Source organism: Nonomuraea maheshkhaliensis, assembly GCF_039529435.1.
In the GTDB taxonomy this organism is placed as follows: domain Bacteria; phylum Actinomycetota; class Actinomycetes; order Streptosporangiales; family Streptosporangiaceae; genus Nonomuraea; species Nonomuraea maheshkhaliensis.
In genome coordinates, this window is the sequence record NZ_BAAAMU010000058.1 from 1 (window position 1) to 56,730 (window position 56,730).

Genomic DNA, 56,730 nt, shown 5'->3' on the forward strand with positions numbered 1-56,730 from the left:
CTGCCCGCCGCGCTGCCGGCGAACCCGAGCGCCGCCACCGCCGCGCCGGCCAGGCTGCCGGGCTCGGCCCTGCCCGCCAGCTCGGCCAGCCGGCCGGGCGCGAGCAGCTCGATGCCGGTCAGGACGACGCCGGAGACGACGGCGGCGAGCATGAGCCGGCGCAGCACCGCGCCCCGCAGCGCGAGCCTGACGCCACCCGCCACCGTGGCGGGGACCTCGCGCAGGACGCTGCCGAACGAGCGGCGCTCGTGGGCCGGCTCGGGCATCGCGATGAGCACCACCACCAGCAGCACCAGCGCCGCCACCGCGCCCACCATGGAGGGCGCGGCCAGCGGGAAGATCAGCGAGGGCGGCACCAGGAGCGGCAGGGCGCCACCTGCCAGCACGCCCACGCACAGGGCCACCGACTCCATCGCGCTGCCCCCGGCCAGGCCCGGTTTGAGGTCGGCGTCCCTGCCCTCGATGCCGTGCAGCGTGTCGACGTACCAGGAGGTCGCCGGGCCGCTGGACAGCGCCCTGGCCACGCCCTTCAGCACGCCGCTCGCCACGAACATCCAGAACGTCGTGGACACGCTGATCAGCGCGAGCGCCGCCACCGTGACCGCGGCCGAGGCGGCCAGCACCACGCGCCGCCCCACGACGTCGGCGAAGCCGCCCGTGGGCAGCTCCAGGCCGACGGCCACGAGCGAGAAGACGGTGACCACCAGGCCGATCTGGGCCAGGCCGAGCCCTCGCTCGCTCATCAGCAGCACCATGCCGGCCGCCATGAGTCCCACGGGCAGCCAGGTCAGGAAGCTGACGAGCAGGTAACGCCGGTACGCCGATCGCGCGGTCATGATGATCTCTCCTCCCGGGCTCTGGGGAAGCCCCCCACCCAGATCCGTACCTGCTCGATGTCGGCAGCCCCCGCGTGGCGGGCGGTCAGCTCACGCAGGATCTCCTCCGTACGCGCCATGAACTCCGCCAGCCCGGCCGGCGGCAGCTCGGCGATGTGGTCGCTCATGCCGGCCGTCTCCACCCACTCGGGAGACCACTCGGACTCGTCGAACTCCTGCACGACCTGCCCGAGCGCCTCGGCCTGCCACAGCCGCATGACCTTGATCACCTCGCGCCCCTCAGGGGTGTCGGACATCTCCCTGCTGTTCCACGAGGTGTAGCGGTGGCGGGCCCGCCAGCGGCGCTCGCGGCCGTCGCGCCGGTCGTCGTCCTCCTCGATGAAGCCGAACTTGAACAGCTCGCGGAGGTGGTAGCTGGTCGAGCCGGAGCTCTCGCCCATCTTGCGGCCGAGCTCGCTCGCGGTGGCCGGGCCGTCGGCGCGCAGCAGACCGAGCAGGCGGGCCCGCAGCGGATGGGTGACCGCCCTGAGCACCTGCGGATCGGTGATCTTGTACGACTCCTGCATACGACCGACGATAAACCGCAAAGCTAATTTTGCAAAGTGAATTTTGCGGTTTCCGCTCCCGGGTTCCCCGGCTCCTAAACTGTGGGGATGCTCGACGACATCTGGGTGGACGACTCCGTCCTCGCGCTGCGACCCGACTTCGCGGTGCTGGTCATGACCGCGCACGGCCTGAACAACGGGCCCACCGACGACCGCACGCGGGCCTGGCTGGCCGAGGCGTCCGAGGTGGAGGTGCAGACGGACAAGATCGACGCCTGGAAGGACGCCTACCGCGCCTTCGGCGCCAAGCCGCAGCGCACCCGGCCCTCGGTCGACGCGCTCACCCGCCGCATGCCGCTGCCGGAGATCAACCGCGCGGTCGACGCGTACAACTCGATCAGCGTCAAGCACGCGCTGCCCATCGGCGGCGAGGACCTCGACCGCTACGTCGGCCCGGCCCGGCTGGTCAGGGCCGGCGGCGACGAGCCGTCGGAGGAGGCGCTCGGGCAGCCCGATCCCGGCGAGGTGATCTGGCGCGACGACGCCGGCGTCACCTGCCGCCGGTGGAACTGGCGCCAGGTCGTGCGCACGCGCCTCACCGAGGAGACCACCAACGCGATCTTCCTGCTCGAACGCCTGGAGCCCATGTCGCTGGAGGAGCTCAAGCAGGCGGGCGAGGAGCTGGCGGACCTCCTGTCCGAGTTGTCCCCAGAGGTACGGATCATCACCAGGTTGCTTTCTGGCGGGAAATAAACCTCAGGCATCGACGTTGATACCAAAGAGTAATAAATGGCGCACTACCCGGATTGACTAGGCGAGCGTGACCTCTCCGCGCTGTCCTGAGAGGATCGTTCGAGGCGGCGCGGGCTCTTCGGCGCGCGTTGCCAGTCCGGGCGAGTAGCCTTGGACAGGTTCTCTAACATCAACGCCGATCTGCGGAAGAGGGCGATTTCCGCCGTGTCGTCTGAGTCGTCGCGGACAAACCCGCTGGCAAGCTTTGGTCAGAACGAGTGGCTTGTCGACGAGCTGTACCAGAAGTACCTCCAAGATCCCGAGTCTGTCGACAAGGCCTGGTGGAACTTCTTCGCTGACTACAACCCTGATTACGGACCGGGCCGAACCCCGGTCAGGGAGGCGGCGAACGGCACTGTCACCGCGCCGCCTCCAACGGCACCGGCCAAGGCCGCGCCCAAGGCGCAGCCCGTGGCCGAGAAGCCGAAGCAGCCGGCCGCCGCGGTGCCCAAGGGCGCCGAAGAGGTCAAGCTGCGCGGCGCCGCCGCGCGCACGGCCGCCAACATGGACCTGTCGCTGACGGTTCCGACGGCGACCAGTGTGCGGGCCATTCCGGCCAAGCTGCTCATCGACAACCGCATCGTGATCAACAATCACCTCAAGCGGGGCCGTGGCGGCAAGATCTCCTTCACCCATCTGATCGGCTTCGCGATCGTCAAGGCGCTGCGCGCCATGCCGGAGATGAACTACTCCTACGCGGAGATCGACGGCAAGCCGACCCTGGTCAAGCCCGAGCACGTCGGCTTCGGCCTGGCCATCGACGTGCAGAAGAGCAACGGCGACCGCCAGCTCCTCGTGCCCTCCATCAAGGGCGCCGAGGAGATGGACTTCCGGCAGTTCTGGGTCGCCTACGAAGACGTCGTCCGCAAGGCTCGCTCCGGCAAGCTGGGCGTCGACGACTTCGCCGGCACCACGATCTCGCTGACCAACCCCGGCACCATCGGCACGGTCCACTCCGTCCCGCGCCTCATGCCCGGCCAGGGCACGATCATCGGCGTCGGCGCGATGGAATACCCGGCCGAATACCAGGGGGCCTCCCCCGACACGCTCTCGCGCCTGGCCGTCTCCAAGGTCATGACGCTGACCAGCACCTACGACCACCGGATCATCCAGGGCGCCCAGTCGGGCGACTTCCTGCGCCAGATCCACCGGCTGCTGCTCGGCGAGGACGGCTTCTACGACGAGATCTTCGAGGCGCTGCGGATCCCGTACGAGCCGGTCCGCTGGGTCCAGGACATCTCGGCCTCCCACGACGACGACGTGGCCAAGTCCGCGCGCGTCATCGAGCTCATCCACGCCTACCGCGTGCGCGGGCACCTCATGGCCGAGACCGACCCGCTCGAATACAAGCAGCGCAAGCACCCCGACCTCGACATCCAGTCACACGGCCTGACGCTGTGGGACCTGGAGCGCGAGTTCGCCACCGGCGGCTTCGGCGGCCGGCCGCTGATGAAGCTGCGCGAGATCCTGGGCGTGCTGCGTGACTCCTACTGCCGCACCGTCGGCATCGAGTACATGCACATCCAGAACCCCGAGGAGCGGGCCTGGATCCAGGCGCGGGTGGAGAAGCCGCACAAGTCGCCCGAGCGCGACGAGCAGCTCAACATCCTGTCCCGGCTCAACACCGCCGAGGCGTTCGAGACGTTCCTGCAGACGAAGTTCGTCGGCCAGAAGCGCTTCTCGCTGGAGGGCGGCGAGTCCCTGATCCCGCTGCTCGACTCGGTGATCAGCGACGCCGCCGACGAGGACCTCGACGAGGTCGTCATCGGCATGGCCCACCGCGGCCGGCTCAACGTGCTGGCCAACATCGTGGGCAAGTCCTACGCCCAGATCTTCGGCGAGTTCGAGGGCAACATCGACCCGCGCACCGCGCACGGCTCGGGCGACGTGAAGTACCACCTGGGCGCGAGCGGCGAGTTCACCGCGCCGAGCGGCAAGACCATCACCGCGTCCGTGGTCGCCAACCCCTCCCATCTGGAGGCCGTCGACCCGGTGCTCGAAGGCGTGGTCCGCGCCAAGCAGGACCTGCTGGAGCGGGGCGAGGAGGGCTTCACGGTCCTGCCGGTCCTCATCCACGGCGACGCGGCCTTCGCCGGCCAGGGCGTCGTGGCCGAGACGCTCAACCTGTCGCAGCTGCGCGGCTACCGCACCGGCGGCACCGTGCACGTGGTGGTCAACAACCAGGTCGGCTTCACGACCTCGCCCGCCTCCTCCCGCTCCTCGGTCTACGCGACCGACGTGGCGCGGATGATCCAGGCGCCGATCTTCCATGTCAACGGCGACGACCCCGAGGCCGTGGTACGCGTGGGCGAGCTGGCCTACGAATACCGCCAGGCGTTCCGCAAGGACGTCGTCATCGACCTCATCTGCTACCGCCGCCGCGGCCACAACGAGGGCGACAACCCCGCCTTCACCCAGCCGCTGATGTACGACCTCATCGACGCCAAGCGCTCGACCCGCAAGCTCTACACCGAGGCCCTGATCGGCCGCGGCGACATCACGGTCGAAGAGGCCGAGCAGGCGCTGCGCGACTACCAGGCCAAGCTGGAGCAGGCGTTCACCGAGACCCGCGAGGCGGCGAAGAAGCCGCTGGAGGCGGGCGCGATGCGGGTGCCGCCGACCGAGGTCGTCAAGTGGTCCCACGAGGACACGCCGACCGCGATCAGCGACGAGACGCTCAAGCGCATCGTCGACACCCAGCTCAACCTGCCCGAGGGCTTCACGCCGCACCCGCGCCTCGCGCCGGTGCTGCAGCGCCGCGGCCAGAGCGTCGAGCAGGACGCGATCGACTGGGCGATGGGCGAGACGCTGGCGTTCGGCTCGCTGCTGATCGACGGCCACCCGGTGCGCCTGGTCGGCCAGGACTCCCGGCGCGGCACGTTCACCCAGCGCCACGCCGTCCTGGTGGACCGGATGACCGGCGCCGACCACACGCCGCTCAAGACGTTCAACCACGGCACCACGAAGTTCTACGTCTACGACTCGCTGCTCAGCGAGTTCGCGGCGCTGGGCTTCGAATACGGCTACAGCGTGGTCCGTCCCGACGCGCTGGTCCTCTGGGAGGCGCAGTTCGGCGACTTCGTCAACGGCGCCCAGACGATCATCGACGAGTTCATCTCGTCGGGCGAGCAGAAGTGGGGTCAGAAGTCCTCGGTCGTGCTGCTGCTGCCGCACGGCTTCGAGGGCCAGGGCCCCGACCACTCCTCGGCCCGCATCGAGCGCTTCCTCCAGGTCTGCGCGCTCGACAACATGACGGTCGCGCAGCCCACCACTCCGGCCAACTACTTCCACCTGCTGCGCTGGCAGGTGGAGTCGGAGCGGCACAAGCCGATGGTGGTCTTCACGCCCAAGTGGCTGCTGCGCCACAAGGCGGCCACCTCCAGGGCGTCCGACTTCACCTCGGGCACCTTCCAGCCGGTCCTCGGCGACACCACCGTCGACCCCGGCAAGGTGACCAAGGTCGTGCTCACCTCGGGCAAGCTCTACTACGAGCTGGCCGCGGCGCGCGACAAGTCGGGCCGTGACGACGTCGCCCTCGTGCGGCTGGAGCGGCTCTACCCGTTCCCGTCGGACGAGCTGGCGGCCGAGCTGGGGCGCTACGGCGACCAGGTCGAGCTGGTGTGGGCCCAGGACGAGCCGGCCAACATGGGGCCGTGGCCGTACCTGACCCTCAAGCTGGCCGAGGACCCGGGGACGCTGGGCGGACGGGCGGTGCGGCGCGTGTCGCGCAGGCCCAACAGCTCGCCGGCGACGGGTTCGCACAACTCGCACGACACCGAGCTCGAAGAGATCCAGCACCAGATCTTCGGCTGAGTCGTCTTACCAGCGAGCCCCCGGTACTCGCCGGGGGCTCGCTGCTTTGTCCGGTCACGTCACATCCGGGCCCCTTGCCGGGCCCGGCGGTTGGAAAAGGGGAGAACGATGTACTTCACCGATCGGGGGATCGAGGAGCTGGTCGAGCGGCGGGGTGAGGAAGAGGTCAGCCTGCTGTGGCTCGGGGAGCGGCTGCGGGAGTTCGTCGACCTCAACCCGGAGTTCGAGACTCCGATCGAGCGCTTGGCCACGTGGCTGGCCCGACTGGACGACGAGGACGACTGACCCCGCTCCTTTCCGTGACCACCATCCGACAGCCGATCCGCACGAGACACGTGCGCGCCCGCTATGTCGGCACCGGGTGCGTCGGCGGCCAGGGTGTCGGCGCGGTGCCGTACACGACGGGATCGCACCGGTTGGTCCCGCAAGTAGTCCGGCAAAGCCGGCCGCCCCCACCCGCACCTCATAACGCGATACATCTTGAGTTTGCCGCCAACGCGACATATCGTGATTCATGTAGGAGCGTACCCACAAGAGAGGGCCGGCGGAGCATGCAGCAGTGGACGATCGAAGAGCCGGGGCAACTGACCTTCGGCGACGTGGACTCACTCGACGTGCGCATCGTCGCCGGCCGCCTCGACGTGCTGGCCAGCGACGGCCCACCCACCCTGGAGGTGGCCGAGTTCGATTCCGCCTCGCCGCTCCTGGTCACCTACGACGAGGCGAACAAAGAGCTCACCATCGCCTATCGCGACCTCACCTGGGACGGCCTGCTCGGCTGGCTGCGCCGGGACAAGCGCAGAACGGTCCTGTCCATCACCGTGCCCAAGCACTGCCGGGTCAAGGCGGGCGTGGTGACCGCACCCGCGCTGGTGGCCGGGTTCGAGAAGGTCACGAACGTCAAGAGCGTCTCCGGCGACATCGTGCTCGACGGCGTCAGCGGCGACGTGGCCGCCAACACCGTCTCGGGCGCCGTGGAGAGCCGGGCGCTGGGCGGCGACCTGTCGTTCGTCAGCGTCTCGGGCGACCTGACCGTGGCCCACGGCACGCCGCGCCGGCTGAAGGCCAACAGCGTCTCCGGCCGCATCACCGCCGATCTCTTCCTGCGTCCCACGGGTCACGTGACGCTCAACAGTGTTTCTGGTGACATCCTGGTCAGGCTGCCCAAGAACGTGGAGGCGGATGTCAGCTTCAGATCCACCTCCGGCCGGCTGGTCAGCACCTTCGACGGACTGTCCAACACGAACAGCCCCGGCTCCAAGACGATGTCGGGACGGCTGGGTGGCGGCATGGCCTCGCTGTCGGCGATCACGGTCTCCGGCGAGGTCACGCTGCTCAAGGGAGAGAAGGAATGAGCCCTGTCTTCGGTCACGGCCGGCTCCGGCTGTACCTGCTCAAGCTGCTGGAAGAGAGCCCGCGCCACGGCTACGAGGTCATCCGGCTGCTCCAGGACCGCTTTCTCGGCGTCTACTCGCCCTCTCCTGGCACGATCTATCCGCGTCTGGCCCGCCTGGAGGAGGAGGGCCTGGTGACGCACGAGGTGGTCGAGGGCAAGAAGGTGTTCTCGATCACCGACAAGGGCCGCGAGGAGCTGAACGCCCGGCTCGACGAGCTCGACGACCTGGAGCAGGAGATCTCCGCCTCGGTGCGCGACATCGCCCGCGAGGTCAAGGAGGACGTCCGCGACACGGTCAAGTCGCTGCGCGACGAGCTGACCCGGATGGCCAAGGACGTACGCACGGGCGCGGCCGAGGACACCAGGCGGCTGCGCCAGAAGCAGAAAGAGGACATCAGGCGCCTCAGGGAGCAGCAGAAGCGCCAGTGGATGGAACACGCCACCCACTGGCAGGACGAGGGCGAGCGGCTCAGCGGGGAGTGGCGCCGGATCTGGTCGGAGGTCTGGGCCACACTCGGCGGCCAGCCGTCCGGCGCGTCCGCCAACAGGGCCGCGTTGGACGCCGAGCTGGGCGAACTGCTGGCAGACTTCGTCGCCCAGGTCCGCGAGGAGGCGTCACAGGCCCGGCTCACCCCGGAGCAACTGGACGAACTGCGGACGTCACTGCACGAGACCAGCCGCACCATCCACGACATCCTCGACCGCTGACCTCACCCCACACCCAGGCGGACCGGGAGCGGATCCGGCTGCTCCCGGCGTCCGACGAAACGAGATGGAGTCGGCGTTCCCCCAGGTTCATCCAGCAAGCCGCACCCCGCGGAGAACCCCGTCACAACACCTCCTACGCGGAGCGGAGGTGGTTTCGGTCGGGGCGGCGGGAGGCGCGGGCCGCCTTACGGGCGTGGTAGGCGATGGGCATGTAGCGCAGGCGCTCAGGCAGGCGCGGGGTCAGCATGGCCACCGCGTGCCCGAGATGCCGCAGCCGCCGCTCCTCGCGGCCCGTCCAGCGCAGGCCGAGCTTCCTTCGCACGGCGGACGGCAAGGTGCCGACCGTGAGGAAGTAGTTGAATTCACCCGCCCCGGCACCCACTGGCGTCCACAACCGGCGCAGCGGAGCGGGCAGCCCGGGCGGCGCCGGGGTGCCGCGCATGACCGAGAGCACGTCGAGCGCGGTCGGATGCGCCTCCAGCCGCTCGGCCACCATCCGGTCGAAGTAGCGCCAGAACGCGTCCAGGTCCTCGGGCAACTCCCGCTCGGGCACCCGCAGGATCGCGCCGAGTTGCCGCGACTCGGCGTAGAAGCGCCGCTCCCGGTCGCGCGTGAACGGGGTGCCGAAATAGCGGTTGAGCACGATGAACCGCTCGAACAGCGACAGATGCACCCAAGCCCACGCCTCGCCGTTCAGCGCGTGGTAGTGCCGGCCGCTCTCGTCCACTCCGCTGATCGGCTTGTGCAGCTCCCTGAGCCGCCGCCCCTCGGCCGGGCCGTCGGCGCCGCCGTACACCCACTTCTGCACGGACACGAGCGTGCGCTCCAGTCGCCCCCACGGGTCGTCCTTGTACGTGGAGTGCTCGGCCACCGCCGCGCCGACCGCCGGATGCATGGTCTGGAGCACCAGCGCGCTGCCGGCCACGAGCAGGTTGCGGTATTCGCCGGTCGTGTCCCAGTGCATCGAACCTGGGCCGAAGGGCTCGATGTGCATCATGACAACCTCCCGGGTGACACAACCACTACCTCTTGTATCACCCGGAAGCGTCAGAAGTAACCCATCACTTATTCAGACGGCAAAGACGATCTTTCCGAAGATCTCCCCTGACGCCATGGCGGCGAACCCGTCTCGGGCCTCGGTCAGCGGCAGCACCCGGTCGATCTCCGGCCGCAGCCCCGTCTGCTCCAGGAACACCGCCAGTCGCCCGAGCTGCTCCCGCGTCCCCATCGTGGAACCGATCACGGACAACTGCAGGAAGAAGACCCGGTTCAGGTCGGCGGGCGGAACCGCGCCGCTGGTGGCGCCGGAGACGACGATGCGCCCGCCGGGCTTGAGCGATTTGAGCGAATGATCCCAGGTGGCCTGGCCGACGGTCTCCATGACCGCGTCCACCCGTTCCGGCAGCCGCGCACCCGGCTCGAAGACCTGGTCGGCGCCCAGTTGCAGGGCCCGTTCCCGCTTGCTCTCCGAACGGCTGGTGGCCCAGATCCGGTACCCGGCGGCCCGTCCGAGCGCGATCACCGCAGTGGCGACACCACCGCCAGCGCCCTGCACCAGCACGGTCGAGCCGGGCTCCAGCCCGGCCTTGTCGAACAACATCCGGTACGCGGTCAGCCACGCCGTCGGCAGGCAGGCCGCGTGCTCGAAGCTGAGCGAGGCCGGCTTGGGCACCAGATTGCGGCGCGGCACCGCCACCCGCTCGGCGAACGTACCGTCGTGCTGCTCGGACAGCAGCGTGCGCTTGGGATCGAGCGTCTCGTCGGCACCGGTGCCGATCACGGAGTGCACGATCACCTCGTTGCCGTCCTCGTCCACGCCGGCGGCGTCGCAGCCGAGCACGATCGGCAGCCGGTCCTGCCGGATGCCGACGCCCTTGAGCGTCCACACGTCGTGGTGGTTGAGCGCGGCGGCCCGCACCGAGACGGTCGTCCACCCGTCCGGCGCCTTCGGCTCGGGTCGCTCGCCCAGCGTCAGGCCGGCGAGCGGGTTGTCGGGATCGGTCTGTGTGGCGGTTACGGCGAACATGGCCGCACCCTACTTCAACCCGATCACCCCACCCCGCCACCCTCCCAGAGCGCTTGCTGGGTGGCGGCAGGCTTTCTCTGACCAGTGCCGGGCGTGTCGGGCGGTGTCGCTGACTGGTGGGCATTCGTCGGGCCGTGCTACGCCGGGCTCCTGTCGAACGAAGTTGTGAGTCTGTTGGGTGTCCGCCAGATGGTCCCGCGGATTTGGTTGCCCGCTGGGCGAGGCCGCGCAGCGTGGGGCTTGGCGACAAATCCCAGCGCTGCACGACACCGCCCCGGGCAGCAGCGCAACAGCAAGCGACAGCGGCAACAGCGCAGGCAGCACGCACACCACCACACGCGATACCAAATCCGCTGCGCTGCCCGGCAGACACCCCGCAGCACCACCCGACAAGGGCCCGGCACTGCCCCGACACCCCCACTTCCGAGCCCGGCACCGCGCGACACCACCCGACGAACCCCCGGCACTCCCCAGCAACCGCCCGATGCTCCCCCAGCGCTACCCGGTAAGCATCCGGCAGGTCCCCGACGCCCCCGACCAGCGCCTGGGGTCACTTCACCGTGACCCGGATCCCTTCGATCGCCTGCTTCCTGAACTCCGTCGAGCCGGTGACGGCGATCAGCATGTCGCCGCGGCACACCGTCTCGCTCGGGCGGCCCCGGCCCTCGATGACGTCCGGCAGGGCGCGGTCGTCGGCGCAGTCGGGTGTCGGTACGAGGGCTACCATCTGCCCCGCACCACCCCCGAACCACAGCTGAGGCCCGACCGGATGGCCCTGGACCTGCTCCCCCGGCCTGGTCAGCCGGATGTCGCGGCGGGCCGACAGGACGAGGAAGCCGTCCTTGGTCACCCGCCCGCGCAGGTTGCGGGCCAGCGACAGCCGCTGGTCGAACGTCAGCCCCTGCCCCCGGTCGTACATCGCCAGCCGCCACGGCCCGAACTCGAACAGCAGCACCTGCCCGTAGAAGCCGCTGCCGGCCTGGCGCGGCCAGAGGGTCACGTTGGGGGCGTAGTTTCTGATCGGCTGCCCGCCGCGGGTGACCTCCAGCTCGCCACCGTACGGGGCGACGAACTGGCGGAAGCGGCCCTCCACCCAGGCTCCATGGAACGGCCGTGACCCCATGTCGTCGAGATCCAGCTCGGCCGGATAACGCACCTCGGCCCGCACGCCGTGGGGGAACACCACCTGGATGACCTCGTCTCCCTGCTTGCGCACGGCGGGCGGGTTGACGATGTTGGGTGCGTTGTCCAGCCGGGTCAGGGACCTGATGGGCTCAGGGGTCGCGGTCGCGGCAGAGGGCTCGGACTCGGCTTCGGGCTCGGGGTCCCGGCTCACGAGCAGGCCGATAACGGGGATGAGCAGGAGCGCCAGCACCACCAGCAGCCCTGTCCACCGGCGGCGGCCGCGCTCGCCTGCCTCGATGACGTCGAACTGTTCCGCCACGACGTTCCTAGCCGAGTCGGTGCCGGCTTGCGCCCTTGAACTCCAGTTCAGTTCAGGGGCGACCTCCAGCGCAAGCCCTCGAACTTGGCGAAATCCTGATCGCAGGTCACGAATTCACAACCGTGCTCGATGGCGAGTGCGGCGAGATAGGCGTCAGGGACGAGGTTGCCGGTGGCGCCGACCTGACGGCTGAGCCGGGTGAAGATCTCCCAGTGCCGGTCCTCGGCCGTGACCACCGACGCGTGCGGCTGGTTGCGGTAGGACGCGGCGAAGGCCCGGGCGTCTTCGAGCCGGTCGGGCTTGAGGTAGATGCGCCGGTTGGTGACCATCCGGAGGAACCCGTTGACGACGAAGTCGCTCACGGCGTAGCTGGAGTCGCCATTGACCATCTCATCGACGACGGCCAGGCAGCGATCGTGGTCGGCGGATTCGCGCCGGAACGCGTTGACGAGGACGTTGGTGTCAGCGAGGAGCATCGAACGCCTCCGGGAGTCGCTCCGCGTCGCCCAGGTCGTAGGCGATGTGCTCCAGCTTGTCGCCCGCGTCGAGCCTCTGCTGCACCCATGCGTGGTAGCCGGGCTCGCACGGTGAGGTGATCAGCTCCACGCGGGGCCGCTGGGCCACCTCCGCGGAGCGGTTGAGCAGTTGTCGCAAGGCATCCTCCATGACTGAGGTGAGACTTCGTCCGTTTTTCGCCGCGTACGCCTTCGCCTCGTTGAGGAGCGTTTCGTCGATGCGCACCGTTGTCCTCCGCATGACTCCAGCGTCCGGCGCTGACATAAAAATGTCAACATCAGATAGTAGTCACCCGGTCACAGATTTGCCGCTAAGTTGGAGTCACCAGGAGGCCGCATTGACCTTCCCATCGGTCGTCACCCGCACCTCCCGCCCCACCAGCTCCCGCTCCTCCGCCTCCGCGAGCAGGTTCGCCTCCTCCACCACCGCGTAAGCCCGCCCTCCTGGCACCTCCACCACCAGGAACCCCTTCTCGGCGGCTCCCCCAGGCCCGTGCGCCACCGAGTAGCCGGCCACCTTCCCCGCCCCTTCGTACGACGCCACGATGGGCACCTCCTCGGACGTGTGCACCGGCGAGGCACCGCCCAGCCGCCCGCCCGGCGAGCTCGACCACACCGCGTACGTGTGCTTGGTCAGGTGCATCCCCACTCCGGTGACCAGCCCGTGCCCCGACTGGGCCCGCAGCAGCCCCGCCATCGTCGAGGTGGAGTGCAGCACGTAGTCGCTGGCCGGCCCGCCCGCGTACGGCAGCCCGCCCGTGACCGTGAGCCCGCGCGGGTCCAGCGGGTCGAGCCCGATCGCGTCGCACGCCAGCCGCAGCGCGATCGCGAAACAGCTGTAGAGGTCGAGCGCGTGCATGTCGTCCAGCCCGAGCCCGGCGCGCTCGAACGCGGCCCGCGCGGCGGCGGCGATGGCCGGCGAGGAGCCGAGCCCGGGCCGCGCCGCCACCTCCCAGGTGTCCTCCGCGTACGCCCATCCGCGCAGGTAGACCCGCCGATCCTGGGGCACCCCGAGCCGGTCGGCCAGTCGCGAGCTGGCAAGCACGACGGCCGCCGCCTGGTCCACCTCCAGCACGGCCACGGTGCTTCTGGTGTACGGCCAGCCGACGAAGCGGTCGAGCAGTTCGTCGGGGGTGCGCGCGACCCGGCGCCAGGCGTGCGGGTTCGCCGCCGCCACCTCGGTCATCGGAGCCATGATCCGGGCCCGTTCGCGCATCTCCTCCTCGATGGAGAGCCCGATCGCCGCCCGCCGCGCCGTCTCCATGATCGGATAGGTGTGCACCGGCAGGAACAACCCGTGCGCCAGCGCCGAGGGATGCGGCGGCCGCTCCCACCCGTATGGAGGCCGTGGATCCGCGGGGTGGCTCCATGGCGCGTGCTCGCCCGCCTTCCGGTACGCCCGCCGCGTGGCCAGCGCCTCGGCCCCCGTGACCAGCGCGGACTCCAGCTCGCCCGCCGCGATCCCGGCCGCGGCGGCGCCGATGAGCAACTGCGGAGCCGTACCGCTGACCTTGGAGTAGACCTGGTGGCGCGGCGTGGCACCGAGGCGTTCGGCGAGGCGGCCGACCGGCGAGTCGTACTGCCACGAGTCGGTGTGGACGATCTGGATCGAGTCGAGCCGCCCGACGGGCAGCCGCGCGTCGTCCGCGGCGGCGCGAGCGACCGACTCCCACAGATCCAGCGGTTCAGGGCCCGGCTGTTCGCGAATGGTGAGTTGGGCGATGCCAATGAGACAGGGCGTGCGAGGATCCATGCCGCCATCTAACCAGAACAAGGTTCGGTTGATAAGGAGTGGCGCTTGATAATTGGCGTTACCGCTGTGGTCAGAGAAAATAAATCAGGCAGATGACCTGCGGAAATGCTAATTCAGAATACATGCGAACTCGCTATTTCTATAACGGAATGGAACCGGCCCATGCTTTTTCACGTCGTTTCCTGGCGGCCGGCTCGGGCCGTTCATTAACGTTCCCAACGTTTTCCTGGCCCACCGGGGCGCAGTACCCCGCTCTGGGCCGCCGAAAGCTGAGAGGAGCTCCATGAATTCCCGAGCAAGGCGCATCGCGATCCCCCTCGCCGGCCTCGTGGCCATCGGGCTGGCGGCGGGAATGGTCAGCGGCGGCGCGGCGAGCGCGACCGCACCCTCGGACGTCGTGTCCAGGAACTCGGCCACCCCTGCTGAGCAGGCGGTCCAGTTCTGGACGCCGGACCGCATCAAGCTGGCCACCGACTACGACGACGGCGTCGACCTGTCCACCAAGGGCGTCAAGGGCAGGAACGACTCCCCCGACGGTCCCGCCGGCTCCGTTCCGCCGATCGGCGCGGAGAAGACGAAGTCCAAGAAGAGCAAGCACGTCAACCTGCCCAACACGGTCGGCCGCGTCTTCTTCACGCTGCCCAAGGCCGACCCGCGCAACCCGAAGAACTGGCGCTACTGCTCGGCCAGCTCGGTGCAGAGCAAGTACCGCAACCTCGTGGCGACCTCCGCCCACTGCGTGTACGACACCAAGAAGAACACCTTCTACGACAACTGGATCTTCATCCCGTCCTACTGGGACGGCGACAAGGTCTGGGAGGGCAAGGCGCCCTACGGCATCTACGCCGCCAAGACGTTCAACGCGCACGACGACTTCGTGGTGAAGGAGGACTACGACTACGACTACGCGTTCGTCAACGTCTTCAACGGCATCAAGGTCAAGTGGGAGAAGGTCGGCGGCAAGTGGAAGTGGACGGTCAAGAACGTCGGCCGGCTCGGTGACAACGTCGGTGGCCAGGGCTTCACCTGGAACCGGAGCACCAAGCTGAACGTGTTCTCCTTCGGCTACCCGGCGGGCGAGCACCCCGACGGCGACAAGCCGTTCACCGGCCGCACCATGAAGTACTGCTACGGCAAGACCAAGCCGATGCCCGAGGCCAGGAAGTACAACCTCCAGGAGCACATCGGCTTCAAGTGCTCCTTCACCGCCGGCGCGAGCGGCGGGCCGTTCATCTACAACTACAAGAGCGCGTCGCGGACCGGCTACCTGGTCGGCGTCAACAGCGTCGCGTGGGACACCGACGGCAACGACCGGTACGACCACATCTCGTCGCCGTACTTCAACACCGACACCTACAAGGTCTACAAGGCCGCCGCCAACCGCTGGACCGGCAACTGGCGCTGATCAAGCACCGATCGAGCAGTGAACGAGCACTGATCGAGCAGTCGGCAAGCACTGAGCGAGCAGTGAATGAGCGCTGAGCGAGCCTGCACCCGGGCCCCGGTTCCCCAGTGGATCCGGGGCCTTCCCCTGGGCCGGGAATGGGGCCGCGGCAACGTGGCGTGCGCCACTGGAACGATCCTGATCATGACCGGGAATGCGCGCATTAGCGCGCGCGGACATACGCAACCACACCCGGCCTGACCTGCGACTATGCCAACTTGCTAATGATCATTAACGTGTATCGGGAGTGTTCGGCTGACAGTGTCCTTATAGTTCACGATGCACCCTTGATCAGGTAACGAATCTCTATCCAAGCTGCAATACAGTCTGTACATCTGGAAAAATCCACCCTTACGACCCCAAGAAAGGCGCATTTCATGATCCCCCGGGCCCGGCACCTAGCGGCGGCTGCGCTGAGCAGCGCGCTGCTGATGCTGCCCGCCCTCACGGGGACCGCCACCGCCGCCGCGCCCATCAGCAAGGTGTACGCCGTCCCGCTGGCCAGGACGCTCGCGGACGTGAAGCGGGTCGCGAACTACTGGAAGCCCGACCGCCTGAAGAAGAGCGACAGCTACAGCCCGGCCACCCCCGGCGCCGCCGCCCCGGCGAGCACGACCGCCGCCGCGGCCGCCCCCGCCAACCCCGTGGCCGGGGTGAGTCGATCGATCGCCGCCCAGAGCGTCGCGCCAGCACTGCCGCGCAAGGGCTCCGCGATGACCATGGGAAAGGTCTTCTTCCGCTTCGGCGACAAGGAGTACTGGTGCTCCGCCAGCTCGATCGCCGCCAAGAACCGCAGCGTCGTCGCCACGGCCGCGCACTGCGCGTACGACTCGCGCCAGGCCAAGCCCGCCGACTACTGGATCTTCGTCCCCAACCCGGGCGCCAACGGCGAGACGCCTGACGGCATCTATGTGGGCGCCTCGATCAGCCTGCACGAGGATTGGATGGGCAAGGTCGACTACGACTACGACTACGCCTTCGTCACGGTGAACCGCGGGTTCACCTGGGTCGCCAAGAACGGCGACTACGTCATGCAGGACGTCGGCCGGCTCCAGGACAACGTGGGCGGCCTGGGGATCGAGCTGAACAAGAAGCCCGGCTCGTACACCGCCAGGCCCTTCGGCTACCCGGCGGGCGCGCAGCCCGACGGCTCGCGCCCGTTCGACGGCAAGACGCTGCTGGAGTGCCCCGAGCGCGGCACCCGCTACACCGTGGCCCCCGGCCTCGACCTGCAGAAGGGCGTCGAGCTTCAGCCGTGCGACTTCAGCCACGGCGCCAGCGGCGGCCCCTGGGTGATCGGTTACGACAAAACCCGCAAGCTCGGCAGCCTCAACGGCGTCAACAGCCTGACCTGGAACAGGGACGCCAGAGACCGCTACGACGCGGTGTCGTCGCCTTACTTCGACACCACGACCGGAGAGGTCTACCGCCGGGCGGCGGCACAGGCCACCGTGTCAAATGTGACGTAAGTCATAGCAACCGGCTGGTCACTTGGCGTGATCAGCGGCTTCTTCATCCGGCTGGACCACGGGCCACGCTCCCACCGGTGACCCGATCTTCCCGTGCGTCACACGAACACAGGCAAAGCTGTAGGTTCCGGGCTGTCCATTAGCTGAGTTTCGGAGGCGCACGATGCGCCTCATGTCAGCGCAACCTGGAGTTACCTTGAAGCGAACCCTCCTCCCCGCCGGCGGCGCCCTCCTGGCGACCGGTCTGCTCGCCGCCGGCCTGTCCGGCACGGCGCAGGCGGACAACGACATCGCCCACGACCCGATGGCCCGCAACTCCGCCGACGCCGTCTCCGTCGCCTCCTTCTGGCTGGCCTCGAACGGCAAGGCGCTCCGGTCTGCGACGCAGTACACGTGGGACTCGAAGGAAGTGCGGAAGGTCGTCTCCAAGGGCGGCTACACCCCCGACGGCAAGCCCGGCCTCACGGCGCCGACCGGCGAGTCCAGATCCACCGGATCGTCCCAGAACGTGAACCTGCCCAAGACCGTCGGCAAGGTCTTCTTCGTCGACGCCCACGGCAAGTTCCGCTGGTGCTCGGCCACCTCCATCCAGTCGAACTACCGCAACCTGGTCGCCACGGCCGGACACTGCGTGTACGACACCGACAGCAACTCCTCCACGCTGGACAAGTGGGTCTTCGTCCCCGGCTACTACCAGGGCAAGACGCCGTGGGGGATCTACGTCGGCAAGCAGGCCTTCACCCACTACGACTTCGACACCTACGAGGACTACGACCGCGACTACGCGTTCGTCACCGTCTACAACGGCATCCAGTTCAACGGTGTCAAGCAGGTCAACCGCAAGGACTACCAGCGTTTCACCGGCCCGAAGCGGTCGTGGGGCGGCCACCACTACATCCTGCTGTCCAAGGACGCGGGGCGGCTGGGCGACAACGTCGGCGGTCAGGGCTTCGCCTGGAACCAGGCCACGGGCAAGGCGGTGCGCGCGTTCGGCTACCCGTCGGCGCCGCACCCTGACGGCAACCGGCCGTACAGCGGCGTGACGCCGAAGTACTGCTACGGCACGACCACCTCCAAGGCGGTGGGCGCGTCCTGGCTGAAGATCGAGGAGCACATCGGCCTCAAGTGCGCCGTGACGCCCGGCTTCGACGGCGGGCCCTGGCTGCTCAACTACAGCAACGGCAAGCGCCTCGGTTACGTGAACGGCGTCACCAGCACGTTCGCCGACCAGGACGGCAACGACCGGATCGACTACATCACTTCGCCGTACTTCGACGGCGAGACGGCCGGCGTCTACAACGCGGCCAAGAACGTCTGGTCGGGCAAGATCGTCGGCCCGAACGGGGAGCTGTACAAGTAAGTCACGCGCGAGCAGACGAGGGTCTCGGTTCTCACCGAGGCCCTCGTTCGCGTTTCCAGGCCCCGCGCAAGGGATCTCAGAGGCCCTGGGAAGCCCGTGCGGGCCGACGAGAAGCGGCCTCAGGAGCCCGGATCTGAACGCTTCCGGCCCGATCCTGAAGATCACCTGTGAGGATCGGGCAAACTTAGACGGGGCAGGCCCAAATCTGGTTCCTGTGATCTGAGTCACATATAACCGACTACGCTCTGCGACGAATGCTAACGGAACTTTCGTGCCGTAAGCGATAACCCACTCACACCCTGCGCAAACGTAACTTTCACATCACGGCGCGCGAAGATCTCTGACTGGTAACGGAAAGGTCACGGCGGTAAGGGCGTCTACCCGATCCGCCAAACCGGGTTCCACCTGCGGAGATCACCACGCTATGTTCCTTGCTATCCCTTTACTGACGCATGGGACGCATGTTGCGACCCACGACAGAGCAAGGAGCAGTTCCCTTGAAGCGCATCCTCATCCCCGCCGGTGGCGCCCTTCTGGCCACCGGCCTTCTGGCCGCCGGCCTCGCCGGTACGGCCTCGGCTGACACCGACGTCGCCAAGGACAACATGGCGACGTCCGCTGCCAACGCGAAGGCCATCGCGGATTTCTGGGCGGAGAACAACGGCGCTGCCCTCAAGGCCGCCAAGGAGTCCAACGTCTGGGACAGCAAGACCGACGTCGCCCGGCTGCAGAGCAAGGGCGGCTACAGCGCCGACACCAAGCCCGGCGTGACCGCGCCGATCGGCGAGGAGAAGAAGAGCACCGCCAAGACGCAGAACGTCAACCTGCCGAAGACCATCGGCAAGGTGTTCTTCGTCAACAGCAAGGGCGAGAAGCGCTGGTGCTCCGCCACCTCCATCCAGTCGCAGTACCGCAACCTGGTCGCCACGGCCGGGCACTGCGTCTACGACACCGCCACCAACTCGGACGTCATGACCAAGTGGGTCTTCGTCCCCGGTTACTACCAGGGCCGTGCTCCTTGGGGCATCTACGTCGGCAAGCAGGCCTTCACCCACTACGACTTCGACGTCTACGAGGACTACGACCGCGACTACGCGTTCGTGACCGTCTACAACGGCGTCAAGGTCGAGGGTGGCCAGGCCAAGCAGGTCTCCAAGGCCGAGTGGGACAAGTACCAGGGCATCAAGGACGCCAAGGACGTCGAGATCAGCCGCGAGGAGTTCCGCGCGGGCAAGCTCGACCCCACCCGGACCGAGGCCTACTGGGCCAAGCGTGGCTCGGCGCCTGAGGCGACCGGCCCCGACTACCCCGGCGCCGTCGTCGGCAAGGTCGAGGTCTCCGAGGCCCTTTACCGCGCGGCTCGCGTGGGTCAGGGCAACGGCCGCAAGTTCGGTGAGCCCATCACCGAGATCGTGACCGACAACGAGGCCGCCGCCTACAAGGCCAACCAGGCGAAGGACGACAAGAAGTACCCGGCGAAGGTCCAGCAGGACCGTCGCGGCAACTGGACGATCACCCACTTCTTCGTCCAGCAGTGGTACAAGCCCGGCACGGACACGAAGTTCTACAAGACCGTCTTCCTCATCGTCGACGGCGCCACCCTCGACGCTGGTCGCCTCGGCGACAACGTCGGCGGTCAGGGCTTCGCGTACAACCAGCCGACCGGCAAGTACGTCCGCGTGTTCGGCTACCCGGCCGGCGCGCACCCCGACGGCAACAAGAACTACACCGGCATCACGCCCAAGTGGTGCTACGGCAAGACCTCGAGCAAGCTTGTCGGCTCCGCCGCCAAGAAGATCGAGGAGCACGTCGCTCTCAAGTGCGCCATGACCGAGGGCGCCGACGGTGGCCCGTGGCTGTTCCAGTACAGCAACTCCAAGCGTCTCGGCTACGTGAACGGTGTCACCAGCACCTTCAACGACCAGGACAAGAACGGCCGCGTGGACTACATCTCGTCGCCGTACTTCGACGGCGAGACCAACACCGTCTACAAGGCCGCGGCCGCTTCGTGGTCCGGCAAGATCGTCTAAGTAGCGGTTAGCGACCGGTCCCTGACCGTCCGTTCAACTGTTGCGAGCGTGGGGCCCGGCATCCTGCCGGGCCCCTCTGCTTTTCTCCGGCGAGGTGAAGGCGTTTGGACGCATGGGACGCCCAGACGGTGCCATCAAGTCGATGTGATCTGTGTCACATTGTTTCGCGAGACCGGATCAAGAGGACGTCTCCGTACCCATGGCCACTTTGACAACATCCTTATGTTGATCAGGCCAAATGGTGACAACTGAAGCTTCACACAGCTCCTGCGCATCAGCCTTTTAAACATCACAGAACGATCACGCCCGGCTTGTCGCGACTTTTCCTTTCAGATCAGCTACCCGAGCTCAAGATCGACACTGTATGTTCCTGGCTATCCCTTTACTGACGCATGGGACGCAAGAGGCGTTCCACGACAGCGCAAGGAGTTACCTTGAAGCGCATCCTCCTCCCGGCCGGTGGCGCCATTCTGGCCACTGGTCTCCTCGCTGCCGGTCTCGCCGGCACGGCGCAGGCTGACAACGTCATCGAGAACGCCGATCTCGCCAAGACGCAGGCCCAGGCCGAAGAGGTCGTGGAGTTCTGGACCAAGTCCAACAACGCCGCCCTCAAGGGCGCCGTGGCTTTCAGCCCCGACGTTCTCGAGGTCGACAAGATCGTCCGCGGTGGTGGCTATAGCGCGGACACCAAGCCGGGGGTCACCGCGCCCATCGGCGAGGAGAAGAAGACCGTCGCCAAGACCCAGAACGTGAACCTGCCGAAGTCCATCGGCAAGGTCTTCTTCGAGGGCCGTGACGGCAAGCTGTACTGGTGCTCCGGCACCTCCATCCAGTCGCAGTACCGCAACCTGGTCGCCACCGCCGGCCACTGCGTCTACGACATCGCGGCGAACAAGGAAGTCGTGTCCCGCTGGGTCTTCGTGCCCGGCTACTACCAGGGCAAGACCCCGTTCGGCATCTACGTGGGCAAGCAGGCGTTCACCCACTACGACTTCGAGGTCTACGAGGACTTCGACCGCGACTACGCCTTCGTGACCGTCTACGACGCCCTCGCGGGTGTCCAGAAGTCCTCGAAGGTTGTGGACTGGAAGACCTACGAGGCGTACCAGGGCGAGAAGTTCGTCAAGGACGTCGAGGTCACCGAGGCCGAGTACAAGAAGGGCAAGCTCGACCCCGCGACCACCGACTACTACGACGTGGACCCGGGCAAGGCTGACGAGGCCACCGGCCCGGACTACCCCGGCGCTGTGGTCGACCGTTTCGAGGTCAGCAAGGCCTTCTACGACGCCGCTGGTGTCGGCCAGGGTAACGGCAAGAAGTTCGGCGAGCCCGTCGTCGAGAACGTGACCCTCAACGAGGCCATCGCGTACAAGAAGCTCCAGAACGACAACAAGTTCAAGTACCCGGCGACGGTTGCCAAGGACGCCCGCGGCAACTGGACCATCACGCACTACTACGTGCAGAAGTGGTTCAAGCCCGGCAAGGTCGCCCGCTTCGTCCGCCTCGAGCCCAACATCGTTGGTCGCGAGCTGAAGAGCGGTGGCCGCCTGGGCGACAACGTCGGTGGCCAGGGCTTCGCGTGGAACCAGCCGACCGGCAAGTACGTCCGCACCTTCGGTTACCCGCAGGGTGCGCACCCGGACGGCAACAAGCCCTACACCGGTGTCACGCCGAAGTGGTGCTACGGCAAGACTGGCAAGAACGTCACCAAGGCCCCCGAGTTCAAGGTCGAGGAGCACATCTCCCTGAAGTGCGCCGTGACCGGTGGCTACGCGGGTGGCCCGTGGCTGCTCAAGTACAGCAACGCCAAGCGCCTCGGCTACGTCAACGGTGTCACGAGCCTGGTCATGGACAGCGACAAGAACAAGCGCTACGACACGATCACCTCGCCGTACTTCGACGGTGAGACGGCCGCGATCTACAGCGCCGCGTCCAAGTCGTGGTCCGGCAAGCTCGTCAAGTAGTTCCCAGCAGGACAAGAACGACGACCTAGTCATCGTTCGCATGCTTCACCCGAAGGGCTCGGCTGCCAGCCGGGCCCTTCGGCCTTTCTGCTGGAAATTGCGCGAAACCCCTTACTAGAGTGACCAATGGGTCGATAGGGTTTTTACACCCTTTTTGACAACTGTGGAGTCCTTCCGTGAAGCGCCTGCTCGTCCCCCTCGCCGCTGTCGGCCTGAGCGCCGCCGTCCTCGCCCCGCCCGCCAACGCCGCGCCCAACTGGGCGACCGACAACCTCCTCCCGAAGCCGGCCGACGCTTACGGAGCCGCCGCCTTCTGGCTCGACTCCAACGGGGCCGCGCTCAAGAAGGCCACTCAGTACAACCTGGACTCCAAGCAGGTTCCCAAGCTCGTCAGCACGGGCAGCAAGGGCGCCCCCGACGGCAAGCCCGGCATGACCGGCCCCACCACCACCGCCAAGGCCGGCGCCTCGAAGAACGTCAACCTGCCCAAGACCATCGGCAAGGTCTTCTTCCTCGACTCCAAGGGCCAGTACCGCTGGTGCTCGGCCACCTCCATCCAGTCCCGTAACCGCAACCTGGTGGCCACCGCCGGCCACTGCGTGTACGAGCACGGTGACGACGTCTACCAGAAGTGGATCTTCATCCCCGGCTACTACCAGGGCCGGGCCCCCTGGGGCGTCTACGTCGGCGCCTACGCCTTCACCGCCTACGACCTCGACACCTACGACGACTACGACGGCGACTACGCCTTCGTCGCGGTGCACAACGGCTTCATGCTGGGCGCCGAGAAGGAGGTCTCCTGGAAGGAATTCAAGGAGTTCGCCGGCGACAAGTGGGTCAAGCCGCGCGAGGTCAGCGCGGAGGAGTTCCGCAAGTGCCAGCTCAACCTGGGCCACTGCTGGTCCGTGGGCGCCAAGGACGCCCAGCTGGCCGGTCCCGACCACCCGGACGCCGTCGTGGAGAAGGTCGAGGTCTCCAAGCAGGCCTACGCCGCCGCCAGGACCGGACGGGGCCAGGGCTTCAAGTTCGGCGAGCCGGTCGTGGAGCACCTCACGAAGACGCAGTGGCAGGCCTACAAGGGCCCGGGCGACAAGGGCACCGGCCCCGACAAGCGCGGCAACTACACGGTCATCCACTACTACACCCAGAAGTGGGTGAAGCCGGGCACCGAGCGTAAGTACTACGAGGCCCGCTACATCCTCGGCATCGCCAAGGACATGGGCCGGCTCGGCGACGTCGTCGGCGGTCAGGGCTTCTCCTGGAACCAGCCGCTCAACCAGCCGGTCACGGTCTTCGGTTACCCGAGCGCCTCGCACCCCGACGGCGACCGTCCCTTCAGCGGCGTCACGCCGAAGTGGTGCGCGGGCAAGACCGGCACGAAGAGCTGGCAGGTCAACACGTTCAGGGTCGAGACGCACCAGGTGCTCAAGTGCTCGATGACCCCGGGCGCCGACGGCGGCCCGTGGCTGCTCAAGTACAACAACGCCAAGCGCACCGGCTACGTCAACGGCGTGACCAGCATGTACTACGACAACGACGAGAACGGCCGGATCGACTACATCAGCTCGGCCATCTTCGACGGCGAGACCGCCGACGTCTACAACAAGGCCAACTACGCGGCGACCAAGTCCGTCGTGGGCCCGAACGGCGAGCTGCTGAAGTAAGCACCACGTGATCGGCGGTAAGGCCCGGGCCATGACGGCCCGGGCCTTACCGTTTCTTACACAAGGCTGAGCTGGCGAGCGCGCTCGCGCAGCGCCATCACGGGCTTCTCCTGCTTGTACGGCTCCAGCCGCCGCCGCAGATCGGCCGCGTAGGACCGCGACCTGGCCGACTGCAGCTCACCCCCCAGAGCCAGCGCACCGGCCGCGGCCGAGCACGCCTCCTCCAGTTCCCCGCACTGCAGCAGCCCGGCGGCCAGCAGCGACAGGTTGAACATCCGGCCCCGGACGTAACGGGAGTCCATGTCGAGCGAGCGCCGCGCCTGGTGCACCACCCGCTCGCCCTCCCCCAGGTCGCGGAAGCAGTGGGCGAACTTCGCCGACAGGTAGGCCTCGTCGAAGTAGCTGAGCCACTTGGGCTCGTCGTCGGGCCTGCGGACGTCGAAGGCGCGCTCGGCCTCGTGCAGGCTCCCCCCGCAGGAGCGGGCGTCGCCCAGGCCGGCGTGCGCGTGGGCCTCCAGGACGTGCGCGGAGGCGAGCAGGGTGCGCACTCCCGCCTTGCGGGCCGCCATCTGCGCGGCCCTGGCCAGGTCGAGGGCGTGGGCCGGCTGGCCGATGTAGATGGCCTGGTGGGCCATCCCGGCGAGGATCTCGCCGCCCAGGGTCTGGTCGTCGGCGCCCCTGGCCAGGCGCAGGGCCTGGATCAGATAGCGCTGGGCGAGGCCGTGCTGCTCCATGTCGTAGGCCATCCAGCCGGCCAGGCGGGTCAGCTCCGCGGCCGCGGAGGCGAGCTGCCTGCCGGTGCTCTGCCCGTACGAGCCGTTCTTGAGCAGCGGGGAGACGGCGGTGTCGAGGTATTTGACGACGGACGACCTGACGCGCCCGCTGCCGAAACGATTGTCGAGCTCACCGAAGGATCGGGTGACCTCATGGATGGCGGCGATGTCGGCACGGCCCACCCGCCGTGTCCCCATGCCGCTCGGGCGCCCTTCAGCGGGCGATGTCAGCCAGCGTACGGCTCCGACGGAGCCTGCTCCTATCGCGAACGTCGAGTCGATCAGGAATCTGCGTCTCTCTACATCGGCCCGCCACAGCGCCGTCACGGTCGCGATCCCCTCCTGCCACGTGTGCGTGAACTCCTGCCCGAGATCGAGGGGGGTGATGACGGCCGGCATGCCGAGGTCCTCGGCGGAGACCGGCCTGCCGAGCCGTAGTGCGAAGATCTCGGTGAGCAGGCATGGCACCGGATCGCGTGGCCTCTGACCCCCGATCCAGCGCAGGACGGAGCTGTGGTCGTATTTGAGGCCCGGCGCGCCGCGTGCGACACCCAGCTCGTTGAGGCGCCTGGCCAATCCCTTGTGAGAGAAACCCGCCTCCGCGATGAGGTGCTGCAGCAGTCGATTCGGCTCGCGTTCCATCGCTCTCCTCGGCACAGGAGTCGGCGCCCACATCATTACAGAGAGCTACAGTTATAGCACCTTACGTAAAGGATTTATGCCTGTTCTCAAAGTCCACCCCAACTCCATCCCAAGCCGCCCACCGCGCGGCGCACGTACGTGCGCCGCCCGCGCCCCTGGACGGAGACGTGAGCTACCCACGGCCGGATCGGCTATTCCCAATGCCCCTTCGAGCTGCAGAAAGGAACGAGCGGGGGCCGAAAGGCCCCCGCTCGCCGAAGCTCGGGATCAGACGCGCGCGACGCCGTCGGCCACGGCCTGGGCGGACACGGCGGCGATCACGGCGGGCGCCACGCGCTCGTCGAACGGGCTCGGGATGATGTACGTCGGCGAGACGTCGTCGCCCACCACGCCGGCCAGCGCGGTGGCCGCGGCCACCTTCATGTTCTCGGTGATCGTGCTGGCCCGCACGTCGAGGGCGCCGCGGAAGACGCCGGGGAAGGCCAGCACGTTGTTGATCTGGTTGGGGAAGTCGGAGCGGCCGGTGGCGACGACGGCGGCGTGCTTGGCGGCCACGTCGGGGTGCACCTCGGGGGTGGGGTTGGACAGCGCGAACACGATGGAGCCCGGCGCCATGGAGGCGATGGCGTCCTCGGACACGGTGGAGCCGGACAGCCCGAGGAACAGGTCGGCGCCGGCCAGGGCCTCCTCGGTGGAGCCGGTGTGGCCCGCCCGGTTGGTGTCGCGGGCCAGCGCCTGCTTGACCGGGTTGAGGCCCTCTCTGCCGTCATAGATCATGCCCTTGGAGTCGGCCACGGCGATGTCGCCGATGCCGGCCTCCAGCAGGATGCGGGTGACGGCGACGCCCGACGCGCCGGCCCCGGCCACGACGGCGCGCAGGTCACCGAGCGAGCGGCCGGTCACGCGGGCCGCGTTCTGCAGCGCGGCCAGCGCCACGATGGCGGTGCCGTGCTGGTCGTCGTGGAAGACCGGGATGTCGAGCAGGCCGCGCAGCCGCTCCTCGACCTCGAAGCAGCGGGGCGCGCTGATGTCTTCGAGGTTGATGCCGCCGAACGAGGGCGCCAGCCGGACCACGGTCTCGACCAGCGCGTCGACATCGGTGCAGTCGAGGCAGATGGGGACGGCGTCGACGTTGGCGAACTCCTTGAACAGCAGCGCCTTGCCCTCCATCACGGGCATGGCGGCCGCCGGACCGATGTCGCCGAGGCCGAGCACGGCGGTGCCGTCGGAGACGACGGCGACCACCCTGGAGGCCCAGGTGTAGTCCTGGACCAGGGCGGGAGTCTCGGCGATGGCGGAGCAGACCCGGGCGACGCCGGGCGTGTAGGCGAGGGACAGGTCGTCGGCGTCGCGGACCTGGACGGTGGAGCGGATCTCTATCTTGCCTCCGCGGTGCAGCGCGAAGGCCGGGTCCTGATCGAGCGTGTCGATGGAAGCAGCAGAAGCGGGCGTGGCAGCCACAGCGACCCCTGGAGTCATTGGTAGCGGAAGTAAACCTTCGGCGGACGTGCGCGAGCGGGCTGGCTTCTGTAGCTGCCAGGAACCCCTCGCCGAGCGTCTCGTGAGGGGGTTCGGGGGTCACCCGTCTCCCCATAGTGCCACATGGTGAGATGGTGTCGGGATCGGTGCGGTGTCGGGCCTGACGCCGTTCTGTTGACGCATCGTTAAACGCCCGATGACGGACCGCAGCAAAAGCCATTTAAACTGCACAAAACGCAAGTTTCGTGGCATTTCACTTCGAGGAGGCCGTACATGGCCCTCAGTCCCCAGGGCCGCCGGGGTTACGCCGTCGGCGCGCTCGCCCTGACGGCTGCTCTCGCCCTGACCGCGTGCGGCAGCGAGTCCAGCTCCGGCTCCGGCACCACCGGTGCCAGCGCCTCCGCCGCCGGCGGCAGCGGCGCCACGCTGGTGCAGCCCGGCAAGCTCACGGTCTGCACGAACATCCCGTACGAGCCGTTCCAGTTCAAGGACGCCGACGGCAAGATCGTCGGGTTCGACGTGGACATCGTCGACCTGGCCGCCAAGAAGCTCGGCGTCGAGCAGAACATCGTCGACATCGACTTCGCCGTGATCAAGAGCGGCGCCGCGATGGCGGCCGGCAAGTGCGACGTCGCCGCGGCCGGCATGACCATCACTCCCGACCGGCAGAAGAACATCGACTTCTCCGCCCCCTACTTCGACGCCACGCAGGCCCTGCTGGCCAAGAAGGGCACGGGCGCGACGTCGCTGGAAGACGTGAAGGCCAAGGGGCTCAAGCTGGGCGCCCAGGCCAGCACGACCGGCCTCGACTACGTCAAGAAGAACGGGTTCGACCCCACCGAGTACGCCGACTCCTCCAAGGAGCTGCTGGCCCTCCAGGCCGGCCAGGCCGACGTGATCGTGCAGGACCTGCCCGTGGTGCTCACCTGGCTGAAGAAGCCCGAGGTCGCCGCCAAGTTCGAGCTCATCGGCAGCCTCGACACCGGCGAGCAGTACGGCATCGGCCTGAAGAAGGGCGCCGACCCCGTCCTGCTGAAGACGATCAACGACGAGATCGCCAAGGCCAAGGCGGACGGCACCTACGAGAAGATCTACGTGAAGTGGTTCGGCAAGAAGCCCGGCGAGCTGAGCTGATCCATGGCCGACCAGCCGAAGACGGCTGAGCCTGGGCGCGCCAGGCTCAGCCCCCGGAAGAAGCAGCAGGTGCGCCGCGGCGTCCAGTACGTCGTGCTGGTCGTCGCGCTCGTCGCCGTCGTCCTGTACGCCGACTGGGGCAGCCTCTCCGACAACTTCGCCAAGATCGACGTGGCGAAGGAGGCACTGCCCGACCTGTTCACCGTCGCGCTGCGCAACACGATCATCTACACGGTGGGCGGGTTCCTCTTCGCGTTCGTGTTCGGGCTGCTGCTGGCCCTCATGCGGCTCTCGCAGGTCCTGCCGTACCGGTGGATCGCGATCGTCTACATCGAGATCTTCCGCGGCCTGCCCGCGCTGCTGATCTTCCTGATGATCACGTTCCTGCCGCTGGCGCTGCCGGGCTTCCAGGTGCCCGGCGGCACGTACGGACAGGGCATACTCGGGCTCGGGCTGGTCGGCGCCGCCTACCAGGCGGAGGTCTTCCGCGCGGGCCTGCAAGCGGTGCCCAAGGGCCAGACGGAGGCCGCCAGGTCCCTGGGCATGTCCGCCGCCAGGGCCCAGGTCACCGTGGTGATCCCGCAGGCGATCCGCATGGTCATCCCGCCGACCACCAACCAGTTCGTGTCGCTGCTGAAGGACTCGTCGCTGGTGCTGTTCCTCGGGGTGTCCGGCGAGTACGTCGAGCTGGCCAAGTTCGGCAACGACCTGGCCTCCCAGTACGCCAACGCCACGCCCATCATGGTCGCCGGCATCACGTACCTGATCGTCACCATCCCGCTGGGTTATCTCGCCTCCCGGCTGGAGGGGCGTAAGGGGAGGACGCGATGACACACGCCATCGAGCTGCGCGACCTGCACAAGTACTTCGGCAGGAACGAGGTGCTCAAGGGCATCGACATGACCGTCGAGCCCGGCCAGGTGGTCTGCGTCATCGGCCCCTCTGGGTCGGGCAAGTCCACCCTGCTGCGCTGCGTGAACCTGCTGGAGGAGCCGACCAGGGGCAAGGTGTTCGTCGAGGGCGTCGAGGTCACCGACCCCGACGTGGACATCGACGCCGTACGCCGCCGCATCGGCATGGTCTTCCAGCAGTTCAACCTGTTCCCGCACATGACGGCGCTGGAGAACGTCATGATCGCCCAGCGGCGGGTGCTGAAGCGCGGCAAGAAGGAGGCCGAGGTCGTCGCCAGGGAGAACCTGGACAAGGTCGGCGTCGGCGCCAAGTGCGACGCCCTGCCCGGCCAGCTCTCGGGCGGCCAGCAGCAGCGCGTGGCCATCGCCAGGGCGCTGGCCATGAACCCCGACCTCATGCTCTTCGACGAGCCCACCTCGGCGCTCGACCCCGAGCTGGTCGGCGACGTGCTCACCGTCATGCGCAAGCTGGCGGAGGAGGGGATGACCATGCTGGTGGTCACCCACGAGATGGGCTTCGCGCGGGAGGTGGCCGACCGCGTGGTGTTCATGGACGGCGGAGTGATCGTCGAGGACGGCGTGCCCGCCCAGGTGATCGGCGATCCGCGGCAGGAGCGCACCCGCGCCTTCCTGCACCGCGTCCTGCACCCCGAGGGCTGAGTGCCGCGGTGGCCGGGGTGCTCGCGTCGAACGCGGGCGCCCCGGCCACCGCTCACCGGCATGCCGGAGCCCCGGCCACCGCTCACCGGCATGCCGGAGCCCCGGCCGCCTGTTTCGCCGGGCCTCCCCGCCTCTGCTGTAATGGATCGGGATGGACCTCACCTCTTACGCCGAGTGGGCGGTCCGGCTGGCCAACGATCCCGAGCCGCCGCCCGAGCTCAGGCGGCTGCGGGACGAGCTGGCCGGCGTGTTCGACGCGGCCGGCGACGACCGGGCCGTGGCCGGGCTGCTCAACGCCCTCTCGCGCGCTATCCCGTACGCCCCCAGCTCTCCGACCACGACGGCCCCTGGCACCTGCACCTGGCCGACGACCCGGCCGCGACCGCCGTGATGGGCCTGGCCGCGGCCGTCGCCGAGCTGGGCGTGGACCGGCTGGGCCGCTGCCGGGAGCCGCACTGCGGCCTGGCCTTCCTCGACACCTCCTCCAACCGTTCCCGCCGCTACTGCTCGGCCCGCTGCGCCAGCCGCGCGAACGTGGCGGCCTTCCGCGCCCGTCGCAGGAACGACGCCCCAGCCCCCTGAACGGCCCTCGGCGCCGCTCCCCCACGGCCTCCACGCGGCCTCCACACGGACCCCACGCGGACCCCACAGCCTGCTCAGCCCCGTTTCACGCCCCGTTTCCCGTGCCGCCGTCCCAGCGGCCAGTAACGCAGCACCACGCGGCCCACGATGTCCTCCACGGGGCCGAAGTCCCAGCTGTCCCTGCGCCCGCCGGCCCGCTGGTTGTCGCTCTCCAGCCACCAACCGTCCGCCCCGTGCCACTGGGCCCGTTTCACGATGAGCCGATCGGGATCGCCGGGCAGCCGGGCCACCACGAGGTCGCCAGGACGCACCGCGGCGCCCCTCCGTACGAGCAGCCAGTCGCCCGGCACCAGCGCCGGCCGCATCGAGTCGCCCTCGACACGCACTCTCATCGGCCGCTACCCCCTAGTCCGCAGGTGTTGAGACACGAGTAAGGTCGGTTGTGGACCAAGCTGATTCAGCATCCAGGAAGGATTTTCTGATGCTCGCACGACTGCTACGACCCAAGCATGTCGCTTCCGCCCACTGCGACCTGCCCTGCGGCGTCTACGACCCCGCTCAGGCCCGCATCGAGGCGGAGTCGGTCAAGGCGATCATGGAGAAGTACGCCGGCAACGAGGACCCGGTCTTCCGCGCCCGCGCCATCACCATCAAGGAAGAGCGCGCCGAGCTCGTCAAGCACCACCTGTGGGTGCTGTGGACCGACTACTTCAAGCCGCCGCACCTGGAGCAGTATCCGCAGCTGCACCAGCTCTTCTGGGACGCCACGAAGCTGGCCGGCGCGGCGGGTGCCAAGGGCACCGTCGACGTGGCCAAGGCCGAGGACCTGCTTGGCAAGATCGACGAAATCTCGAAGATCTTCTGGGAGACCAAGGCCGCCTAAAACGGCACATAAGGCTCTGCGTGGCGGCAGGCCGCGCAGAGCCTTTTCCGTTGATGGCGAGTCTGAATAGTCCAAGCACCGCTCAGGGGCGGTAAGTTGCAGTCAGCGTCGGATTCGCGAGGAGGAACGTGACCGAGGAAACCGAGACGCGCGCGGCAGGCGTGGCCGGCATCCGTGACGTGGTGAGCATCAGGCTCCCCGCGGCGAGTGCCTACCTGTCTGTGCTGCGTACGGCTACCGCCGGCCTGGCGGCGCGGCTTGACTTCACCCTGGACGAGATCGAGGACCTGCGGATCGCGGTCGACGAGGCCTGCGCGATGCTGCTCAGCGAGGCGGTGCCCGGCACCGACCTGACCGCGGAGTTCGAGCTCACCGGGCGGGAGATGCAGGTCAGGGTCGAGGTTGCCACCGTCGGCAGCTCCGCGCCCAAGCGTGACGACTTCGCCTGGATGGTGCTGACCGCCCTGGCCGACGACGTGGACGCCGTGACCGACTCTCCTGATCGCATGGCGATCGTCCTGCGCAAGCGCCGAGGCGCGGCCCACAGTGCGGCGGGGCCGGCGTGACGGAAAGGACTGGAGCCATGGCCACGAGCGAACACGCCGTGCCCGACAGGGTGCGCGCCCGCATGCTCTTCGCCGAGCTGGCCGAGCTGGGCCCCGAGGAGCCGCGCCGCCAGCGCATCAGGGACGAGCTGGTCGAGCTTCACCTTCCCCTGGTCGAATACCTGGCCCGCCGCTTCCGCAACAGGGGCGAGTGGCTCGACGACCTCACCCAGGTCGCGACCATCGGTCTGATCAAGTCGATCGACCGGTTCGACCTCAACCGCGGTGTGGAGTTCTCCACCTACGCCACGCCCACCATCGTCGGTGAGATCAAGCGGCACTTCCGCGACAAGGGCTGGGCGGTGCGCGTGCCGCGCCGGCTCCAGGAGCTCAAGCTCTCGCTGACCAAGGCGATCAGCGACCTGTCGCAGCGCGAGGGCCGCGCGCCGACCGTGTCCGAGCTGGCCACCTACCTGAAGATGACCGAGGAGGAGGTGCTCGAGGGGCTCGAGTCGGCCAACGCCTACTCCACGGTCTCCCTCGACGCGCCCGACTCAGGAGACGACGACGCCCCCGCGGTGTCCGACTCCCTCGGCATCGTGGACGAGTCGCTCGAAGGCGTCGAATATCGCGAGTCGCTCAAACCGCTGCTCGAACGGCTGCCGCCGCGGGAGAAGCGCATCCTGCTGCTGCGTTTCTTCGGCAACATGACGCAGTCGCAGATCGCCACCGAGCTGGGCATCTCCCAGATGCACGTCTCGCGGCTGCTCGCCCGCACGCTGGCCCAGCTGCGCGAAGGCCTGACCGCCGACGACTGACCGCGACTAACCGTCGCCGTAGAGAGCATGGGTGGTGGGGGGCGCCAGCAGCGCCGCGAGTCCCGCCAGTGCCACCACGATCAGCGGGATGCCGAGCTGCGGCAGGTCCGACGTGATGAGCGTCCCGCCGACGGGGAGCATGAAGATCTGGGTCACCACGGCCGGCGACCTCCCCCACCGCTCCATCCGGAACAGCCCGCCCCACGCCACCCAGAGCAGACCGGCGCCGACCAGCAGCCCGAACACCGCCTCCGCCACGGCGGAGGTCATGTCGTCGGGTGTCCCGGTCAGGGTCTCCACCGCGACGAAGACGCCGAGCCCGAGCGCGACCAGGCCCTCCACGGCGACTACCGCGGCGGCGATGAGAAGGGTAAGCGGGCGACCGTTCACGGTCCGTACCCTACCCTCCGGCCCGGTTGCCGAGAGAAACGGGACGTTCGGCCGATAAGCCGGACAACCTCACCGGCTACGCTGGCGATATGCGCGCCATGCTGCTGGTCAACCCCAAGGCCACCACCACGAACGCCCGCACCCGGGACGTGCTGATCCGCGCGCTCGGCGCGGCGGTGCAGCTCGCCGTCGAGGAGACCCGCTACCGCGGCCACGCCGCGGCGCTAGCCGCGACCGCCCGGGCCAAGGGTTACGACGTCGTCGCCGTGCTGGGCGGCGACGGGACGATCAACGAGACCGTCAACGGCCTGCTGAACCCCGTGAACGGCGACGCGACCCCGCTCAAGAACGAGTACACCGACGACCCGAGCGCGGGCCGGCCGGCGCTCGTGGTCATCCCCGGCGGCAGCGCGAACGTCTTCGCCCGCGCGCTCGGCCTGCCGAACGACCCGACGGAGTCCACCGGAGTCGTGCTGGAGGCGCTCAGGGAGGGCCGGCGCAGGACGGTGGGTTTGGGGCAAGCCCTCTGGGAGGGCCAGTCGCGATATTTCACCTTCTGCTCGGGGATGGGATACGACGCAGAGGTTGTACGGGCCGTGGAGGGCCTGCGGGGCACCGGCCGTAAAGCTACCCCCACACGGTATGTGAACACCGCTCTGAGGCACTATCTGGCCACGGACAAGCGGCATCCCGCGATGACGGTGACCGGTCCCGGCATCCCGGCGGCCAGAGGCGTCTTCATGGCGATCATCTCCAACACCTCACCGTGGACGTACGTGGGCAGCAAGCCCGTCCGCCCGACCCCCTGGGCCAGTTTCGAGACCGGCCTCGACCTTCTCGGGCTGCGCCGGATGGGCCCGATGACGCTCGCCGGAGTCATCCGTCATATCCTTACGGAGAGTGACATTCTTCCGTCCGGCCGGAACCTCGTGCAGCTCCACGACGAGGCCGAGTTCACGCTCACCGCGCAACGCCCGGTGGCCTTTCAACTGGACGGTGACTACCTGGGCGAACGGGAATCAGTAACTTTCCGGTCTACCCCGAACGCGTTACAAGTGCTGGTCTAGCTGGTTACATTCGGTCATTGTGTGACGCATCCGACATCCATAACCGCCAAAACTTCCCGTCAACCCCCTTGCGTGCACTCTCCGTGGCTGAAAAGCTCAGGGATGTCGGAAGGTAGGACCTTTAACACCCCGAGGTTCTGACCTGACCGTCAGCGGGCAAGCCCGGTCCACACACGGAGCCGGGTAATTGTTCGCGCAAGTTAGTGAAACTCTTCACAAAGTAGCCGCGCGGAGCCGACCAGAGGCTCCATCTACTAAGGAGTGGACGCATGGACTGGCGCCACCGAGCTGCCTGCCGTGACGTGGACCCCGAGTTGTTCTTCCCGATCGGCAACACCGGCCCCGCACTCATGCAGATCGAAGAGGCCAAGCAGGTCTGTCGTTCCTGCCCGGCCGTCGAATCCTGCCTGAAGTGGGCGCTGGAGTCCGGCCAGGACGCCGGCGTCTGGGGCGGTCTGAGCGAGGACGAGCGCCGCGCGCTCAAGCGCCGCTCCGCGCGCACCCGCGCCCGTCTCACGGCCTGACACAGCCGAACGACCCCGCCGAACGACCCGGCCACGAGCCGGCACGGCCCGCCTCGGCGTGGGCCGGATCCCCGATCCACCGACCGACTGCCGACCTGTAGCGGCCGGCCCTCTCCCCCGATGTACGGCGGCCCCGCGCGTGCGGCGCCGTCAGCCGGACGGGAGCGGGATCGACAGCACGACCTCCGTGCCGCCTTCCAGGCGCGGCTCAATGGTGAGCCGCCCGGACAGCTCTCCCTCCACCAGCGTGCGCACGATCTGCAACCCCAGACTGGTCGAACTGTCGAGGTCGAAGCCGCTGGGCAGGCCGAGCCCGTCGTCCCAGACGGTCACGGTGAGCCGCTCAGCCGTGGGTTCCGCCACCACCTCCAGCCGTTTGGGCCGCCCATGCTGCAACGCGTTCTGCAACAGCTCGGTCAGCGCCATCGCCAGCGGTGTGGCGATGAGCGAGGGCAGCACGCCGAACACCCCCACCCGCCGGGGCGTGACGGCCACCTCGGGCGACGACACCTCACCGGCCATGGCGAACACGCGGTCGGCGATCTCGTCGAAGTCCACGAACTCCTCGGGCGCGTGAGACAGGGTCTCGTGCACGATGGCGATCGATCCCACCCGGCGGACCGCCTCCTCGAGCGCCTCGCGGCCCTCGGGCACCTGCAGCCGCCTGGCCTGCAGCCTGAGCAGGGCGGCGACGGTCTGCAGGTTGTTCTTGACCCGGTGGTGGATCTCGCGGATCGTGGCGTCCTTCGTCATCAGCTCGCGCTCGCGCCTGCGCAGCTCGGTCACGTCCCTGATGAGCACCAGCGCGCCGATCCGGCCGCCGCCGACGATCAGCGGGATGGCTCTGAGCTGCACGATCGTGCCGCCGGACTCGACCTCGGTCTCCTTGGCCGCGCGGCCGCTGGCCACGATCATGAGGTCTTCGTTGATCGGCTCGTCCGAATAGCACAGCGCGGCGGTGACCCGGCCCAGCTCGGCGCCGACCAGGTCGGCGTGCAGGCCGAGCCGCCGGTACGCCGACAGCGCGTTGGGGGAGGCGTAGGTCACCCGGCCGGCCCGGTCGAGCCTGAGCAGCCCGTCGCCGACGCGGGGCGAGCGCACCAGGATCGGCTCCTCGCCGGAGAACGGGAAGCGCCCCTCGGCCACCATCTGCGCCAGGTCGGAGGCGCTCTGCAGGTAGGTCAGCTCCAGCCTGGACGGTGTGCGGGCCGAGGAAAGGTTGGTGGAGCGCTGGATGACCGCGAGGAAGCGGGCCTCGCCGCCCTCGACCGCCCGGCGCACGGGGATCGTCTCCTCCCTGACGGGGACGCCGGTGGACCAGTCGGGATCGCCCTCGCGGCAGATGCGCCGCTCGTTCCAGGCCGTGTCGATGAGGTGGCGCTCGCCCTTGGCGGCCACGCTGCCGACGATGTCGTCGTGGTAGACGGTGGGGCCGGTCGTGGGGCGCATCTGGGCGATCGCGATCCAGCCGTTCTCGCCCAGCAGCGGCGCCCACAGGACGAGGTCGGCGAAGGACAGGTCGGCCAGCAGCTGCCAGTCGGAGACCAGCGAGTGCAACCAGTCGAGATCCGCCTCGTCGAGCGCGGTGTGGCGGGCTACGAGGTCGCTGAGAGTCGGCACGACTGCATCATGCGTGCTTTTCCCCGCAACAACCAAACCGGCCCGCGCATGACCCCCTCTGACCTGCGGCGACGGAATCGTACGGCACCGCACAACGGCTCACTCGCATGTTGAGCGCAGATACGGCACTGTCCCACCTAGCTGGACTTTTCCCGAAATCTCATACTGTGAGAACCATCACACCGCCGATGCCGTCTCGCATCCGGGACGTGACTCTGAGCGGCGAGCCGGAGGTGATCCACACGGGCAGGTGGCCGAGCCGCGACACGACGCGCGAACCCGCCTCGGTTGCGATCGCGCACGCTGCTGTGGATATCCTTCACCATCAACCTGAGCTGCCCGGATCCGCGCGTGCCCGCACCCGTACGCGCACGGCGCCGGTCGGCTGTGCAAGCCCGCGGTTGACCACTCGGGCCAAAGTGAGTTCCGATGATCTCGCGGTGATCAGACACGCCCTCACCGCCGTGGCAGAAGTGAAGGTGAGAGCGTGAGCGACGACAGCCCCCGCGTACCGAAGTACTACGACGTGAAACGGGCCCTGCTCGAACTCACCAAGACCCTCCCTCCCGGCACGGCGCTGCCGCCCGAGCGCACGCTCGCCGTCCGCTTCGAGACCTCGCGCACCACGGTGCGGCAGGCACTGACCGAGCTCGTGGTCGAGGGGCGGCTGCTGCGCATCCAGGGCAAGGGCACCTTCGTGGCGCAGCCCAAGGTCGCGCAGGTGCTGCAGCTGACGTCGTACATCGGGGATCTGCGCACGGCCGGCCTGGAGCCGGACACGAAGATACTGGAGATCGGCTACCTCACCGCTGACGAGGCGCTGGCGCGCCGGCTGGCCATCAACCCCGGCGGGCGCGTGCTGCGCATCCACCGGCTCAGGCTCGCCAACGGCGAGCCCGTCTCGATCGACACCACCCACCTGTCCGCGCGCCGCTTCCCCCGGTTGCGGCGCGAGCTGGAGGTGCACGCGTCCCTGTACGAGACGCTGCACAACGCCTACAACGTACGGCTGACGGACGCCGAGGAGATCATCGAGACCGTCCTGGCCACCCCCTACGACGCCAAGGCCCTGGGCGTGGACGTGGGCCTGCCGATGCTGCTGCTCACCCGCCACGCCTTCGACGCCGACGGCAACCCCGTCGAGTGGGCCCAGTCGCTCTACCGCGGCGACCGCTACAAGTTCGTCACCCGCCTTCGCCGTCCCTGACCGATCATGCTCCTACGCTGGGAACATGAGCATCATCGTGGTCACGGGCACCGGCACGGGCGTGGGCAAGACCGTGGTCACGGCCGCGCTGGCCGCCCTGACGCGGGTCCGCGGGTCAGCGGCGGCCGTGGTCAAACCCGCCCAGACCGGCGTGGCGGCCGGCGCGCCCGGTGACGTGGACGAGGTGATCCGGCTCTCCGGGATCAGCACCACGTTCGAGCTCGGCCGCTTCCCCTGCGCGCTCCCGCCCGCGGCGGGGGCCCGCGTCGCGGGGACCCCGCCGGTGTCGCTCGACGGGGCCGCCGAACTGGTGCGCGAGCTGGCCGACAGCAACCGCCTGGTGGTCGTGGAGGGCACCGGCGGGCTGCTGGAGCGCTACGACGACGACGGCGCCACCGTGGCCGACCTGGCCCGTACGCTGCGGGCGCAGGTGCTGGTCGTGGTGCGCGCAGGCGGCGACACCGTGGGCCACACCGCGCTCACCCTGGAGGCGCTCGCGCACCGGGGGCTCGACCTGGCCGGGATCGTCATCGGGAGCTGGCCCGGCACGCCGGGGACGGCCGAGCGCAGCAGCGTGGCCGACCTGGAGATGCTGGCCGCGCGTCCGCTGGCGGGGGCGCTGCGGGAAGGGGCCGGCGGGCTGCCCGACCGGCAGGCGTTCGCGGAGGCGGCCCGCGAGGGGCTCGGCGCCGCGCTCGCCGGCGCGTTCGACCCGGCGGAGTTCAGGGCGCGTCACAGCCTCTGACGCCCCCAGACCCCCCAGACCCACCGACCCACCGACCCACCGACCCATCGACCCATCGATGGTGGGGCTAACCCCACCATGGACCAGCACACCAGGCCCATTTCCCGTCCGCGCCCCCGGTCAATACCGTTGACGACATGAAAGTCCCCCGCCCGTGGTCGGCGCGGGCGTGGCTCGACACGGCCCACGTGATGATCGGCTTGCCGGTCGGCGTGCTGCTCGGCGGGCTGACGCTCATCCTGGCCCCGGTCCCGCCCGTGCTGAAGCGGGCCGTGCCGGTGTTCACCGGCGTGCAGCGCTCCAGGTTCGACGCCTTCCAGCGCGCGCACATCCCGCCCGTGCGCTCCCCCGGGAGCTGGCGCAGCCCGGCCACGTGGCGGCAGATCGGCTACCACCTGCTGTCGCCGTTCGTGAGCCTGGCGGGGGCGTTCCTGGTGGCGGTGGTGTGGGGCGGCGCGATCGTGGGGCTGCTGGCGTTCCTGCCGGCGAAGGTGCAGCGTCCGCCGCTGGAGTTCCTCTTCGACCTCAGGGACAACCGGGTCGTGGTCGTCTTCATGCTGATCGGGGCCGCCCTGCTGCTGCTCGCTCCGGTGCTGGCGCGCGGCATGGCGGCGTTGGACCTGTCGGTCGCCCGTACGCTGCTCGGCCCGAGCCGGTCCGAGCTGGGGCAGCGGATCGAGACGCTGACCGAGAGCCGGGCCGGCGTCATCGACGCGGCCGACGCCGAGCGGCGCAGGATCGAGCGCGACCTGCACGACGGCGCCCAGCAGCGGCTGGTCTCCCTGGCCATGAACCTGGGCCTGGCCAGGGCCACCCTGACCGACCTGCCCGAACCGGCCCGCGAGGCCATCGAGCAGGCCCACGAGGAGGCCAAGCAGGCGCTCAAGGAGCTGCGCGACTTCGTCCGCGGCCTGCACCCCGCCGTGCTCAACGACCAGGGCCTGGACGCGGCGCTGTCCGGCGTCGCCGCCCGCGCCCCCTTCCCCGTCAAGCTCCGCGTCGACATCGAGCGGCGGACCACTCCGACCATCGAGGCGGTGGCGTTCTTCACCGTGTCCGAGGCGCTGACCAACATCGCCAAGCACGCGGCGGCCACGCGGGCCGAGGTGAGCGTGCGGCGCGAGCGCGACCGGCTGCACGTGCTCGTCTACGACGACGGCTGCGGCGGGGCCAGAATGGAGGGCGGCACCGGGCTGCGCGGCCTGGCCCAGCGGATCGACTCCGTCGACGGGTCGCTGCGCCTGTCCAGCCCGCTGGGCGGACCGACGACGATCGAGGTGGACTTGCCGTGCGAGTAGTGCTGGCCGAGGATTCCGTGCTGCTGCGCGAGGGCCTGATCCGGCTCCTCGACGCCGCCGGCATGGAGGTGGTCTCGGCCGTGGACGATGCCGAGGGGCTGCTGAGAGCCGCCGAGGAGCACCGGCCCGAGCTGGTCGTCACCGACGTCAGGATGCCGCCCACACACACCGACGAGGGCCTGCGGGCCGCGCTCGTGCTGCGCCGCCAGCAGCCGAAGCTGGCCGTCCTGGTGCTCTCCCAGTACGTGGAGGAGCGCTACGCGGCCCAGTTGCTCGCCTCGGCCGCGACCGGCGGCGTGGGCTACCTGCTCAAGGACCGGGTGGCCGACGTGGCCGAGTTCATCGACGCGCTGCGCAGGGTCGCCTCGGGCGGCACCGCGCTCGATCCCGAGGTCGTGGCCCAGCTCCTGCTGCGCGGCAACAGCGACCCGCTCGAACGCCTGACGCCGAGGGAGCACGAGGTGCTCAAGCTGATGGCCGAGGGCCGCTCCAACGCCGGCATCGGCCAGGCTCTGGTGCTCAGCGAGGGCGCCGTGGGCAAGCACATCGGCAACATCTTCACCAAGCTCGACCTTTCGCCCGCCGAGGGCGATCACCGGCGCGTCCTGGCGGTGCTGCAGTTCCTCAAGATCAGGAGCCTGCCGTGAGAGCCGCGTGGCTGACCGGCGGCGCCGTGGCGACCGTGATCGCGCTGGTGATCTCCACGATCGGCATCTGGGACGGGTTCGCCAGGGCCAGGATGCCGACCGACTTCACCAGCAGGTCCATCCCCTTCGAGGACGGCCAGGTGCACATCAGGACGGGCCGGGGCCAGGTCAACCTGGACGTCGTGGCGGGCCAGGCGGGCGAGCTGCGGATCGATCGGGAGCTGCACTGGTCGCGCGAACGGCCGACGGTCACGGAAGACTGGGACGCCGAGACGTCCACGCTGCGGCTCGACGCCGCCTGCCCCGGCTCCGACCAGCCGGACGGCCCGCTGTGCCTGGCCAACTACCGGCTGTCGGTGCCGCCGGAGACCGACCTGGAGGCCCGTACGACCGGCGGCCTGCTCTCGGTCGACGAGCTGTTCTCCGACGTCCGCGTGACCTCGGTGTCCGGCGACGTCCGCCTCAACGCCATCTCCGGCGACGTCTGGGCCAGGACCGGCACGGGCGACGTCGACGGGGCCGGGCTGTCGGGCAACACCGCCGACGTGGAGGTCGGCTCGGGCGACGTCAAGCTGCTGTTCACCGTCGTGCCGTCGAGCGTCAAGGCCGTGGTGCGGACGAGCGGCGACGTCGCCCTCGACGTGCCGGGGGGCGTCTACGACGTGAAGGCCACCGGCGTCAACACCACGGTCGGCGTCAGGCGGAGCGCCACCTCCTCGAAGAAGATCGTCGTCGGCACTACCGACGGCATGGTGAGCGTCTGCTGCCGACGATGATCCCGGCGATGATCTACGCGTCGCCGAAGGTCTGTTTACTCTTGTGACTCATTGGTAAGTTCCCCGGCATGGAGTCTGCGAAGCACGCCGGTGACGCCGCCGTCGCCGTGTCCAAGGCCTATGGCGTCGAGACCATGTTCACCCTGTCGGGAGGGCACGTCTTCCCCCTCTACGACGGCGCGGTGCACGAGGACATGCGCATCCTCGACGTACGTCACGAGCAGAGCGCGGTGTTCGCCGCCGAGGCGACGGCCCGGCTGACCAGGAGACCCGGTCTGGCCGTGCTGACCGCCGGCCCCGGCATCACCAACGGCGTCAGCGGTGTCGCGACCGCCCACTTCAACGGCTCGCCCGTGGTCGTGCTCGGCGGCCGGGCGCCGCAGTCCCGCTGGGGCAGCGGCGCGCTGCAGGAGATGGACCACCCGCCGCTGCTCGACCCGATCACCAAGCTGGCGTTCACGGCGTCCGACGCCGAGTCCGTCGGCCAGGAGGTCGAGGTGGCCTTCCGCACGGCGACGGCGCCGCACCGGGGCCCGGTCTTCCTCGACGTCTACATGGACCACCTGTTCTCGCCTTCGCCGGTCCACGAGGTGCGCACGCAGAGCCCCTCGCCGCTCGAACCCGACCCCGATTCCCTGGCGAGCATCGCGCGCCTGCTGGCCGAGGCCGAGCGCCCGGTGCTCGTCTACGGCTCCGACGTGTGGATGGACCGCGCCGAGGAGGCCGCCCGCGACTTCGCCGAGACCTGGCGGCTGCCGGTCATCCCCAACGGCCAGGGCCGCGGCATCCTGCCCTCAGGGCACGAGCTGCTCGTCACCAGGGCCCGCGGCCTGGCCTTCGCCCAGGCCGACCTGGTCATCGTGGTCGGCACACCGCTCGACTTCCGGCTCGGCTACGGCTGGTTCGGCGGCAAGGAGGGCGCGCCGCTGGCCAGGGTGGTGCACATCGCCGACGCGCCCTCGCAGCTGACCACCCACATGCAGCCGGCCGCCTCCGCCGCCGGCGACCTGTCGGTGGTCTTCTGGAGCCTCGGAACGGCCTGCGGCGAGGCCGGGGTCAAGCCCGACGCGTACGCCTCGTGGGTGTCGAAGCTGTCCGAGAGCGCCGCCGCGGCCATCGCCGGCGACGCCGAGCTGCTCGCGGCCGACACCGACCCGATCCACCCCATGCGGATCTACGGCGAGCTGGGCAAGATCCTGGCCGACGACGCCGTGGTGATCGGCGACGGCGGCGACTTCGTCTCCTACGCCGGCAAGTACGTCGAGCCGAAGCAGCCGGGCAACTGGCTCGACCCGGGCCCCTACGGCTGCCTCGGCACCGGCCTCGGCTACTCCATCGCCGCCCGCCTGGCCAGGCCGTCCTCGCAGGTGGTGCTGCTGCTCGGCGACGGCGCGGCCGGATTCTCGCTGATGGACGTCGACACCCTCGTCCGCCACCGGCTCCCCGTCGTGATGATCTGCGGCAACAACGGCATGTGGGGCCTGGAGAAGCACCCCATGCAACTGCTGTACGGCTACGACGTCGCGGCCGAGCTGCAGCCGCAGTGCCGCTACGACCAGGTCGTGACTGCCCTCGGCGGCGGGGGCGAGCTGGTCACCAAGCCGTCGGAGATCGGCCCCGCCCTGCGCCGGGCGTTCGACTCTGGCCTGCCGTACATGGTGAACATCGCCACCGATCCGCAGGTCGCCTACCCCCGCAACACGACGGGGGTCTGAGCGCGCTACTTCGCGGTGGGTGTCTTCGTCGGCGTCGGGGTGGAGGTCTCCGGCGGCTCGTCCTCGGGGCAGGCGCTGTCGACGAGGAGGATCACGACCGTCTTGCCCTCCTCCAGCTTCACTCCGGCGTTCGGCGTGGTCTTCTGGATCCTGCCGCAGCGCCGGCCGTCGACGGTGGTCGTGCGGTCGTCGGTCTTCGACTGGAAGCCCGCCGCCTCGATCATGCTCTGCGCGTCCAGGAAGCGCCTGCCGACCACGTCCGGCACCAGGATCGTCTTGACCGTCGTCGTGGGGGTGGGCGACTTGGAAGGGGACGGGCTGGTCGTCGGCGACTTGGTGGGCGTCTTCGTCGGCGTCCTGGTCGGCCTGTCGGGCGTCGGCGTTCGCGTCGGCACCCTGGTCGACCTGTCGGGCGTCGGTGTGGGCTCGGGATCCTTGGTGGGGGTCCTGCTGGGCTTGGCCGACTTGGTGGTGGGCTTCAGGTTGCTCATGTCGCTGAAGCTGACGGTCGGCTCGGGCAGCCCCACGTTGGTGATGCCGGTCAGGGCCACCGCGGTGGCGCCCGCGCCGAGCACGACCGCGGCGGCGATGCCCGCGATCAGCCCGGTCCTGCGCGAGCCCTTGGCCGCGGCGCGCCTGCTTCCCCCGCGCCGCTCGCTCAGGGTGGTGTCCTCGTGGACCATCCTGACGCCGGTCTGGTAGGCCGGATCCCCCTGCTGGTGCTGCTGCTGGTGGTGCTGCTGCTGCTGATAGCCGTCGCGCGGCTGCGCCATGGTGGCGCCGGTGGCTAGCGGGGTGGCGGGCAGGTCCGCGGGCAGTTGCCCGTTGGCGATGGCGCGGGCGGCCTCGCTCATCGCCCTGGCGCTCGGGTAACGCCTGGTCGGATCCTTCGACAGAGCGATCTCCACCAGGTTGCGCACCGGCGGAGGGATGTCCTGCGGCAGCGGCGGCGGGGCCTCCCGGATGTGCTTCAGCGCGATCGTGACCGCACTTTCGCCGTCGAACGGGCGCTGCCCCACCAGGCACTCGTACGCGACCACGCCGAGCGCGTAGATGTCGACGGCGGGCGTCACGGGCGCGCCCTCGGCCTGCTCGGGAGCGCAGTAGGCGGCGGTGCCGAGCACCATGCCGGCGTCGGTGAGCCGGTTGGCCACGTCGGAGCGCGCGATGCCGAAGTCGGTGAGCACGAGTGTGCCGTCGCGCTGCACGAGCAGGTTGCCCGGCTTGACGTCGCGGTGCACGATGCCCTGGTCGTGGACGGCCTGGAGCGCCGAGGCGGCCTGCGCGATCAGCTCCATGGCCGGTTGCGGCGGGATGCGGCCCAGCCGACCGAGCAGCCGGTCGAGCGGCTCGCCGTCGACGAACTTCATCACCAGGTAGACGGTGTCGCCGCTGACGCCGTAGTCGTAGACGTCGACCACGCCGGAGTGGTTGATCGTGGCCATCGCCCGCGCCTCCCCCTGGAAGCGAGCGACGAACCCGGGGTCCTCCATACGGCCTGGGAGCAGCACTTTGACGGCGACGGTGCGGGCGAGCACGATGTCCTCGCCTCGCCACACCTCGCCCATGCCACCGGCGCCGATGCGGGTATCCAGTCGATACCGCCCCGCCAGCGTCGTCCCTTGGGCCACCATGATTCCCCCGCTACCCCCCTACGTCCGAAACCTCTCCCACCCCGCCGTTCTCAACAAAGCGAACTTGTGTCGCGGTGAGGTAACACAGTGGTCACGGAACTCAGAGAGTGTACGACTCACCTGTCCCACATGCCACTTAAATGCCTCAAGCCGTACAAAGCCTATCCTGGGGCCTTGGTGCCACACTTGTCCGCGTTTCCGGCAAGTCAACACCCCCCGGATCCGACGGCCCGCACCCCTCGCCACCATAGGGTGATCCCATGACGCTCGTTCCCGGCCTGCGTGCCCAGCTGCTCATCATGGTCGAGATGGAGGACACCGCGAAGAAGCTCGGCAGCGGCGACGTGCCCGTGCTGGCCACGCCCCGGCTGCTCGCGCTGGCCGAGGCGGCCACCATGCGCGCGATCGAGCGGCACCTCGCCCCGGGCGAGACGTCCGTCGGCACCCGGGTCGAGCTTGAGCACACCGCCGCCAGCCCGCTCGGCACCCACGTCCAGGTCGGTGTGGAGCTCACGGAGGTCGACGGCCGGCGGCTGGTCTTCGCCTTCGAGGCCCACGACCGGCGGACCGTCGTCGGCAAGGGCACGATCGAACGCGTCGTGGTCGACCGCGCCGGATTCATGGCCCGCGCTACTCGATGACGGCGATCAGGTCGCCCTCCTGGATGACATCGCCCTCCGCCACCTTGAGCTGCGCCACCACACCGTCGTCCTCGGCGATCACCGGGATCTCCATCTTCATGGACTCCAGGATGACCAGCGTGTCGCCGTCGGAGACGGTGTCGCCCTCCTTGACGACGACCTTCCACACGTTCGCCACCATCTCAGCGCGTACCTCAGCCACCGGGACTCCCCTTCTTCGCGTGCTTCAACGGTCTCATGCGGTCTAGGCGCGCATCCGCGCGACCAGACCGGTGTCGTAGTCGCCGGTGGCGAACTCCGCGTTCTCCAGCAGTTCGGCACAGAACGGCAGGTTGTTCTTCGGCCCCTCCACCGTGAACTCCGCCACAGCCTTGCGGCCCAGCTCCAGCGCCTCGGCCCGGTCGGAGCCGTAGACGCAGAGCTTGGCCATCAGCGGATCGTAGAACGGCGTGACGGTGTTGCCCGCCACGTAGCCCGAGTCGACCCGCACCCCGTCGCCGGACGGCTCGTCCCAGGCCGTGATCGTGCCCGGCCCCGGGAAGAACCGCTTCGGGTCCTCAGCGTAGACCCGGAACTCGATCGCGTGCCCACGGGGCTCCGGCCGCACCTCGGGGCTCTCCCCCGCGGCGACCCGCAATTGCAGCTCGACCAGGTCGAGCCCGGTGACCAGCTCGGTGACCGGGTGCTCCACCTGCAGCCTGGTGTTCATCTCCAGGAAGACGAAGTCCTGCTTGTCGGCGTCGACCAGGCACTCGACCGTGCCCGCGCCCAGGTAGCCGACGGCCTCGCCGACGCGTACGGCGGCGGCCAGCATGCGCTCGCGCAGCTCGGGGGTGATGCCGGGCGACGGGGACTCCTCGACGACCTTCTGGTGGCGGCGCTGCACCGAGCAGTCGCGCTCGCCCAGCGCCACGACCCGGCCGCCGGGAAGGCCGAGGATCTGCACCTCGACGTGGCGGGCCCGCTCGATGTAGCGCTCAAGCAGCACGGCGGGGCCGTCCAGCGCGTCGCCGGAGAAGCGCGCCGCCGCCCTGGCCGCCTGCTCGTACGCCTTCTGCAGCCCGTCGTCGTCGTGCGCCACGCTCATCCCGATGCCACCGCCGCCGCCCGCGGTCTTGACCATGACCGGGTAGCCGATGTTCTCGGCGGCCTTCAGCGCCAGCGACAGATCGGTGACCGGCTCGCGGGTGCCCGCGGCGACCGGCACGCCGGCGGCCTCCATCAGATTCCTGGCGTTGATCTTGTCGCCCATCTTGTCGATGGCCTCGGGCGCCGGCCCGATCCAGACCATCCCGGCGTCGATCACGGCCCTGGCGAACGCGGCGTTCTCGGCGAGGAAGCCGTAACCGGGGTGGATCGCCTTCGCGCCGGTCGCGCGGGCCGCCTCCAGCACCTTCGCGACGTCGAGGTAGCTCTGCGCGGGACTGGAGGGGCCGATCAGCACGGCCTCATCGGCCTCACGCACGAACGGCAGGTCGGCGTCGGCCTCGGAGTGAACCGCGATGGCCCGCAGGCCCAGCCGCTTGACCGTACGGATGATCCGCCGCGCGATCTCCCCTCGGTTGGCGATCAGAACGGATCCGAGCGTCTCATTAAGCACGCCGACCAGCCTATGGCCGCCGACGGCCTGACCCCTTTCCCCCGAAACCACCGATCCGGCGAGTTCGATCTGTAGAAATCCTACAAAGGTGAGCGTCCGTAAACACGGCTGTCGCTCCGCGGACTGTAGGACAGGAACGCGCCCCAGGAATGCGCCCGTCGCGGCGCCGGGCAAGGGCTCCCGGAATGTCCGGGCGTTGTGCGTCTCGAAACTACGCGTACGACGCGTACGGTCTCAGACGCGCCCGCGGTCGATCACCCGGGCGAGCGCCTCGACCGCATGAGAATCGTACGCGCTGCCGGACGACAACCGGATCCGCTCCAGCGCCGCACCCCCGCGGTCGCGGTCGGTCGACGGCCCCACCAGGTCGTCGTAGGCGTTGGCCACCCTGATGATGCGGCTCGACAGCGGCGGGTCGTCGCTGATCGGGTCGCACTGCCGGCTGACCACCTCGGCCACCCGGTCCAGCACCCCGGTCTGCCTGATCACCTCGGCGCCCAGCTCGGCGATGCGGCGCGCCTGCTCGGGATCGGTCAGCACGGTCGCGCCGCCCGGGATCGGGTCGCGCAGCGAGAGCTGGCCGATGTCGTGCATGAGCGCGGCGTACTCGAGTTCGAGCAGCTCGGGCTCGGCCATGCCCAGCTCTCTGCCGATGGCCACGGCCAGGCGGCTCACCCGGCGCGAGTGCCCTGGCTCGACGTAGCCGCCGACCTCGGTCACCCGCGACAGGGCGCGCACGGTCTGCAGGTAGGTGGCCCTGATGCCGGCGTATTTGCGGAAGGCCACCTGCGTGACCAGCAGCGGCGCGGCGAACACCAGCAGCGCCACCAGGTCCATGCTGTGCGTGGCCAGCGCCAGCAGCACGCCGGACGAGGCCACCGCGGCCCCCAGCGGGAAGGCCATGTTGAGCTCGTCGCGCACGGCCACCCTGAACGCCGTGCGCACCTGCTCGGCCCGCAACATCGCGGCGATCAGCACGTCGATCAGCAGGGTGACCGCGATGAGCGACACCATCACCGCGAGCGCCGGCCACCACGTGCTGGTCGGCGGCTTGGTCAGCTCGTAGAGGGTGCCGGCCAGCGGCCGGAAGGCGAAGGCCAGCAGCGAGCCGGTGAGCAGCCGCCTGGCCATCGCGTCGAGGCGCGGCGGGCGGCCCACCGCCAGGTGCGGCAGCGCCCCCGCGACCATGCCGACCGCGATCACGGCGACGACCTGCAACGCGGGGTGGGTGAGCGGATTTTGGCTGAGGTCGAGCAGCAGCGTGTAGCCGAGCGCGGCGGCGGCGTCGATCGGCGCCACCTCCCTGTTGCCCGGCATGGTGAGCCTGGCCAGCTCGCCGACGGCGATCAACGCTCCGAACCCGACCGCGATCTGCGGACGCTCCAGCCCGACGGCCGCGGTGTAGATGACGCCGGCCAGCGCGACGATGCCCGCCGCGCAGATGAGCAGCAACTGCCCGGAGTCGAGCCGGCGCAGGACCGTGCGCCTGGACCGTTCGGCACGCCTGACACGCTCTGTGGTGATCATGGCCCGGTCACGACCTGGATGGGCATGGTCGGGTCGTCGTGGTCCTTGATCGGCGTCTCGGCGGCCTCGGGCGGCGGCGGGTCGACCCGGCGCGGCGGCTGCCACGGCTCGCGTTCGAGCGCCCTGATGAAGGCCGCCACCATCACCGGGTCGAAGTGGGTGCCCGCGCTCTTGCGCAGCTCGTCCACGGCCACGGGCACCGGCCGCGCGCCCCGGTAGGAGCGGTCGGAGGTCATCGAGTCGAACGCGTCGGCCACCGCGATCACCTTGGCGAACTCGGGGATCTCGTCACCGGCCAGCCCCATCGGGTAGCCGGTGCCGTCGTGGCGCTCGTGGTGGTGCATGATCCCGGCGTAGGCCTCGTCGAGGAAGCCGATGCCGCGCACGATCTCCAGCCCGCGCATCGGATGGAGCTGGATCGCGGCGAACTCCTCCTCGGTCAGCGGCCCGTCCTTCTGCAACACCTTGGTGGGCACGCCGAGCTTGCCGACGTCGTGCAGCATGCCCGCGTAACGGATGGCGCGCACCCGTTCGAGCCCCATGCCGATCTCCTGAGCGATCATGGAGGAGGCGTGCGAGACGCGCGTGCAGTGACCCCTGGTGTAGTAGTCCTTCGTCTCCACGGCCTGGCAGAGCGCCGCGATCGTGGCGTCGTAGGAGCGCTGCTGGGCGTGATATTGGCCGAACGCCCACCGCGCCACGAACAGCGGCAGCAGCACCAGCACCGCCGAGATCGACGCCACGGTGGCCCACAGCCCGGCCACGAGCAGCCCGAACGTCCCGTAGCCGAGATAGGACAGCAGGAACTGGGCCATGCCCCGCACCGGCATCTCGGTGGCCCGCACGTGGGTGGCCAGCCCGATCATGGTGAGCGTGAGCGCGATGTTGAGAGGCACGAAGACGGCGGTCGCCGCGGCGTACGGGCCGATGAGGTCGTCGAACGCGTTGACCTCCGGCACCCCCACCCGGCCGTCCAGCGCCTCGTAGACCCGCCCGGCGGCGTAGCCGCAGATGGCGAACTGGGCCCCGTTGAACAGCCGCTTGACCAGCGGCAGCCCCGGCCGGACGCTGAAGAGCGCGGTGAAGCCGACCAGCGCGGCGCCTTCCGGCCCGATCAGCACCACGGCCGCCAGCGAGGCCGAGAAGCTGACCGACACCGCGAACTGCTCCACGTTGAGCAGCGTCGGCATCGACTCGCACACCAGGAACAGCAGGGCGAGCACCAGGAGGATGTCGAGATCCTCCACGGCCACGGGCGTGCCGGAGACGAGCACGCTGCGTCCGATGAGAGCGGCCGCCGCACCGATCACGGCGACCAGATAGACCCTTGCGGGCCACGGCAGTTCACGCATTGCGGCCCCCCACGGTGTTCAGGTCCAGGACACCCCAGGAGGCACCGCCCCGCCGACCACCATGATCACCGGGGTGATCAGCACGATGGTCGTGAGCAGCCGGGCGACCATAACCTTCATCATCCCCACGCCTCCACGTCGACTTGTGGGGTTCACGCTACAGAAGTCGGCGTGGGCGCAAGGGCGGAGTCGGAAATCGCAAGCAAAGCGTAATCATGCCACTACTTCACGCGACGATTCGCGGCCCATTCGACTGTTTTCTTCACCCCGGTCGGCAGGTCGGTGCGCGGCTGCCAGCGCAGCCCGTCGTGGGCCGGCACCGGATCGACCGCCATCGCCGGCAGATCGCCGGGACGCGGCGGCGCGAAACCCGGCTTGTCCTGGGCGCCTGCCGCGTCGGCGATGAGGGAGTGCAGGCGGCGGTCGGTGGTCTGGATGCCGGTGCCGAGGTTGAACCTGCGCCCGTTGCCCTCCGCGCCGCACGCCCTGACGAAGCCGTCGACCACGTCGTCGATGAAGACGTAGTCGCGGGTCTGGGTGCCGTCGCCGTAGAGGACCGTGGGCGTGCCGTTGAGCAGCGCGTCGGTGAAGATCGCCACCACGCCCGCCTCGCCGTCGGGCGACTGCCGCGGGCCGTAGACGTTGGACAGCACCAGCGTGGTGTATTCGAGGCCGTAGAGAGCGCGGAACGTGGCCAGGTAGATCTCGCCGCTGAGCTTCGAGGCCGCGTACGGCGAACGCGGGTCGGTCGCGGCGTCGGCCGGCACCGGGATGGTGGCGGGGCGCCCGTAGACGGCCACGGACGAGGCGAACACCACCTTGCGCGTGCGCCCCTCGTGGGCCGCGGTCAGCACCGCCGCGATGCCCTCGACGTTGAGCCTGGCGTCGTGCACCGGATCGGCCACGCTCTTGCGCACGCTGATCTGCGCGGCCAGGTGACAGACCACCTCAGGCTGCAGCTCGGTCGTCAGCGCGACCAGCGCGGGATCGCGGATGTCCATCTCGTGCAGGGTGAAGCGGTCGTGCGCCGCCGCGCCGGCCAGGTTTTCCCTCTTGCCGGTGGACAGGTCGTCGACCACGTGCACCTCGTGCTCGTCCGCGAGCAGACGATCGACGAGATTCGACCCGATGAACCCGGCACCCCCGGTGACCAACACGCGCATGGGGTGAATCTTAGTCGGCCAGCTCCGAACGCACCTGCTCGATGCGGGCCAGCACCTTGGAGCGCAGGTCCGAGGGAACGGGGTCGCAGCCGCAGTGTTTGGCCACCAGCGCCTTGACCGCCTTGTCCAGGTCGTATTCCTTCAGGCACGGGCTGCACTCGTCGAGATGAACCCGGATGTCGGCCACGTCACCCTCGGTCAGCTCGCCGTCGAGATAGGCGTAGACCTTGTCGAGCACCTCACGACAGTCGGTGTCGTGCGCGTTGCCACAGCTCATTTCGATCCCTCCGCCGGGACCAGGCCACGCTCGCGAGCGTAATCCTCAAGGAGGCCCCGCAGCTGCCTGCGTCCCCTGTGCAACCTCGACATCACGGTCCCGATGGGGGTGCCCATGATGTCGGCGATCTCCTTGTAGGGGAAGCCTTCGACGTCGGCCAGGTAGACCGCGATCCTGAACTCCTCGGGCAGAGCCGCCAGAGCCTGCTTGATGTCGCCGTCGGGGAGGTGTTCGAGCGCCTCCACCTCGGCCGACTTCAGGCCGCTCGACGTGTGCGACTCGGCCCTGGCGAGCTGCCAGTCCTCGATCTCCTCCGTGCCCGACTGCTTCGGCTCCCGCTGCTTCTTGCGGTAGCTGTTGATGAAGGTGTTGGTCAGGATCCGGTAGAGCCACGCCTTGAGATTCGTGCCCTGCTGGAACTGGTGGAAAGAAGCGAACGCCTTCGCGAAGGTCTCCTGCAGCAGGTCCTCCGCGTCCGCGGGATTTCGGGTCATCCGGAGCGCGGCGGAGTAGAGCTGCTCGAGATACGGCATGACGTCGCGCTCGAATCGCTCGCTTCGCTGCTCCAGCGTCTCCGCGCCTGTCGCGGGCACCGGACCCACCCCCCTAAGATCACCGGTGGCCGGCTGTGGCGGAACACCGTACTCAGGGGAGGATACCCGCTGGCCCGCGACCAGTCGGTCAGCGGGCCGGGGTTCGACCAATGTGAGCATGCTCGTCGCAACACGCCCGCGCCCTTGTCTGTTCCCGCAAGATAGAAGGTACGAAGGACCCGGTGCGGGGAACGTCATACGTACCGGCTGGTAGCCCTTTTTCCGGAACCCAGGAGTCGCGTGTGCTGCCCATTCCGGCCGAGGAACTGAACGGCTCAGGGACGCTCGGGCCGTACTGGACCTTCTACCGTGCCGTAGCCGCCGAACAACTCAACCGATGGCTTCCCGCCGACCCCTCCGTGATCCTCGACCTCTCCGGCGGCCGCGGGCGCTGGTCCGGCCAGGCCGCCAGGGCCGGGCACCGGGTGATCGAGGTGATCGACTTCCGCAGGACCCTCGACGGCTCCCGCCTGCGCGACGCCGACCGGGTCCGCCACGTACGCGCCGACGACCTGTCCTTCCTGCCCGACGCGAGCGTGGACGCGGTGCTCGCGGAGGAGCGGGTGATGTCGATCGAGCTGATGGCCGAGTCGGCGATGAGCGACGTGGCCCGCGTGCTGCGTCCAGGCGGGCGGGCGCTCGTGTGCGTCGACTCGCTGGTGCTGGGCATGGCGATCCTGGCCGAGCAGGGGCAGTGGCAGCACCTGCGCCAGACCGGCGAGGTCATGCTCGTGCCCTGGCCCGACGGCAGCATCACGCGCTGCTTCAGCAGCGGGCAGCTGCGTGAGCTGCTGGTGGGGGCCGGGCTCGAAGTGGAGTGGATGCGGCCGCGCACGGTGCTGTCGCCGTCGACGGTTGACCACGTGCTCGGGTCGGACTCGCGCGCGCTCAACTACCTGGTGCGCACGGAGCTCGACGCCCATCCCGACGACGACGACACGGTCGGCATCCACCTGGTCGCCAGCGCCCGCAAGACCTGACCTCCCACGACGAACGCTGTGCCGCCGTTCTTCGTGTCCGGCGGCTCGCGCTTCGTGCGGGGGCGGTTCGCATGCGCTCGGCGACGACCCCTGTGGTCAGCGGCGGCGGCCCTTGCCCTCACCCATCAGCCCGCCAGGCCGTCAGCGGCGGCGTTCCCGCTTGCCCTGGCACTGCACGCAGCGCGCGGCCTCAGGGCGGGCCTCCAGGCGCCCCTCCGGCACCTGCCTGGCGCAGTCGACGCATCTGCCGTACACCCCCTCCTCGACGCGCTTGATGGCCTCGACGACCGCCTGCCGCTGTGCGGTGGCCACGGTCAGCATGGCCTGTGCGCGGTCGTTGTCGGTCAGGTCCGAGCCGGCGTCCGCCGCGGAGTATTCGCGTACGGCGACGGGGTCGCCCCGCAGGACCCCAATCGAGCGGTCCAGCTCCACGAGCATGTCTTCCAGCCGCTCACGAGCGGTCGTGACGTCCACGAATCCGCACCTCCGGGTGAATTAAGGGCAACCCGCGGCTAGGACTCCCCGGATGTCCCGCCCGGTGCAATTAGGGGGCATTTTGGCGGTGACTCCGAGTAAACGGATGCATCGCTTTCCTCACCGGATGCCCACTTAACGCGCCTCTTACACCTTTAGAAAAGCGCGGTTTCCTCCTCCTCGGGTAGCGGTTTGATGAGGTCGGGGCCATTGTTCCGGACGCTGTTCACATCCGTGGAGACCGCGTACGCGGTGAGCCGCCCCGACTCGGCCGGCACCAGCAGCCCGGCGGCCCGGGAGGTGTCGGTGAGCTTGGGGTCGAGCCACTCGGACCAGCGCTCGCGCTCGATCATCATGGGCATCCTGTCGTGGATGCGGCCGAGCTGGTCCTCCGCGTCCGTGGTGATGACGGTGCAGGTGACGAGCCACTTGAGCGGGTCGTCGTCCTCGCGCGAGGGGTCCTTCCAGAACTCGTACAGGCCCGCCATCGCCAGCACCCCGCCGTCGGCGGGATGGATGAAGTACGGCTGCTTCTTCTTCTTTTCTCCCTCGACGGGCATCCACTCGAAGTAACCGTCCGCCGGCAGCAGGCATCTGCGCTTGGCGAACGCCTGCCGGAACGACGGCTTCTCCGCCAGCGTCTCGGCCCTGGCGTTGATCAGCCGCGAGCCGATCGACGGGTCCTTGGCCCAGGCCGGCACCAGGCCCCACTTCACCACCCTGAGCTGCCGCACCGCCCGCTCGGCCTCCTTGGGCACCCGGCTCAGGACGGCGTAGACGTTCTTGGTCGGGGCGACGTTGTAGTCGGCGCCGAGCTCCTTGTCGGGCTCGGCGTCCTGCTCGACCTCGAACTCCTCAAGCAGCTCGTGCTTCTTACGCGCCGACGCGTATCTACCGCACATGTCCCCACACTGCCACGTCCGGGTTTCGATCGCGTGTTTGGGCACGCGCACCCGACACGCCCGGACGAGGTCCACCCGACGCCCCAGAACCAGGTCCACCCGACACGCCACGGCCAGGTCCACCCGATATAGAGGGGCCGTCCACCCGACACGGCAGGCGACGTCCACGTGACCCACCTGGCAGGTCCGCGTGAACCACGGGGCGACGTCCATCCGACATGCCGAGGGACGGCCATCCACAGGCCGCAACAGTGCGACAGTCGTTATCCACAGGCTGTGACCCCCGCCCCGCCACGGCCAGTACTCTTTGACCATGCCCGCTCCGCACTGGCCCGCACCGGTGGCGACCGCTCCGGTCACCGCCACCGTCCCGCTGCCCGGCTCCAAGTCGGTGACCAACCGCGCGCTCCTCCTCGCGGCCCTCGCCGACGGCCCGGGCATCGTGCGCCAGGCGCTGCGCAGCCGCGACGCGGACCTCATGGCGTCGGCCCTGCGCTCGTTGGGCACGACCCTGATCCCGACCGGGGAGAGCGCGGCGGGGGCCGACTGGCAGGTGACCCCGGGCCCCATCCGCGGCGGCGCCCACATCGACGTCGGCCTCGCGGGCACGGTCATGCGCTTCGTGCCGCCGATGGCCGCGCTCGCCGACGGCCCCGTCTCGTTCGACGGCGACCCGCATGCCCGCAAGCGCCCGATGGGCCCCATCCTCGACGCCCTGCGCGCGCTCGGCGCACGCATCGACAACGACGCGCTGCCGTTCACGATCAGCGGCCCGCTGACGGGCGGCGAGGTCGTGCTCGACGCGTCCGGCTCGTCGCAGTTCGTCTCGGGCCTGCTGCTGACGGCTGCCCGGTTCGAGAAGGGCGTCGAGATCCGCCACGTGGGCCCGCCGGTCCCCTCGCAGCCCCACATCGAGATGACCGTCGAGATGCTCAGGGCGGTCGGCGTGGCGGTCGACGACAGCGAGCCCGACGTGTGGCGGGTGGCGCCCGGCCCGATCGCGGCCAGAGACATGACGGTGGAGCCCGACCTGTCCAACTCGGCCCCGTTCCTGGCGGCGGCCCTGGTGACGGGCGGCACGGTGACGATCCCCGGTTGGCCCCTCACCACCACGCAGGCGGGCGACGCCCTCCGCGACCTGCTCACCCAGATGGGCGCCGAGGTCACCCGCTCCACCGGCTCCTCGACCTCTCGCTCCACCGACCCCTCCGCTACGGATGCGGCTTCGTCCAGGACGGGTGCACCGGCGGCCACCGGCTCCGGCGTCACCGACCTGGTGGTCAGAGGGACAGGCGTGATCACCGGCATCGACACCGACCTGCACGAGGTGGGCGAGCTGACCCCGACGATCGCCGCCCTCGCCGCACTGGCGACCACGCCCAGCCGCATCCGGGGCGTCAGCCACCTGCGCGGCCACGAGACCGACCGGCTGGCCGCACTCGCCACCGAGATCAACCGCCTCGGCGGTGACGCGGAGGAGACCGAGGACGGCCTGATCATCCGCCCCCGCCCGCTGCACGGCGGCACCTTCCACAGCTACGCCGACCACCGCATGGCCACGGCCGGCGCGGTGATCGGCCTGGCCGTCCCCGGCGTCGAGGTGGAGAACATCGTGACGACCGCCAAGACCCTGCCGGAGTTCGTCCAGATGTGGACGGCGATGCTGGACGCCCGATGAGCACCGCTCACCCACGCCCGACCAGGGCCGACACTCGCCGGCCCGCGAGCGCTGGTTTTACCTTGGACACGCCGGGCACAGCGGAAGAGGGCGGCGGCGCGTGAAACGGCGCTGCCCGCATGACGATGAACAGACGCACCAGCACGACACCGCCACCCGCCCAGCCCCGGCTGGCATCCGCCTCAGCACCACCAGCCCCACCGATCGCCACACCAGCTCCACCTACCGCCACACCACACCCACCGACCACACCGGCCGGCACATCGCCACGCCAACCAGCCACCCAGGCTGGCACGTGGTCGCGCCAACCGGTCATACGGGCCGGCACGTCGTCACGACAACCAGTCACATGGGCCGGCACGTCGCCCCGCCGACCCGTCGCCCAGGCCGGCACATCACGTTCACCACTCGCACTGGGCCTGACACCGCCACCACTCACGCCGGGTCTGACACCGCTCTCACCGAGAGCGCAGCAGAGCACGCCACGTTCCCCGGCCACACCAGCCAGGGCATCACGCTCATCAAGCGCACAGCAGAGCACGTCACGCGCACCGGCCGCACACCTGAGCAGGTCCGTTCGCGGGCCCCAGGTCAGCCCAGCGCACTCACCGATCGCACCGGACGGGACACCACACTCACCGGTCAGGCGCAAGCTCAGCACCGGCCCTACCCACCGACGCCATCAGGCCAATCAGCCGCCATGAAGCCGGTCAACACGGAACCGACCGCCACAGAACCGATCAGAACCGAACAACCGGCCACCACTGAGCAGGCCGGCACAGAGCCGATGGGCACTGAGCCGATGAGCACTGAGCCGATGAGCACTGAGCCGGGCACCGCAATGAGAGGAAGCGAGCGCATGGGAGCAGACCGCTGAGCAAGCGGGAATACGACGAGGACGACGTACGGGTCAGGCCGGGCAAGGGCTCCAGGCCCCGGACCCGGATTCGTCCTGCGCACGAGGATGCCGTTGAGGGGTTCGTGGTGGCCGTCGACCGCGGCCGCTACACCACGCTGATCGAGCCGGAACGCCCGAAGGGCTCGGCCCAGAAGCGCAAGCCGCCCCAGCGCCGGCTCGTGGTCGCCATGAAGGCGCGCGAGCTGGGCCGTAAGGGCATTGTCGTGGGTGACCGGGTGGCACTCGTGGGAGACGTGTCGGGCCGCCCCGACACCCTCGCCAGGGTGGTCAGGGTGGAGCCGCGCACGTCCATGCTGCGCCGCTCGGCCGACGACACCGAGGACACCGACGGCATCGAGCGCCCGGTCGTGGCCAACGCCGACCAACTCGTCATCGTGACCGCGTTGGCCGACCCGCCGCCCAGGCCCCGGATGATCGACAGGATCCTGGTGGCCGCGTTCGACGCCGAGATCGACGCCCTGCTCTGCCTCACCAAGTCCGACCTCGCTCCGCCCGACGAACTGGTGGCACAGTACGAACCGCTGGGCGTGGCGCACGTGGTGGTGCACAAGGGCGGCTCGCTCGACGAGTTGCGCGACCACCTGACCGGGCGCATCAGCGTTCTGGTCGGCCATTCGGGTGTCGGCAAGTCGACCCTGGTCAACGCACTGGTCCCTGACGCCAACCGGGCCGTCTCCCAGGTCAACGCGGTCACCGGCCGCGGGCGCCACACCTCCACCTCGGCCGTGGCCCTGGAACTGCCGGAGGGCGGGTGGATCATCGACACCCCCGGCGTGCGCAGCTTCGGCCTGGCCCACGTCTCGGTGGAGACCGTG

General features: G+C 69.2%; 54 protein-coding genes (1 of these 54 only partly in view). 31 read left to right on the plus strand and 23 right to left on the minus strand.

Annotation, left to right across the window (positions count from 1 at the left end):
• Together ABFX54_RS32075 and ABFX54_RS32080 are read right to left on the minus strand one after the other, a co-directional pair.
• Positions 1–836 (minus strand): MFS transporter (locus ABFX54_RS32075; RefSeq protein ID WP_346110319.1); only part of this gene is annotated, 836 nt, incomplete at its 3' end.
• On the minus strand, positions 833–1,402 hold the full coding sequence (locus ABFX54_RS32080) for a helix-turn-helix domain-containing protein (protein WP_346110320.1): 570 nt from the start codon (positions 1,400–1,402) through the stop codon (positions 833–835). The genes ABFX54_RS32080 and ABFX54_RS32075, both read right to left, overlap by 4 nt.
• Before the next feature lie 87 nt (positions 1,403–1,489).
• On the opposite strand from ABFX54_RS32080, the gene ABFX54_RS32085 reads away from it, so the two are divergent.
• From ABFX54_RS32085 to ABFX54_RS32105, 5 genes are all read left to right on the plus strand, one after another.
• A complete protein-coding gene (locus ABFX54_RS32085; RefSeq protein WP_346110321.1) occupies positions 1,490–2,134 on the plus strand; it encodes a B3/B4 domain-containing protein in 645 nt (214 codons plus the stop codon).
• A gap of 204 nt (positions 2,135–2,338) precedes the next feature.
• A complete protein-coding gene (locus tag ABFX54_RS32090; protein WP_346110322.1) occupies positions 2,339–5,986 on the plus strand; it encodes a multifunctional oxoglutarate decarboxylase/oxoglutarate dehydrogenase thiamine pyrophosphate-binding subunit/dihydrolipoyllysine-residue succinyltransferase subunit in 3,648 nt (1,215 codons plus the stop codon).
• A 108-nt stretch (positions 5,987–6,094) separates the two neighbouring features.
• Positions 6,095–6,271 carry a DUF6104 family protein gene (locus tag ABFX54_RS32095; RefSeq protein WP_181308704.1) on the plus strand — a complete coding sequence of 59 codons (177 nt, stop codon included), beginning with the start codon at positions 6,095–6,097 and terminating at the stop codon, positions 6,269–6,271.
• A gap of 266 nt (positions 6,272–6,537) precedes the next feature.
• Complete coding sequence (locus tag ABFX54_RS32100) at positions 6,538–7,341, plus strand: DUF4097 family beta strand repeat-containing protein (RefSeq protein ID WP_346110323.1); 804 nt, start codon at positions 6,538–6,540, stop codon at positions 7,339–7,341.
• Positions 7,338–8,090 carry a PadR family transcriptional regulator gene (locus tag ABFX54_RS32105; RefSeq protein WP_346110324.1) on the plus strand — a complete coding sequence of 251 codons (753 nt, stop codon included), beginning with the start codon at positions 7,338–7,340 and terminating at the stop codon, positions 8,088–8,090. The genes ABFX54_RS32100 and ABFX54_RS32105 overlap by 4 nt, the downstream gene beginning before the upstream one ends.
• A 133-nt stretch (positions 8,091–8,223) precedes the next feature.
• Here ABFX54_RS32105 and ABFX54_RS32110 read toward each other — a convergent pair whose 3' ends face one another.
• The 6 genes from ABFX54_RS32110 to ABFX54_RS32135 form a co-directional block, all read right to left on the minus strand.
• Positions 8,224–9,087 carry an oxygenase MpaB family protein gene (locus ABFX54_RS32110; protein WP_346110325.1) on the minus strand — a complete coding sequence of 288 codons (864 nt, stop codon included), beginning with the start codon at positions 9,085–9,087 and terminating at the stop codon, positions 8,224–8,226.
• Between the two features lie 72 nt (positions 9,088–9,159).
• On the minus strand, positions 9,160–10,116 hold the full coding sequence (locus ABFX54_RS32115; RefSeq protein ID WP_346110326.1) for a zinc-binding dehydrogenase: 957 nt from the start codon (positions 10,114–10,116) through the stop codon (positions 9,160–9,162).
• Positions 10,117–10,666: 550 nt separating this feature from the next.
• Positions 10,667–11,560, minus strand: a complete 894-nt coding sequence (locus ABFX54_RS32120) for a hypothetical protein (protein ID WP_346110327.1) — start codon at positions 11,558–11,560, stop codon at positions 10,667–10,669.
• A 47-nt stretch (positions 11,561–11,607) separates the two neighbouring features.
• Entirely contained in the window at positions 11,608–12,036 is a 429-nt protein-coding gene (locus tag ABFX54_RS32125) for a type II toxin-antitoxin system VapC family toxin (RefSeq protein ID WP_346110328.1), read from the minus strand.
• Positions 12,023–12,301, minus strand: coding sequence for a hypothetical protein (locus tag ABFX54_RS32130; protein ID WP_346110329.1), 279 nt, complete (start codon positions 12,299–12,301; stop codon positions 12,023–12,025). Before ABFX54_RS32130 ends, ABFX54_RS32125 begins: the two co-directional genes overlap by 14 nt.
• A 96-nt stretch (positions 12,302–12,397) precedes the next feature.
• Positions 12,398–13,828 carry an acetyl-CoA synthetase gene (locus tag ABFX54_RS32135; protein WP_346110330.1) on the minus strand — a complete coding sequence of 477 codons (1,431 nt, stop codon included), beginning with the start codon at positions 13,826–13,828 and terminating at the stop codon, positions 12,398–12,400.
• Positions 13,829–14,111: 283 nt separating this feature from the next.
• Between ABFX54_RS32135 and ABFX54_RS32140 the strand changes: the two genes are divergently transcribed.
• The 6 genes from ABFX54_RS32140 (at position 14,112) to ABFX54_RS32165 (ending at position 23,759) form a co-directional block, all read left to right on the plus strand.
• Positions 14,112–15,233 carry a trypsin-like serine peptidase gene (locus ABFX54_RS32140; RefSeq protein WP_346110331.1) on the plus strand — a complete coding sequence of 374 codons (1,122 nt, stop codon included), beginning with the start codon at positions 14,112–14,114 and terminating at the stop codon, positions 15,231–15,233.
• Between the two features lie 416 nt (positions 15,234–15,649).
• A complete protein-coding gene (locus tag ABFX54_RS32145) occupies positions 15,650–16,741 on the plus strand; it encodes a trypsin-like serine peptidase (protein WP_346110332.1) in 1,092 nt (363 codons plus the stop codon).
• Between the two features lie 196 nt (positions 16,742–16,937).
• Positions 16,938–18,101 (plus strand): trypsin-like serine peptidase, encoded by a 1,164-nt coding sequence (locus tag ABFX54_RS32150; protein WP_346110333.1) that lies wholly within the window; start codon positions 16,938–16,940, stop codon positions 18,099–18,101.
• A 497-nt stretch (positions 18,102–18,598) separates the two neighbouring features.
• Positions 18,599–20,131, plus strand: coding sequence for a trypsin-like serine peptidase (locus ABFX54_RS32155; protein ID WP_346110334.1), 1,533 nt, complete (start codon positions 18,599–18,601; stop codon positions 20,129–20,131).
• Positions 20,132–20,565: 434 nt separating this feature from the next.
• Positions 20,566–22,095, plus strand: a complete 1,530-nt coding sequence (locus ABFX54_RS32160) for a trypsin-like serine peptidase (protein ID WP_346110335.1) — start codon at positions 20,566–20,568, stop codon at positions 22,093–22,095.
• 176 nt (positions 22,096–22,271) lie between these two features.
• Entirely contained in the window at positions 22,272–23,759 is a 1,488-nt protein-coding gene (locus ABFX54_RS32165; RefSeq protein WP_346110336.1) for a trypsin-like serine peptidase, read from the plus strand.
• Positions 23,760–23,815: 56 nt separating this feature from the next.
• Here ABFX54_RS32165 and ABFX54_RS32170 read toward each other — a convergent pair whose 3' ends face one another.
• Both ABFX54_RS32170 and ABFX54_RS32175 read right to left on the minus strand, forming a co-directional pair.
• Positions 23,816–25,174, minus strand: a complete 1,359-nt coding sequence (locus ABFX54_RS32170) for an NsdA family TPR-like regulatory protein (RefSeq protein WP_346110337.1) — start codon at positions 25,172–25,174, stop codon at positions 23,816–23,818.
• 267 nt (positions 25,175–25,441) lie between these two features.
• Positions 25,442–26,653, minus strand: coding sequence for an NAD(P)-dependent malic enzyme (locus ABFX54_RS32175; RefSeq protein WP_346110338.1), 1,212 nt, complete (start codon positions 26,651–26,653; stop codon positions 25,442–25,444).
• A gap of 273 nt (positions 26,654–26,926) precedes the next feature.
• Here ABFX54_RS32175 and ABFX54_RS32180 point away from each other — a divergent pair, with 273 nt between their 5' ends.
• The 5 genes from ABFX54_RS32180 to ABFX54_RS32200 all read left to right on the plus strand — a co-directional run bounded on the left by ABFX54_RS32180 (position 26,927) and on the right by ABFX54_RS32200 (position 29,940).
• Complete coding sequence (locus ABFX54_RS32180) at positions 26,927–27,787, plus strand: ABC transporter substrate-binding protein (RefSeq protein WP_346110339.1); 861 nt, start codon at positions 26,927–26,929, stop codon at positions 27,785–27,787.
• Between the two features lie 3 nt (positions 27,788–27,790).
• A complete protein-coding gene (locus ABFX54_RS32185; RefSeq protein ID WP_346110340.1) occupies positions 27,791–28,618 on the plus strand; it encodes an amino acid ABC transporter permease in 828 nt (275 codons plus the stop codon).
• Positions 28,615–29,358 carry an amino acid ABC transporter ATP-binding protein gene (locus ABFX54_RS32190; protein ID WP_346110341.1) on the plus strand — a complete coding sequence of 248 codons (744 nt, stop codon included), beginning with the start codon at positions 28,615–28,617 and terminating at the stop codon, positions 29,356–29,358. The genes ABFX54_RS32185 and ABFX54_RS32190 overlap by 4 nt, the downstream gene beginning before the upstream one ends.
• 151 nt (positions 29,359–29,509) lie before the next feature.
• A complete protein-coding gene (locus ABFX54_RS32195; RefSeq protein WP_346110342.1) occupies positions 29,510–29,749 on the plus strand; it encodes a hypothetical protein in 240 nt (79 codons plus the stop codon).
• Positions 29,749–29,940, plus strand: coding sequence for a CGNR zinc finger domain-containing protein (locus tag ABFX54_RS32200; protein WP_346110343.1), 192 nt, complete (start codon positions 29,749–29,751; stop codon positions 29,938–29,940). The genes ABFX54_RS32195 and ABFX54_RS32200 overlap by 1 nt, the downstream gene beginning before the upstream one ends.
• Before the next feature lie 74 nt (positions 29,941–30,014).
• Here the strand turns inward: ABFX54_RS32200 and ABFX54_RS32205 are convergent, their stop codons facing one another.
• Entirely contained in the window at positions 30,015–30,332 is a 318-nt protein-coding gene (locus ABFX54_RS32205) for a S24 family peptidase (RefSeq protein WP_346110344.1), read from the minus strand.
• Between the two features lie 89 nt (positions 30,333–30,421).
• Here ABFX54_RS32205 and sodN point away from each other — a divergent pair, with 89 nt between their 5' ends.
• From sodN to ABFX54_RS32220, 3 genes are all read left to right on the plus strand, one after another.
• Entirely contained in the window at positions 30,422–30,823 is a 402-nt protein-coding gene (gene sodN, locus ABFX54_RS32210) for a superoxide dismutase, Ni (protein ID WP_106252185.1), read from the plus strand.
• A 128-nt stretch (positions 30,824–30,951) separates the two neighbouring features.
• Entirely contained in the window at positions 30,952–31,389 is a 438-nt protein-coding gene (locus tag ABFX54_RS32215) for an anti-sigma factor (RefSeq protein WP_346110345.1), read from the plus strand.
• Positions 31,390–31,406: 17 nt separating this feature from the next.
• Positions 31,407–32,186 carry an RNA polymerase sigma factor SigF gene (locus ABFX54_RS32220; protein ID WP_346110346.1) on the plus strand — a complete coding sequence of 260 codons (780 nt, stop codon included), beginning with the start codon at positions 31,407–31,409 and terminating at the stop codon, positions 32,184–32,186.
• A gap of 6 nt (positions 32,187–32,192) precedes the next feature.
• On the opposite strand, the gene ABFX54_RS32225 is transcribed toward ABFX54_RS32220, so the two are convergent.
• On the minus strand, positions 32,193–32,576 hold the full coding sequence (locus tag ABFX54_RS32225; RefSeq protein ID WP_346110347.1) for a hypothetical protein: 384 nt from the start codon (positions 32,574–32,576) through the stop codon (positions 32,193–32,195).
• Positions 32,577–32,665: 89 nt separating this feature from the next.
• On the opposite strand from ABFX54_RS32225, the gene ABFX54_RS32230 reads away from it, so the two are divergent.
• Positions 32,666–33,643 (plus strand): diacylglycerol/lipid kinase family protein, encoded by a 978-nt coding sequence (locus tag ABFX54_RS32230; RefSeq protein ID WP_346110348.1) that lies wholly within the window; start codon positions 32,666–32,668, stop codon positions 33,641–33,643.
• A 269-nt stretch (positions 33,644–33,912) separates the two neighbouring features.
• Positions 33,913–34,167, plus strand: coding sequence for a WhiB family transcriptional regulator (locus ABFX54_RS32235; protein ID WP_346110349.1), 255 nt, complete (start codon positions 33,913–33,915; stop codon positions 34,165–34,167).
• 150 nt (positions 34,168–34,317) lie between these two features.
• Here ABFX54_RS32235 and ABFX54_RS32240 read toward each other — a convergent pair whose 3' ends face one another.
• A complete protein-coding gene (locus ABFX54_RS32240) occupies positions 34,318–35,787 on the minus strand; it encodes a histidine kinase N-terminal domain-containing protein (protein WP_346110350.1) in 1,470 nt (489 codons plus the stop codon).
• A 487-nt stretch (positions 35,788–36,274) separates the two neighbouring features.
• Here ABFX54_RS32240 and ABFX54_RS32245 point away from each other — a divergent pair, with 487 nt between their 5' ends.
• From ABFX54_RS32245 to ABFX54_RS32270, 6 genes are all read left to right on the plus strand, one after another.
• Complete coding sequence (locus ABFX54_RS32245) at positions 36,275–36,994, plus strand: GntR family transcriptional regulator (RefSeq protein ID WP_346110351.1); 720 nt, start codon at positions 36,275–36,277, stop codon at positions 36,992–36,994.
• A gap of 25 nt (positions 36,995–37,019) precedes the next feature.
• Positions 37,020–37,739 (plus strand): dethiobiotin synthase, encoded by a 720-nt coding sequence (gene bioD / locus ABFX54_RS32250; protein ID WP_346110352.1) that lies wholly within the window; start codon positions 37,020–37,022, stop codon positions 37,737–37,739.
• Positions 37,740–37,876: 137 nt separating this feature from the next.
• Positions 37,877–39,037 (plus strand): sensor histidine kinase, encoded by a 1,161-nt coding sequence (locus tag ABFX54_RS32255; protein WP_346110353.1) that lies wholly within the window; start codon positions 37,877–37,879, stop codon positions 39,035–39,037.
• Positions 39,028–39,684, plus strand: a complete 657-nt coding sequence (locus ABFX54_RS32260) for a response regulator transcription factor (protein ID WP_346110354.1) — start codon at positions 39,028–39,030, stop codon at positions 39,682–39,684. Before ABFX54_RS32255 ends, ABFX54_RS32260 begins: the two co-directional genes overlap by 10 nt.
• On the plus strand, positions 39,681–40,460 hold the full coding sequence (locus ABFX54_RS32265) for a DUF4097 family beta strand repeat-containing protein (RefSeq protein ID WP_346110355.1): 780 nt from the start codon (positions 39,681–39,683) through the stop codon (positions 40,458–40,460). The genes ABFX54_RS32260 and ABFX54_RS32265 overlap by 4 nt, the downstream gene beginning before the upstream one ends.
• 68 nt (positions 40,461–40,528) lie before the next feature.
• Positions 40,529–42,175: an acetolactate synthase gene (locus ABFX54_RS32270; RefSeq protein ID WP_346110356.1), complete on the plus strand. Its 1,647-nt coding sequence runs from the start codon at positions 40,529–40,531 to the stop codon at positions 42,173–42,175.
• A gap of 5 nt (positions 42,176–42,180) precedes the next feature.
• Here ABFX54_RS32270 and ABFX54_RS32275 read toward each other — a convergent pair whose 3' ends face one another.
• Positions 42,181–43,809: a serine/threonine-protein kinase gene (locus ABFX54_RS32275; protein ID WP_346110357.1), complete on the minus strand. Its 1,629-nt coding sequence runs from the start codon at positions 43,807–43,809 to the stop codon at positions 42,181–42,183.
• Between the two features lie 260 nt (positions 43,810–44,069).
• Between ABFX54_RS32275 and ABFX54_RS32280 the strand changes: the two genes are divergently transcribed.
• The gene (locus ABFX54_RS32280) at positions 44,070–44,450 is read left to right on the plus strand and encodes a thioesterase family protein (protein ID WP_346110358.1); all 381 of its coding nucleotides are present in this window, start codon (positions 44,070–44,072) and stop codon (positions 44,448–44,450) included.
• Here the strand turns inward: ABFX54_RS32280 and ABFX54_RS32285 are convergent.
• The 7 genes from ABFX54_RS32285 to ABFX54_RS32315 form a co-directional block, all read right to left on the minus strand.
• Entirely contained in the window at positions 44,440–44,652 is a 213-nt protein-coding gene (locus ABFX54_RS32285; protein ID WP_345389604.1) for a biotin/lipoyl-binding carrier protein, read from the minus strand. The two genes, ABFX54_RS32280 and ABFX54_RS32285, sit on opposite strands and share 11 nt — an antisense overlap.
• Before the next feature lie 42 nt (positions 44,653–44,694).
• Complete coding sequence (locus tag ABFX54_RS32290; RefSeq protein ID WP_346110359.1) at positions 44,695–46,050, minus strand: acetyl-CoA carboxylase biotin carboxylase subunit; 1,356 nt, start codon at positions 46,048–46,050, stop codon at positions 44,695–44,697.
• A gap of 234 nt (positions 46,051–46,284) precedes the next feature.
• Positions 46,285–47,577 (minus strand): HD-GYP domain-containing protein, encoded by a 1,293-nt coding sequence (locus ABFX54_RS32295; RefSeq protein ID WP_346110360.1) that lies wholly within the window; start codon positions 47,575–47,577, stop codon positions 46,285–46,287.
• Positions 47,574–48,929: an HD-GYP domain-containing protein gene (locus ABFX54_RS32300; protein WP_346110361.1), complete on the minus strand. Its 1,356-nt coding sequence runs from the start codon at positions 48,927–48,929 to the stop codon at positions 47,574–47,576. The genes ABFX54_RS32295 and ABFX54_RS32300 overlap by 4 nt, the downstream gene beginning before the upstream one ends.
• Positions 48,930–49,150: 221 nt before the next feature.
• Positions 49,151–50,092 carry an NAD-dependent epimerase/dehydratase family protein gene (locus ABFX54_RS32305; RefSeq protein WP_346110362.1) on the minus strand — a complete coding sequence of 314 codons (942 nt, stop codon included), beginning with the start codon at positions 50,090–50,092 and terminating at the stop codon, positions 49,151–49,153.
• Between the two features lie 10 nt (positions 50,093–50,102).
• Positions 50,103–50,369 carry a mycothiol system anti-sigma-R factor gene (rsrA, locus tag ABFX54_RS32310; RefSeq protein WP_346110363.1) on the minus strand — a complete coding sequence of 89 codons (267 nt, stop codon included), beginning with the start codon at positions 50,367–50,369 and terminating at the stop codon, positions 50,103–50,105.
• Positions 50,366–50,971 (minus strand): sigma-70 family RNA polymerase sigma factor, encoded by a 606-nt coding sequence (locus tag ABFX54_RS32315; RefSeq protein WP_043624264.1) that lies wholly within the window; start codon positions 50,969–50,971, stop codon positions 50,366–50,368. The genes rsrA and ABFX54_RS32315 overlap by 4 nt, the downstream gene beginning before the upstream one ends.
• A gap of 233 nt (positions 50,972–51,204) precedes the next feature.
• Here ABFX54_RS32315 and ABFX54_RS32320 point away from each other — a divergent pair, with 233 nt between their 5' ends.
• The gene (locus tag ABFX54_RS32320; protein WP_346110364.1) at positions 51,205–51,942 is read left to right on the plus strand and encodes a class I SAM-dependent methyltransferase; all 738 of its coding nucleotides are present in this window, start codon (positions 51,205–51,207) and stop codon (positions 51,940–51,942) included.
• Between the two features lie 141 nt (positions 51,943–52,083).
• Here the strand turns inward: ABFX54_RS32320 and ABFX54_RS32325 are convergent, their stop codons facing one another.
• Entirely contained in the window at positions 52,084–52,416 is a 333-nt protein-coding gene (locus ABFX54_RS32325) for a TraR/DksA family transcriptional regulator (RefSeq protein WP_106252150.1), read from the minus strand.
• A gap of 155 nt (positions 52,417–52,571) precedes the next feature.
• Positions 52,572–53,318: an SOS response-associated peptidase gene (locus tag ABFX54_RS32330; RefSeq protein ID WP_346110365.1), complete on the minus strand. Its 747-nt coding sequence runs from the start codon at positions 53,316–53,318 to the stop codon at positions 52,572–52,574.
• Between the two features lie 313 nt (positions 53,319–53,631).
• On the opposite strand from ABFX54_RS32330, the gene aroA reads away from it, so the two are divergent.
• Entirely contained in the window at positions 53,632–54,996 is a 1,365-nt protein-coding gene (gene aroA, locus ABFX54_RS32335) for a 3-phosphoshikimate 1-carboxyvinyltransferase (RefSeq protein ID WP_346110366.1), read from the plus strand.
• Between the two features lie 873 nt (positions 54,997–55,869).
• A protein-coding gene (gene rsgA / locus ABFX54_RS32340; RefSeq protein ID WP_346110378.1) for a ribosome small subunit-dependent GTPase A crosses the window boundary here: on the plus strand, positions 55,870–56,730 show its 5' portion. 216 nt of this gene lie beyond the right edge of the window; 861 of the gene's 1,077 nt are visible here — the first part of the coding sequence; its start codon is at positions 55,870–55,872; its stop codon lies off the right edge, out of view.

Excerpts from the sequence above, each read along its gene's own strand:
- rsrA (WP_346110363.1), bottom strand. The coding sequence starts at position 50,369 with ATGAGCTGTGGCAACGCGCACGACACCGACTGTCGTGAGGTGCTCGAC.
- sodN (WP_106252185.1), top strand. The coding sequence starts at position 30,422 with ATGCTCGCACGACTGCTACGACCCAAGCATGTCGCTTCCGCCCACTGC.
- ABFX54_RS32170 (WP_346110337.1), bottom strand. The coding sequence starts at position 25,174 with ATGGAACGCGAGCCGAATCGACTGCTGCAGCACCTCATCGCGGAGGCG.
- ABFX54_RS32185 (WP_346110340.1), top strand. The coding sequence starts at position 27,791 with ATGGCCGACCAGCCGAAGACGGCTGAGCCTGGGCGCGCCAGGCTCAGC.
- ABFX54_RS32280 (WP_346110358.1), top strand. The coding sequence starts at position 44,070 with ATGACGCTCGTTCCCGGCCTGCGTGCCCAGCTGCTCATCATGGTCGAG.
- ABFX54_RS32305 (WP_346110362.1), bottom strand. The coding sequence starts at position 50,092 with ATGCGCGTGTTGGTCACCGGGGGTGCCGGGTTCATCGGGTCGAATCTC.
- ABFX54_RS32295 (WP_346110360.1), bottom strand. The coding sequence starts at position 47,577 with ATGATCACCACAGAGCGTGTCAGGCGTGCCGAACGGTCCAGGCGCACG.
- ABFX54_RS32105 (WP_346110324.1), top strand. The coding sequence starts at position 7,338 with ATGAGCCCTGTCTTCGGTCACGGCCGGCTCCGGCTGTACCTGCTCAAG.
- ABFX54_RS32300 (WP_346110361.1), bottom strand. The coding sequence starts at position 48,929 with ATGCGTGAACTGCCGTGGCCCGCAAGGGTCTATCTGGTCGCCGTGATC.
- ABFX54_RS32235 (WP_346110349.1), top strand. The coding sequence starts at position 33,913 with ATGGACTGGCGCCACCGAGCTGCCTGCCGTGACGTGGACCCCGAGTTG.
- ABFX54_RS32220 (WP_346110346.1), top strand. The coding sequence starts at position 31,407 with ATGGCCACGAGCGAACACGCCGTGCCCGACAGGGTGCGCGCCCGCATG.
- aroA (WP_346110366.1), top strand. The coding sequence starts at position 53,632 with ATGCCCGCTCCGCACTGGCCCGCACCGGTGGCGACCGCTCCGGTCACC.
- ABFX54_RS32145 (WP_346110332.1), top strand. The coding sequence starts at position 15,650 with ATGATCCCCCGGGCCCGGCACCTAGCGGCGGCTGCGCTGAGCAGCGCG.
- ABFX54_RS32175 (WP_346110338.1), bottom strand. The coding sequence starts at position 26,653 with ATGACTCCAGGGGTCGCTGTGGCTGCCACGCCCGCTTCTGCTGCTTCC.
- ABFX54_RS32195 (WP_346110342.1), top strand. The coding sequence starts at position 29,510 with ATGGACCTCACCTCTTACGCCGAGTGGGCGGTCCGGCTGGCCAACGAT.
- bioD (WP_346110352.1), top strand. The coding sequence starts at position 37,020 with ATGAGCATCATCGTGGTCACGGGCACCGGCACGGGCGTGGGCAAGACC.
- ABFX54_RS32200 (WP_346110343.1), top strand. The coding sequence starts at position 29,749 with ATGGGCCTGGCCGCGGCCGTCGCCGAGCTGGGCGTGGACCGGCTGGGC.
- ABFX54_RS32140 (WP_346110331.1), top strand. The coding sequence starts at position 14,112 with ATGAATTCCCGAGCAAGGCGCATCGCGATCCCCCTCGCCGGCCTCGTG.
- ABFX54_RS32205 (WP_346110344.1), bottom strand. The coding sequence starts at position 30,332 with ATGAGAGTGCGTGTCGAGGGCGACTCGATGCGGCCGGCGCTGGTGCCG.
- ABFX54_RS32270 (WP_346110356.1), top strand. The coding sequence starts at position 40,529 with ATGGAGTCTGCGAAGCACGCCGGTGACGCCGCCGTCGCCGTGTCCAAG.
- ABFX54_RS32115 (WP_346110326.1), bottom strand. The coding sequence starts at position 10,116 with ATGTTCGCCGTAACCGCCACACAGACCGATCCCGACAACCCGCTCGCC.
- ABFX54_RS32085 (WP_346110321.1), top strand. The coding sequence starts at position 1,490 with ATGCTCGACGACATCTGGGTGGACGACTCCGTCCTCGCGCTGCGACCC.
- ABFX54_RS32125 (WP_346110328.1), bottom strand. The coding sequence starts at position 12,036 with ATGCTCCTCGCTGACACCAACGTCCTCGTCAACGCGTTCCGGCGCGAA.
- ABFX54_RS32275 (WP_346110357.1), bottom strand. The coding sequence starts at position 43,809 with ATGGTGGCCCAAGGGACGACGCTGGCGGGGCGGTATCGACTGGATACC.
- ABFX54_RS32255 (WP_346110353.1), top strand. The coding sequence starts at position 37,877 with ATGAAAGTCCCCCGCCCGTGGTCGGCGCGGGCGTGGCTCGACACGGCC.
- ABFX54_RS32330 (WP_346110365.1), bottom strand. The coding sequence starts at position 53,318 with ATGTGCGGTAGATACGCGTCGGCGCGTAAGAAGCACGAGCTGCTTGAG.
- ABFX54_RS32095 (WP_181308704.1), top strand. The coding sequence starts at position 6,095 with ATGTACTTCACCGATCGGGGGATCGAGGAGCTGGTCGAGCGGCGGGGT.
- ABFX54_RS32100 (WP_346110323.1), top strand. The coding sequence starts at position 6,538 with ATGCAGCAGTGGACGATCGAAGAGCCGGGGCAACTGACCTTCGGCGAC.
- ABFX54_RS32230 (WP_346110348.1), top strand. The coding sequence starts at position 32,666 with ATGCGCGCCATGCTGCTGGTCAACCCCAAGGCCACCACCACGAACGCC.
- ABFX54_RS32080 (WP_346110320.1), bottom strand. The coding sequence starts at position 1,402 with ATGCAGGAGTCGTACAAGATCACCGATCCGCAGGTGCTCAGGGCGGTC.
- ABFX54_RS32180 (WP_346110339.1), top strand. The coding sequence starts at position 26,927 with ATGGCCCTCAGTCCCCAGGGCCGCCGGGGTTACGCCGTCGGCGCGCTC.
- ABFX54_RS32135 (WP_346110330.1), bottom strand. The coding sequence starts at position 13,828 with ATGGATCCTCGCACGCCCTGTCTCATTGGCATCGCCCAACTCACCATT.
- ABFX54_RS32110 (WP_346110325.1), bottom strand. The coding sequence starts at position 9,087 with ATGATGCACATCGAGCCCTTCGGCCCAGGTTCGATGCACTGGGACACG.
- ABFX54_RS32190 (WP_346110341.1), top strand. The coding sequence starts at position 28,615 with ATGACACACGCCATCGAGCTGCGCGACCTGCACAAGTACTTCGGCAGG.